Genomic DNA, 57,671 nt, shown 5'->3' with positions numbered 1-57,671 from the left:
ACTTTCAATCCATCAACTGTAGACTCGACCACAATCGACTCTTTTTGATCTGCTATCATCCAGTGTAAAGGCGAAAGTGGCAAGTCTTCACTGAAATCGATGTTGACTAAGTTGATTTCCTTTAATAATGCTTTTGCTTCGAAGACATTTTGGCATTGACTTAGGATCCAAGGGATAAACTCAAATGGAGAAATGTTGTTTTTTTCGGACATTTCTTCAAAGAAATGCGCATTCCCAGGGAAATTTAGTCCCGCCATGCTTAAACCAGTTTCATTCGTTGCTTCATAATAGAGAGGATAGTCATTGACAACAGTTGCCATACCAATCAATGCATAATGGGTGGGGATATCCGTCACTCTCCGAAATTTAAATGGATAATTTCTAGGAGTGATGGTTACCACTTCATGATAAGAAATCTCCAAATCCAAATTACGACCAAAATAATGATCTTTCGTTGAATAAGTAATCGATGTACACATTGTACGTTGCCTCCTTTGATGATGGTAATTTAATCATAGGCCAATTTTTCATTTTTTTCCACTAATAACTAAATAGATGATCAAAAAAGAGTGAATGAGGGACAAATCTAAACATCAGTTTTGCTACAGACACTCGAATAAACAGCGTCCAAAAGTCAAGTTTTTCGGAAATTTCAAAAAAAAAAACGAGCAATACAAAAAACGTATTGTTCGTTTTTCTATCCAATTTCTCAAACCTAAACGACTTTTGTTTCGACCTCACTCTAAAGACGAATAAGCGCTAGGTCAGGGATTGTTTTCCTTTGTCACGTGTTGAGGAATTTCCTTCACCTTTAAGACATCAAGGAAGAAAGTGAAGATCGGAATTCCGACGATCAAACCCCAGACGCCGAAGAATCGTTCACTAACTAATAAAACGATAAAGGTGTAGAAAATAGGTAATTCTGTTTTGCTTGACATCAATTTTGGGTTCAAGACATACGACTCAATCAAGTGGACGACTAAGATCGTTAAAAGAATATAGACGACATCTTTGATCCCTCCCTGGGAATAAGCAATGAACGAAAGAGGGAGACATGAAACAATCACACCTGCAACTGGGATCAGACTTAAAAAGAAAACCATGATGGCTAAGCTTAATAATTGGTTGAAACCAAAAGCGGCTAAGGCAACGGTCGTCAGCAATGTATTTAGTAAGGCAATAATGAATTGTGCTTCTAAAACCAAGCCAAATGTATTGACGAATTTATAGGCAAAATAATAGATATCCTGGAAAAACCAAGCAAATTCACTCTTTAAAAACAATCGTGAGAACACAACTGTTTTTTTCTTCTCGATCATAAAGAAGAAACTTAAGATGAATGACATGGCAAAAGCAACAGCTAACTTACCGATATCTTGTAAATAGCCCAATGCGATCGATGCACCATTTTGTAGTTGCTCAAAAAAATCGTTTCGTTCAATGTAATTATGGATATACAAGAGAACAGGATCAGCATCTTTTGGCTGATGTTCGTAGAAATCGATCACTGATTTGATCATGTCGAATGTCTGATGGATCAGCACAGGGATATACTTTGTAAATGCAAGATAGATCAGATAAACGACTAACGAATAAATGATGATCGTCAATGCACCAGTTGGAACCTTCACAAACCGTTGAATGACTTGAACTAAATGGATCATCAGATAGGTAAAAATAAAGGTAAGTAAAATAGTGGTGATCATGCTCCTTACAAGAAAGAGAACAACGATGATCGATAATAAAACAGTTAAACGACGAACTTTTTCATTCGCCAGGAAACGCTGATAAACAGACAACACAACAACCTCCAAGTGTAATGAAATAATAGCTTATGTAATTGATTATAGTGTGGATTCCAAGAATAAGAAAGAAAAACTGCTGACAATTTATACAAAAAGTCAGCAGTAACTTCAAATCAAGTAGTATGACGAAAATTATTCACCATTTTAGTTGTTAGTTTTTGCAAAAGGACTAATTCATCAGGTTCTAAAGGAAGATGAGTAAAAATCTCTGATGGAATCGTTTCTGCTTTTTTTGCTAGAATCCTGCCATTATCCGTTAAACTGATGCGAACGATCCGTTCATCTAAAGTGTCTCTTGCCCGTGTAAGATATTCTTTTTCTGCTAGCTTTTTTATCACTGGTGTCAACGTACCAGAATCTAAACAAAGCATTTTACCCAAATCTTTCATCGTCACTTGATGTTTTTCCCACAAGACAAGCATTACTAAATATTGTGTATAGGTTAGACCTAATGGTTTCAATAGTGGCGTATAATATTTGGTGATTTCTTTTGAGGCTGCATATAAAGGGAAGCACAACTGATTTTCTAAATATAAGTCTTCCATTTTTATTCACCCCATTCATTAGAATCCTTTGTTAGCATAGCTGATTTAAAAAAAAAAGTCTAGCCTTCAACGGCTGTCAATGTTACTTCGATATTTCCTGCTGTTGCTTTTGAATAAGGACAAACTTTGTGAGCTGCTTCCAATAATTCTTGTGTTTCTTCTAATGATAGACCATCAACATGTCCTTCAATTTCGACACCTAAAACAAAGCTCATTTCGTTTTCAGCATACAATGATACTTGTGCACTGATAGTAGAAGCTCCAGCAATGTTTTTTTGGTTTTTGATCAATTCCAACGCACTGTTGAAACAAGCACTGAAACCGGCAGCAAACAATTGTTCCGGATTTGTCGCATTTTCGACACGACGTCCAGGGGCAGCAATATTTAATTCGAATGAATGGTCAGGGCTATGCACTTCTCCAGAACGTCCACCTGTATTAATCATTTTTGTAGAATACATTTTTTTCATAAGAAACACTCCTTTAAATTTAGTTGTGTGCAATCTAATTTTATACAACTAAATAGAAAAGAGCAAACTAAAAGATTTCAGTACTCGTTAAAAAGTTCATTGAGGGAAACATAATGGCTTGGAAAAAGAAAAGAGTGGCTAAAGAAAGGCCCAGATTACCAAAATAGTAACGTCTGTTTCACTAATCTGGGTCTATACTATTTCGTATGGATCGTTCGGCAAACGATCAGGAGAAAAAAATGAAAAAAGATTTTTGGGATAACTTCAAAATAAACACGTAATCTTAAGAAGGAGTTGCTTCTGCTCCCACCGTTTATTCGTTTTTAAAGTATGAGACAACAGTGTTTCTTACTTTTGTCCCACGCTCTTATAGATTAGGGTCACTCGATTGGATGGTACGTAAAACCACTACCCATTACCTCAGCTACACTATTGACGATAACGAATGCAGTTGGATCGATTTCTTCAATCAATGGTTTGATTCGTGAAAATTCATGATCAGTGACAACGATCAGTAACACTTCTTTCGACTTTCGATTATACCCGCCTTTAGCTTCCAAGAGAGTCAAGCCCCGCCCAATCTCCGCACTCAAACGGCGTCTGATTTCTTCTAGCGAATCTTCGCTCATGACCATGATCGATTTTTTTCGATTCGTTCCTGTTTCAATATAAGACATAACGATTGATGTGATGACGATAGAGAGGATCGCATATAAGAATTCTTCAAATCCAAAGACGAATAAATTCAGGGAAACAACCACAGCATCAGTAAATAACAGGCCAATTGAAGTATTTAAATGGAAATATTTTTTGAAGATCAGTGGGGGAATCGTTGTACCGCCGCTCGATGAGTTATTTTTGTATAAAATAGCTACACCGAGTGCAAAGATGGCACTACCGAAGATGACCGAGAGCAAACGATCAGGAGTAATCATTGTTTCAGGAATGATGGCAATGATCAGCGGGAAGACAAGACTTCCAAAGAGAACTTTGAAGAAAGGTTGTTTTCCTAAGAAAAGAAGAGCCAATACTAGCATAATGATATTCAATACCAAGATGACCATTGCACGGTCAAATCCTAATGCAGATTCTAAGAGGATACCAAGCCCGCTTACGCCGCCTGCTGCAATATGATGGGGGCCTAAGAACATATTGATACTTACCCCTAAGATCGTTAACGCAAAGACTATTTTTATGTAAGTCCAAGTGATCTTTTTTATATTATTCATCCATTCACTTCCTCATTCTATTTTAATTTTATTGTTATGTTATTAGTATAACCTAATAATCTCTAAAAGTTAACAATAGATTAACATTTAAGTTGGATATACCTAACTTTTTTACTGCTATTGTCTTGCTTTAGGCTAATAGGTATTCATTAAGAAATGTTAAAGGAAGAATAAAAGAAGAGAAGAAGTTGAAAAGGTTTTTTAAAAAAGTAAATGGAATAAAGGAAAGAAACTCATGTCTTAAATGTAGATAAACGGAAGGAACAGAAGAAGAATCAACAGAAAATAAGTAAGGATTCACCAAAAATTAAAAAGCAATTCCTGTGAATCCCTGTTTGTTTCTCGGAGTGAAATACCTTTAGTAATAAGCTTTTTTGCGAATGGGAAATGGTAAAAGTCTATTTCTAAGTGGGGAACATGTTTTTTTCTCGGTAAAGGAAAGTGTTGTTTTGCTAAAGAACTATTTTTTATAAGCTTGTATCAAAAAGACGTGATCTCTTTGATTGCTAATGTACAAGTACCGTGGGCAATCATTATATGTTTATCTAGCAATACTTCTGCCGACCAAAACTGGATGTTCCTACCGATTTTATTCGGGGTGGCAATGACTCGCAAGGTGCCATACCTAGCTTTGTCTAAGTGTTGCACGTGGAGATCGATCCCTACAGCGGCGTGCGAGGAATCCAAGTGCTGATTTGCCCCCATACTGCAAGCTGTCTCGATTAAAACACCACTGATCCCCCCGTGTAAGTACCCGAACGGTTGGTGATGGATATTGGCGAGAGAGAGTAGAAGTTCCACTCGTTTTTTCGAGAGTACAACTGTCTCGATTTTTAAATAATCAATTAAATTCATCGTATTCAATCCCTTAAGTATTTTTGTTTAGTATAACAGAATTTTTTTAAGTAATGATAAAATTACAAACGTTTTCTTTGAGTTTTGTGTATAATGGATATATTCAAATAGAGGAGGAATAACATGAGAAATTGGCAAACAATCAAAGAATACGAAGAAATTCTTTTTGAGCAATACCATAGAATAGCAAAAATAACAATCAATCGGCCAGAGGTCCATAACGCGTTTACCCCGAAAACTGTTTTTGAGATGATCGAGGCATTTACTATTTGTCGGGATCGTTCAGATATCGGTGTGATTATTTTGACGGGTGCGGGAGATCTTGCATTTTGTTCTGGCGGAGACCAGAAAGTTCGAGGAAATGGCGGCTATGTTGGCGAGGATCAAGTTCCAAGATTAAATGTTCTTGATCTGCAACGGTTGATTCGTATAATCCCTAAACCGATCATTGCAATGGTCAAAGGGTGGTCGATTGGTGGCGGTAATGTGCTGCAACTCGTGTGTGATATCACAATTGCAGCTGAAAATGCAAAATTTGGTCAAACGGGACCTAATGTCGGTAGTTTTGATGGTGGGTACGGTTCGGGCTATTTAGCACGGGTCATCGGGCATAAAAAAGCAAAAGAAGTCTGGTTTATGACGAAACAATATTCGGCACAAGAAGCGCTAGCTATGAATTGGATCAATACCGTTGTTCCTTTGGATAAGGTGGAAGACGTGACAATCGAATGGGCAGAGGAAATGCTGAAGAAAAGTCCGTTAGCCTTGCGGATGATCAAAGCTTCATTGAATGCGGACACCGATGGTCTAGCTGGTATCCAACAATTAGCAGGTGATGCAACTTTACTTTACTATACAATGGATGAAGCGCAAGAAGGACGAGATGCATTCAAAGAAAAAAGAGAACCAGATTTTGAACAATTTCCCAAATTCCCATAGTAAAAGACCAAATAGCTGGTTACAACAACAAGCTTTGCTTCATCCAGAACAACCAGCTCTTTATTCTAAAAATCGCTGTCTAACATTTAGTGAATTAAATCACTATGTCCAAAAATACGCCCAGTACTATTTACAAAAAATGGATGAAAAGGTGCAGCGAGTGGCAATTTTAAGTGAAAACTGCGAGGAGATGTACCTATCGATCTTAGGACTCTGGGAGCTAGGAATCGAAATCCAATTTTTGAATACACGGTTGACTAAAAATGAGATCTTGGACCAGTTGAGTCATGCACAGACGGATGTGCTAATTGCACCAGTGAAGCAAGCTATGAGAGAAATCCAAATGATCTTCTTACCCAAAATCAAAGAGGTAGCAACTATTTCTACTGTTTCTACGATTGATAGTGGGTATATGAATGAATCGATTGCTTCGATCATGTATACTTCAGGAACAACAGGAAAGCCAAAAGGAGTGCCACAGACTTTTGCCAATCATCGTGCGAGTAGTTTAGCTACGAAAGAAAAGCTGTCTGTAAAAGTTGGCGATTCTTGGTTATGCTGTGTCCCTTTGTACCATATCAGCGGGTTATCGATTGTCCTACGTTCACTTGTTTTGGGAATAAATGTATACCTTTTGCCTAATTTCGATGCTGAGAAAATCAATAAGATCATCTTAAACGGGAAGGTGAACCACATTTCAATGGTTACCAAGATGCTTAAAGACCAATTCCCACTGATTCCTGTAGGAGGCTATCCAAAACAGCTCTGTACAGTTTTATTAGGAGGGGGGCCTGTAGACACAGCAGTGATTCGTGCGTGTCAAGAAAAGCATTTGCCGATTGTACTGTCTTATGGAATGACAGAAACTTGTTCACAAGTTGTTGCCACAGATAAGGAATGTAAATCTGGATCATCAGGCTATCCATTGGCAAATGTGCGTGTGAAAATAAAGGGGACCATCGAACCGTATGTCGCGGGTGAGATTCTGCTACGTGGTCCTTCGATCATTTCAAATTATCTCAATGATGAGCATGCCCACGAAGTTTGGACGTCAGATGGATGGTTTTGTACCGGGGACTGGGGCTATTTAGATGAAGAGGGCGAATTGTTTCTTGTTAGCCGGATGAATGAACTAATCATTTCAGGTGGAGAAAATATCTACCCAGCGGAAATCGAAGAGGCGTTATTGAGAAGTGAGAAGATAAGTGAAGCGGTCGTCGTCGGGAAAACAGATGATACTTGGGGACAACGCCCCGTAGCATATATAAAGTTGCTCGATTCTCTAGAAGAGGCAGAACTTCGCCAGTTATTACAACCATTAGCGTCGTATAAATATCCGGATGAATTATTTGTTGTTCACACTATACCAAAGACGGCTTCAGGAAAAAATATAAAACGAATTTTTTTGACCGAAGAAAGAGTGAAATATATTGATTACCGACTTTACTGAAGATATGTTTGATGATCTTCCTAAGAGAACACGTTATTTAAGCTATAGTTACATGATTCCTTACCAACCACTTGAAGCAATTTTTGCGAAGGCAAGTGCCTATAAAGGAACACGCTTTTTTTGGCAAACACCAGATCGGCAATTTGGATTAGTCGGGCTAGGTAAAAATCTTTTAGATGAGCCAACCATAGGGAATGTACTACGAATCAAGCAGCTCAAAAAAGATTTTTTTAAAAGTTTTTACTTTATGGGTGAGAGAAAAGAACAGCCAGTTCTTTTTGGAGGCTTTCCTTTCAATAAAAATAATCGGAAAACCGAAGTGTTTTGGGCGGACTTGTCAACGGGATATTTTGTGTTGCCTAGTGTATTGATCAAACAAGTGAAAAAAGAGTTGATCGTTGTCATAACAGTAAAAAAAGAGGAAAAGTCTTTAAAAAGACTTTTTGATGAAGTGACGGATTGGGTACAGATATTGGATCATCTACTTGGGGAGGTCACTTTATCTTTTCCACAAACACAAGTTTCGTTAGAAAATGAATTAGATGTAACAACATTTCTTCAGTCCACCAAAGAAAGTATAGAAGAAATACGTGACCCAAGAAATCCAATGGAAAAAGTGGTGCTTGCAAGACAAATGGAATTGAGGATGGAGCATTTTTCAGTTGAGCGTTTAATTGACAATTTGATCAGGCAACAAGCGAACACTTACGTATTTGCTTTAGAAACAAAAAAACGATGTTTTGTCGGAGCAACTCCTGAACATTTACTCCATGCTTCAGCTACTCACTTTTTTACGGCAAGCATCGCGGGCTCGATTACTCGTGGAAAAAATGACGAAGAAGATCGAATACTTGGAGAAAAACTTTTAAAAAACTCCAAAAACAATAATGAGCATGCCATTGTCGTGAAGAAATTGACAAAGCAGTTGGCAAATTATACAGAAGGAAACTTGAGTGTTTCTAACAAAAAACTTTTAAAAAACCGTGATATCCAACATCTTCATCTGACAATCTCTGGGATTAGGAAACCAAAAGTCTCTCTTTTCGATGTGATTCAAGCACTCCATCCTTCCCCAGCGTTAGGTGGAGAACCAAAGGAATTGGCAATACAGTGGCTTGCAAAGAAGGAACCATCTGGAAGAGGATTATATGGGGCGCCTATCGGTTGGTGTGACGTTATGGAAGATATTGGTGAGTTTGCTGTAGGAATTCGCTCAGGCGTTTTCAGCGAAAATGCTGGGCGATTATACGCAGGGTGTGGAATTGTTGGTGACTCAGATCCAGAGGAAGAACGCCAAGAAACACACGTGAAATTCCAACCTATGCTAAGAGGAGTGAAAGAATGACGACAAAACAAGAAATGACGAAGTACCTACTGGCTTTTATTCATGGAATGAAGGAATTGGGGATGAATAAAATCGTGATCAGCCCTGGATCTCGTTCCACACCTCTTGCTCTTTTGCTTCATCGTGATCCAGAAATCGAGACGTATATCAATGTTGATGAACGTTCGGCAAGTTTTTTTGCTTTGGGTTTAGCAAAAGGGGAGAGAACAGTTGTGGGACTATTATGTACGTCAGGAACGGCTGCTGCAAATTATTATCCAGCAATCTGTGAGGCAGAAGCTTCTCAGATTCCGCTAGTCGTATTGACTGCAGATCGTCCACCTGAAGTGCAAGGTGCTGGAGCGCCACAAACAATGGAACAACATAACCTCTATGGGAGTCATGTGAAGAAATTTTTGTCGTTAGCTCTTCCAGAAGCGGGAGCAGTAATGCAACGTTATAGCTTTTGGCAAGGAAGCGAGCTTGTTGCAATCGCTAAAGAACATCCAGCAGGACCAGTTCATGTCAATTTACCACTTCGGGAACCTCTATTGCCAGACTTAACGCAAACGGATACTACTGATCTTGTTAGAAAGGATATCCAGCTTGGAAAATCCTTGTGTTTTGAACTGCCTGAGTTGCCAACTTGGCTAACCAAAAAGGGGCTGATCATCGTCGGTCGAGAATTGACTATTGAACAAGCACAGCAACTGATCGAACTTGCAGAAATCGTTGATTGGCCGATCATCGGGGACCCCCTAACGAATCTAAGTGCGTGCGGGAAATTAAGCAAAAACTATCTTCCCCACGCTGAATTGATTTTTTCACGGACTATCACAGAGCAGCCAGAAGTCATTTGGCAATTTGGTAATTTGCCTGTATCAAAAAACAGCTTGCTTTTTGTTGAAAAACAAGAAAAAGCAACGTATGTGGTCATTGATGAACGTGCAAAGCGACAGGACTGGTTACGCTTAGGCAATTACTATTTGCCAGTTAGCATACCAAGCTTTTTAGAAGCGGTGCAACAAGTTGTTAAGAAAATTTCTTTTCCTGAATCGAGCGAATGGTCAGCTATTTGGCAATCTTACGCAACAAACGCACATGAAGTAATCAAAGAACAGTTAGCTTCCGCTGTTTTTAGCGAGAGTTCAGCAAGCAGAAAATTATTTCAGCTGATTGAAAAAGGAGAAAGCTTGTTTCTCTCTAACAGTAACGCCATCCGCTTCATCGACCGGTTGGCAACACCAACAGAACGCTCCTTCGTGATCTATGGAAACCGTGGTGTAAATGGGATTGACGGGATCGTTTCAACAGCGGCCGGTATAGCAGCTACTCAAAAGCAGCACCTATTTCTATTGATCGGTGATTTGGCATTGTTCCATGACATGAATGGGCTTCAAATAATCAGACAATTAAAGTTACCCGTCACATTGGTCGTTTTGAACAATAATGGCGGAGGGATTTTTTCTTTCCTGCCACAAAACAGTTTGACAAAAAAAGATTTCGATCCACTCTTTGCAACACCACTGAATCTTGACTTACAAAAAGTAGCGAATTTATATGATGGCTATTATTATCAACCAAAATCAATGGCTGAGTTTGCAAAAAGCATTGAAGAAAGCCGTAAGCAGACGAGTTGGGCGTTAGTTGAAGTAGCAGGAAAACAAGAAGATCCTGTCTTGCTGTGGAAAGACATGCTGAGAGAATATGGTAAAAAAGATGCGTACTGAAAAGATGACAGTGAATGGAGTCGACTACGCCTATAGCAAGTTGAATCAATGGAAATCTAATCAACCGGTGCTAGTATGCTTACATGGTTTTACTGGTACGATGGCTACCTTTACTTTTTCAACGTCTTCACTCAATCTTTTAGGGATTGATCTGATTGGCCATGGAAAGACGGATGTCTTTGTCCATCCATATCGGTATCAACTGTCGTCGTTGGTTGTAGACCTTTCTCAACTAGTTAAAAAATTGCAGATCGACTCTTTTTATTTACTTGGCTATTCAATGGGGGCAAGAACAGCTCTAGCATGGACAATTGAGCAACCTGAAGGGATTCTTGGGGTGGTTTTAGAAAGTGGGACACCAGGGATCGAAACGGCGTCGCTAAAAAGGCAACGTCAAAAGAAAGACAATCGCCTTGCTCAAAACATTATGACGGCGCCACTTTCTCATTTTGTTGAGCATTGGACAGCTTTGCCGTTATTCGAAAGTCAAAAGCATTTGCCTCTTTCAGTAAGAAAAAAAATAGAAAAAGAAAGATTGGAGCAAAAGCGTTTCGGACTTGCCATGAGCCTGTGGTATATGGGGACGGGTAAACAGAAAAATTATTGGCCTTTCCTCCCTTATTTACAGGTACCTGTACTTTTTCTTGCCGGTGAATATGATTGGAAATTTAGAGAGATCGGGCAAAAATTAGTTACAAAGAACGACCGTTTTGAATTTGTGGTTGTTCAAGAGAGTGGTCACTGTATCCATATCGAACAGCCTAGCTTGTTTGAATCGGTGATGAGTGATTGGTTGGAGGAGAGAAAAAATGAGAATTGAAAAAGCAGAACTTTTTCAGTTACACTTACCTTTGATAGCCCCATTTCAAACGAGTTATGGCGTATTGACTGAAAAGAAGTTTGATTTACTCATACTAAAAGACGAATTAGGGAACCAAGGAGTAGGGGAACTGGTTTCATTTGATCAAGCGAATTATATCGAAGAGACGATCGAGATGAGCCGTGCCATCATCAAAAAAGAGCTGATTCTCTTATTACAGGATCATGTATTTTCTGCACCCACCGAAGTCCATTCGCTTTTTCAAAGAGCGCAAGGTAATTTCATGGCAAAATCAGCTATCGAAACGGCTGTTTGGGATCTTTACGCAAGAAGAAGGGGTGTTAGTCTGCAACAGCTTTTTGCTGGGAGACAAATGCAACTTTCAGTAGGTGTGAGTATGGGAATTGAAGATAGTGATGCACAGCTTTTGAAAAAAGCAAAAACATATGTCGAACAAGGATATACACGTTTGAAATTAAAGATAAAACCAGGATACGATCTTCGGCCACTACAACTTTTAAGAAAAGAATTTCCAGATCTACTGTTGATGGCAGATGCTAATTCTGCGTATACGATAAATGATCTAGCACTTTTCGATGAACTGGATCAGTTGGAGCTGTCCATGATCGAACAGCCTTTTGCTACACGGGACTTTGTTGATCATGCACAACTGCAAAGAAGGTTAAAAACGCCGATTTGCTTAGATGAGAATATCCGTACGCTAGAGGATGTCAAAACAGCTCATGCTTTAGGTAGTTGCCGAGCCATCAACTTGAAGATTCCGAGAGTAGGCGGCATTACTGAAGCTCAAATGATTGTGGATTATTGTCGTGAACAGGGTTTGCTTGTTTGGCTGGGTGGGATGTTTGAATCGGGTGTTGGAAGAGCCCTTAATTTACAATTTGCAAGCCAGGCGGAGTTTACTTTTCCAGGAGACATCTCTGCTTCGAGGCGATACTATCATGATGATATCATTGAAGAACCTGCAGTATTGAGGGATGGCAAACTGGTTGTTCCGAATGGGATCGGTAATGGGATAACTTTGGCGCCAAAAAAGGTCGAACGATATTGCACGAAAAAAGAACGATTGATTTCATAGGAATTTACGAAGCAGTTCCATTAAGTGAGAGGTGATTTTTCACTTTTTGGAACTGTTTTTTTCTTTTCCTCAAATGAATTCTGTTATCGATAACATTTTTGAAAGCGTTGTCTTTTTCTTTTTGGTCTTTTATAGTGAGAACGTAATCTTAAAAAAAGGAGGAAATATATGAATACGGCAGCAATTTATCACCGTCCAGAAAGTGAATATGCTTTTTTATACGAAAAAGATACGTTTCGAATTCGTCTACGTACTAGTAAGGACGATGTTAAAAAAGTTTATGTTATCAGTGGTGACCCCTATACCATTACGTCTAAGAAATGGTATTTACAGGAAGTTCCGATGAAAAAAGGATTGAGTACACTCGTACATGACTATTGGGAGATCGAACAAACGAGTGATACGAGACGCTTACAGTATGGCTTCCATATAGTTGGAATCGATGGAATGGAATGTTTTTATGGAGATCAAGGTATTTTTCCTTACGAGCCAGCTACTTTAGCAGAGGCAAATTATTATTTTCGCATTCCTTATTTTCATGAGATCGATCGCTTCAAAGTTCCACAATGGGCGAAAGAAACAGTTTGGTATCAAATTTTCCCAGAACGTTTCGCAAATGGTGATACTAGTAATGATCCTGAAGGCACGTTGCCTTGGGGCAGTAAAGCGCCTGACCGCGATGATTTCTTTGGCGGGGATCTTCAAGGGGTGATCGATCATCTAGATTATCTGACGGATCTAGGGATCAATGGGATTTACTTTTGTCCGATCTTCAAAGCAATGTCGAATCATAAATATGATACGATCGACTATTTCGCAGTTGATACTGCATTCGGTACGGAAGAACAGTTGAAAGAATTGATTGAAAAAGCGCATCGAAAAGGAATGAAAATCATGCTTGATGCGGTGTTCAATCATATCGGTAGTGATTCGCCACAATGGCAAGATGTCGTGAAAAACGGGGAACAGTCTGAATATAAAGATTGGTTCCATATCCATTCTTTCCCTGTAGATACGTACCAAATGACGGAAATCCCCGAAACTGCGGCAAATTTAGCTTATGACACGTTTGCGTTTACGCCTTTCATGCCGAAGTTGAATACAGCAAATAAAGAAGTGCAGGCATATCTGCTGGAAATAGCGGCTTACTGGGTGAAAGAATTCGATATTGATGGTTGGCGCCTAGATGTAGCGAATGAAGTTGATCATCATTTTTGGAAAAAATTCCATGAAACGGTAACTGCAATCAAACAGGATATTTATATTTTAGGTGAGATCTGGCATTCTTCACAAGCTTGGTTACAAGGGGATGAATTCCATGCAGTGATGAACTATGCCTATACGGATTCTATAAAAGATTATTTTGTGAAGCAAAAGATCAGTGCGCAGCAAATGGTAAGTGGAATGAATCATCAGCAAATGCTATATCAAGACCAGGTCAATGAGGGAACGTTCAATCTATTAGATTCCCATGATACTGCTCGAATCTTGACATTGTGTCAGGAGAATAAAGAGCTGATGAAGTCAGTTTTGACATTCATGTTTCTACAAAAAGGTGCACCGTGTATTTATTATGGCACAGAAATCGGCTTGACTGGCGGTGAAGACCCAGATTGTCGTAAATGTATGGTCTGGGAAGAAGAACAACAGGATTTGGAATTATATGGATTTACTAAAGAACTGATTTATTTGCGTAAACGACTATCTGAGATTTTGATCAATGGAACAACCTGTTGGGAGTTGGTCGATGACAGTCGAAATGTCATCCATTTTTCTCGAGAATTAAATGGACAAAAAATCCATGCCATCTTCAATCAGGGACAAGAAGCATACCTTATTGAGCAACAAAGCGAAGTCATGTTCAGCCAAAACAGCGAACTGTTGAATGATGGCAAAGCAGAGATCCAACAATATGGATTTTTGATTATGTCTGAATAAGTTGTTACCGGTAACACACGGAAAGCGTTTGCAAAAGGTAGTTTTATAACAGTATACTTTTTATATAGCAACGAATCCAAAGAAGCGGAGGAAAAGAAAGTGAAGAAAAACTATGTAAAAAAATTGGGGTTAGGTTTAGTGTCACTTGGTATTCTAGGTGGTTTAGCAGCTTGTGGTAACGGAACTTCTTCAACAAGCAGCAGCGAAAGCGACGAAAAGACTTTAACGATATCGGTCGATTCTGGATACAAAGATTACATCAATGAAATCAAAGGTGATTTTGAAAAAGAAAATGATGTAAAAATCAAATTAGTCGAAAAAGACATGTTCGAACAATTGGAAGCACTTTCTCTTGATGGACCTGCAGGAAAAGGACCAGACGTAATGATGGCGGCTTATGACAGAATCGGTGCGTTAGGTCAACAAGGACACCTAGCAGAGGTAAAACTAGGGAACGAAGCAGATTATGATGAAACAGACAAAGCTCAGGTCACTTACGATGGCAAAATTTACGGAGAACCTGCAGTTATCGAAACGCTGGTACTTTATTACAACAAAGATCTAGTGGAAACAGCACCAACAACATTCAAGGACTTAGAAGCATTAGCAAAAGATGATCGTTTTGCTTTTGAATCTGAATCAGGTAAAAATACCGGCTTCTTAGCGAAATGGACAGACTTCTATTATTCTTATGGCTTATTAGCTGGTTACGGCGGTTACGTGTTCGGTGATAACGGGACAGATCCTTCTGATATTGGTTTGGATAATGCTGGTTCGATTGAAGGGATCACGTATGCAACAAACTGGTTCCAAAATGTATGGCCTAAAGGAATGCAAGACATCAAGAGTGCTGGGGACTTCGTTAGCCAACAATTCATGGATAACAAATCAGCAGCAATCATTGACGGACCTTGGCAAGCACAAACGTATAAAGACAATAAAATGAACTATGGCGTAGCAAAAATCCCAACATTGGACAACGGTGAAGCATATCAACCATTTGGTGGCGGAAAAGGTTGGGTTGCAAGTAATTACTCTAAGAACAAAGAACTTTCTCAAAAATGGTTGGATTATGTGACAAACACAAAGAACCAAGAAAAATTCTTTGAAATGGTCAACGAGATCCCTGCAAACCAAACTGCACGTGAAACAGCAAAATCAAAAAATGACGAGTTGACTACGGCGGTTATTGATCAGTATGAAAATGCGCAAGCAATGCCAAACATCCCTGAAATGGCAGAAGTTTGGACTGGCGCTGAAAACTTGATGTTCGATGCTGCTTCTGGAACGAAGACACCAAAAGAATCTGCAACTGATGCAGTTAAGACAATCAAAGAAGCAATTGAACAAAAATATTAAAATCACCCACTAGATAGTAATAGAGTTTTCCATTAAAAATAGATGTTCCAAGCAAAGCTTTTATCAGAAAGTGTAGAAGTTGTAAAAGAAGCGTTTTGATAGAAGTGAGAAAAAAGAAAACTCTCGAAATAGTTTTTCTTATTTTGAGAGTTTTTGATTTATTGTCAAAAGACAGAGATAACCGTTTGACGAGTTGGATCATTAAGCAGCAATTTTTGTATAGATCAGCAGTATAAGGGGGCATCAAGATGCAACAAGACAAAAATGAAGTCAATGTAAAAAAAGTGACCTTACTATCACTTATCCCCGGCATGGGGCAATTTGCCAATGGACAAAGATTTAAAGGAATTGTCTTTATCGTTATTTTTCTAGCATTCATCATCCAAATGATTTTAGGTGGGTTTCAATCATTGATAGGATTGATCACATTAGGTAGCGTACCGATGGAAGACCATTCTCTATTTATTTTGATTCAAGGAACGCTCCAATTGATCATTACGATCATCTTTTTCATTTTTTATGGATTGAATCTACTAGACGCAAAAAGAGTCGCTACTTTGCGTAAGGAAAATAAAAAAGTAAATCGTACGATGAAGGAAGTCATACATAATGTAGGGGATGAGGGGTTTCCTTATTTACTTACGCTTCCAGCATATCTCTTAATGATTTTTACCATTATTTTTCCCGTATTAGTGACATTGTTCACCGCATTCACAAATTATGATTTCAAGCATATCCCTCCGGCTAGTCTGATTGACTGGGTGGGAGCAAAAAATTTCTTTAGTATCTTTTTCTTAAGCTCTTATCGAAACACATTCCTATCCGTATTCTCTTGGACAGTGATCTGGACACTTTGTGCAACAACGCTCCAAATCACATTAGGGATTTTCACAGCAGTAGTAGCACATCAAAAGTTCATCAAGTTTCGTCGGATCTTTGGGATCATTTTCCTTTTACCATGGGCTGTACCAGCATTTATCACTATCATGAGTTTTTCGAATATTTTCAACGACAGTGTCGGAGCAATCAATACACAGGTCATTCCATTTTTGAATAATCTGCCATTTGTCGACATTAGTGCTATTTCATGGAAAACAGATCCTAATTGGACAAAAGTAGCAATCATCATGGTCCAAGGCTGGCTAGGATTCCCGTATATCTATGTGATGGTTACAGGGATCTTGCAGTCGATTTCGGAGGATCTATATGAAGCAGCAAAAATCGATGGAGCAAATGCTTGGAAACGTTTTTCAAATATCACTTTGCCGGCGATTTTTCTCGTAGCTGCACCAACGTTCATTACTCAATATACAGGAAACTTCAATAACTTCTCAATGATTTATCTGTTTAATAATGGTGGTCCTGGTAGTGTTGGTGGCGGTGCCGGTTCTACAGATATTCTGATCTCATGGATCTATAAATTGACAACAGGAACGTCTCCACAGTATTCCATGGCTTCTGCGATCACGTTGATCATTTCTGCGATCGTTATCTGTGTCTCCTTGCTGGTGTTCAAAAAGACAAATGCGTTCAATATGGAGGACTAAACGATGAAAAAATTTAATTCAAGCGCAAAATTCCAACGAAGAGTTTCTCATTTTTTTACCTATCTATTTCTTATTCTTCTATCGATCATCATTATTTATCCATTGCTGATCACTGCTAGTACGGCATTCAAATCAGGAAATATTGCAGCATTCAGTTTAGATCTATCAAGTGATTGGACACTTGATAATTTTACTCGGTTATTCAGCGAAACGTTATATGGCACATGGTATAAAAATACATTGGTCATTTCGATCTTGACAATGGTTATCCAAGTAACGGTGGTGACATTGGCTGGTTATACGTATAGTCGCTATCGTTTCGTTGGTCGAAAATCAAGTTTGATGTTCTTCTTGGTGATCCAAATGGTTCCGACGATGGCTGCATTGACCGCCTTCTATGTGATGGCATTTCTACTCGGTGCATTAGATCACTATTGGTTCTTGACGATGATCTATATCGGGGGAGGAATCCCAATGAATACCTGGTTGATGAAGGGGTATTTCGATACGGTCCCAATCGATTTAGATGAATCTGCTAAATTAGATGGAGCAGGACATTTCCGTATTTTCTTGCAGATCGTTTTGCCGTTGGTCAAACCGATGCTCGCGGTTCAAGCTTTGTGGGCGTTCATGGGACCATTTGGTGATTTCATGTTAGCAAAATTCTTACTTCGTACACCAGAAAACCAAACAGTCGCTGTAGGATTACAAACGTTCATCTCTGATGTAACGAATCAACGGGTCTCATTATTTGCCGCTGGAGCCATCTTGATCGCGTTGCCGATTTGTTTATTATTCTTCTTTTTACAAAAAAACTTTGTTACAGGATTAACTTCTGGAGGAACAAAAGGATAGAGGTGTTAATATGCAAACATTCCCATTGAATTATTTTTCTGCTTTAATTGGACCTAGGCAGTTGTTTGCAGGAAGAAAACAGCTTTCATGGCTTAACTTCAGTTTGATCTTTCTTTTCTTAGTATCATTGATGGCTGTGCCTGTTACTTTGTTTTATGCCAATCAAGTAAAAGCAATTCCTATGGCACAATTTTTGACAGTTGAATCGCTGATCGATCAGCCAGGAGTCGACCGTTTTTCACAATTAGAAGTAGTAAACGGTGAATTAAAGTCAGCGCCAATGATCATTAGTGAATCGGATGAACTACTTATTGGTACTGATCTATCAAAAGCACAAAAATCAGAAAAAAATGCATTCATCAACTTTGAAAAAAATAATTGGACGATCCAACAAAAAGAAGGGGATACAACCAGAACGTATCAAATGAATTATCTTTCTTCATTTGCCCCTTCTAGTGTGACTACGCCGCAAGAATTTCAACTCTTTCTTGAACAAGCGTTTTATGCCAGCAATCGGCCGACGATCATCCTTTCATATAGCTTGAGTCTTGGGATCATTTTGTTCATCATGACTGCGCTGATCCTATTTGGCGCTGCATTCTTCTTGTGGATGACACGAAAAAGCCGTTTCTCTTCCATTCATACATTTAAAGAGAGTGCGAATCTGATGCTGAATGTGATCGGGGTTGGTTCAATTATTTCCGCTGTAGTAGGGTTGATCCATTTTGATTTTGTACTGATGTTAGGAATCCAATCAACGGTTGCTGTATTGTTGCTTTTATGGATTTTTGCTAAGACTGGATTTAAAGATGATCCGATCAAGTGACGACCATCTTGAATTATGAGAGAATGTATGCGAAAAAAATGAAAATTTAACGTGTTTTGAGAAAAATTTCTGAAAAAAAGAGACCTTCTTAGTTGATTCTTTTAATTATTAGTATTAACGTTATAGGGTAGTTTTTTTAAGGAGGAAAATCATGTTAGAGAAGACTTTATACAATCAATTATTTTCACATTCTTTCTCACTTCCAGTTGAAGTTACTTATTGGGATGGTACGAAAAAACAATACGGAGATACGGGTAATCCTCCCCAAATCAAAATCAATATCCACGAAGAAATCCCTATGAAAGAGATCACCAATAATGCATCTCTTGCGTTAGGTGAAGCTTATATGGATCATCGCATCGAGATTGAGGGAAGTATCCAAGCATTGATCAATGATGCTTATCAACAAGCAAATAGTTTTTTACGAGGAAAAGATTATCTAAAATGGCTTCCTAAAAAAGAGAAGCATACCAAGCAACAAAACAAAGAAGATATCCACTCTCATTATGATCTAGGAAATGATTTTTATGAAATGTGGCTTGACCCTACATTGACTTACTCTTGTGCATACTTCGAAACTCCAGAAGATACGCTTGAACAAGCACAAATCAATAAAGTACACCATATACTAGACAAATTGTTCATTAAAGAAAATGAAACATTACTTGATATCGGTTGTGGCTGGGGAACACTGATGTTTACTGCAGCGAAAGAGTATAACTTGAAAACGACGGGTATCACATTAAGTGAAGAACAATATAACCATATCACTAAAAAAATCAAAGAAGAACATCTTGAAGATCAATGCCGTGTCCTACTCATGGACTACCGCGAGCTTAAAGGCGAAACATTTGATCATATTACCAGTGTAGGGATGTTCGAACATGTCGGTTCTGATAATCTTGAAGGTTATTTCAAAGTAGTGAAAAACTTATTGAATCCTAAAGGAACCGCGTTGATCCATGGAATCAGTCGTCAACAAGGTGGCGCAACAAATGCTTGGATCAATAAATATATTTTCCCTGGTGGTTATGTTCCGGGTGTCACTGAATTAGTCGATAATATCACTAAAAACGATCTTCAATTGATCGATTTGGAAAGCTTACGCCGTGACTATCAATTAACACTAGAACATTGGACGAAAAATTTCCACGCGGTGCAAGACAAAGTCACTGAAAAAATGGGTGATTCTTTCTACCGAATGTGGGATATGTATTTGCAAGCTTGTGCAGCTTCCTTTGAATCAAGCAATATTGATGTAATCCAATATCTATTAGTTCAACCAGGTAACAATGATATTCCAATGCACCGTGCATAATAGTAGAAAATAGCAAGAGAAATGAATGCCTCTCAAAAGTTAGAACCAACTTTTGAGAGGCATTTTTGATTTTTTTGCTGTTTTTTTTATTTAAAAGAACAAATAGTATAAAAATGACTTTTACTTTTTTTTTCTGTATACTGAAAGAAACCGGATTATTTATGAAAGAAGGGATATGAAAAAATGAAAACAAAAGTTATTTATTGTGGGTTATTTTCTTTATTTCTACTTGCAGGTTGCCAGCAGACAAAGTCTGAGAACTCATCTGTAAGTCAAACGACAGCTACTACTATGACAACTAAGACAAGCGATACAACAAGTACAGGAACTTCTGCTAAAGAAAGCAGTCAAAGTAGTACAGGAAATGAGACAAACCAAGTGATCAAAGTTTCTGTCACAAAAGCAATTGAACTTTTCCAAAATAAATACCCAGATGCTGCAGTGACGAGTTTAGAATTGGATAGTGATTGGGGAAGCTATTTTTACAAGATCGAGGGTGCCGATGTCCAAAATGAATATGAAGTAAAAATCGATGCCAATACAGAAAATCTGGAAGCTCAAACGCCTGAAAAACTCGACCCAGAGGACAGCCAAAAGAAAGAAGAAGATGCTTTAGATACAACGAATTTGTTGTCAACGGAGGAAGCTGCTCAAAAAGCAGTTGAAAAAGTTGGTGGAGGTACAGCAACTGACTGGGATCTGGATAAAGATTTAGGAACCACTTACTGGGAAGTAAAAGTCGAAAATGGGAAACAAACAACGAAGGTGAAATTAAATAGTCAAACAGGTGAGGTTCTTTCCACAGAAACAGAGGATTGATTTTTATCAACTCTTAGTTGCATTTTTTAGAGAGAATGATACACTGGAAAAAATGATTTATCAAAGGAGAGAATAACTTGACGCTAGAAACGACTTTTTTCAATCACACTTTTGCAAATCCTTTTATGAATGCTTCGGGTGTCCACTGTATGACTGTCAGTGAATTGGCTGAATTGGACCGTTCATCCGCAGGAGCTTTTATTACTAAGAGTTGTACACTCACAGAACGTTCCGGCAATCCAGAACCACGTTACTTTGACGTTCCACTAGGCAGTATCAACTCCATGGGATTACCAAATCTTGGCTTTTCTTATTATCTTGACTACGCATTAGCTTATGAGAAAGAAAATGAAGGGAAACAGCCCTTATTCTTTTCGATTGCGGGTATGAGCGCAGCTGAAAACTTAGAGATGCTGACGATGATTGAAAATAGTGCGTTCAAAGGAATCACAGAGTTAAATCTTTCTTGTCCCAATGTTCCAGGAAAACCTCAGTTGGCATATGATTTTGACGCTACATTCGATTTATTGAAACAAGTCTTTGCTCGCTTCACGAAACCATTAGGAATCAAACTTCCTCCGTATTTTGATTTCGCACATTTTGATCAAATGGCAGCGATCTTGAATCAATTTCCGTTGACTTATGTCAATTCGATCAACAGTATCGGGAATGGATTATATATCGATCCGAAAAGTGATTCAGTGGTCATCAAACCAAAAGACGGTTTTGGTGGATTAGGCGGCGAGTATGTAAAACCAACTGCGTTAGCCAATGTTCGAGCGTTTTATACACGATTGAACCCTGAAATCAAAATTATCGGTACAGGGGGTATCCGTAATGGGCAGGATGCCTATGAGCATCTCCTATGTGGCGCCACGATGCTGCAGATCGGCACTGAACTCCATAAAGAAGGCTCAGCGATTTTTGACCGTATCACAAAAGAGTTAGCTGCAATCATGGAAGAAAAAGGCTATGATTCGATTGCTGAGTTTCGTGGAAAACTGAAAACGATGAATGAATGAAACGAATGATGTGATGCGAGTTTTAAAAATCAATTACAGTGAAAATGGATTTTTAAACTCGCATTTTTTTGTTGTAAATTTTGTTTATCTATTGAACAAAGTGAAAGCTATATAAAATCAATCAAAAATAGCCTGTCGCTCTCTTGATTCAAATGCTATATATCATTTGTGCATATTTAGTTGTTCCAGTGGAAGAATTACTTAGTGGGCTAAAAAAAAGTACAAATTAAAGAAATTAATAAAGAATTTGTAGTTTTTACTGTTGAACAGCTTGCAAATATTTTTGCTATGTTGAAATATTTGTAGGAAGCATGGATAAATGATAGTTTATTTTTCATGTTTCTTTTTGATACTATGATTGTGCGAAGCGATATCAATTTTTACCAATGAAACACAAAGAGGCTGGGACAGAAGTGTTTAACTCCGAGAAATAAGAAAAAATTAACGAAAATTGCTTTTCAAATTTTTGTGAATTTCGGCTTATTTAAGAAGGAGTTACTTCTGCTCCCACCGTTTATTCGTTTTTAAAGAAAGAGACAAAAGCGTTCCTAGCTTTTGTCTCTTTTTTTATGGTCTTCTAGAGATAAAGGCTTCCTTAGCTGTCGAGAGGATTTGATCCTATAAAAAGTTTTCTTTGACAACTAACAAACAAAAACATATATTCATAGTTTATGGGGGGACCCCCATAAACTATTTTGGAGGTTATCATATGTCACATTTGATCGAACACCATAATGAAGAGTTGATCAAACGCTTGAATAAAATCGAAGGACAAGTAGTGGGTATCAAGAAAATGGTCAACTCGAATAAAGATTACGCTGATATTTTGATCCAATTGAATTCCGCGCGATCAGCGATTCAAAAAATAAGCCAGATTCTTTTAGAAGCTCAAGCCGATCATTCATTGATGCATGTAAGTGAGGGTGCTGATTTATTGGAAGAGATGAACAATTTAAAACGTGTGATTACCTAGTATAATAAGATGAATTGAGTGATGGATGATGGAGATAAGAGAGTCAGGATCAAATATTAAAAGAAAATTGATCAATCTGGCGCTTCCTGCCACGATCGAAAATATATTGGAAACCTCTGTTGGATTCATCGATTCTTTGATGGTCGCACAGATCGGTTTGTTTGCTGTGGCAGGGATAGGTATAGCCAATGCAATATTAAATGTTTATATTGCTGTATTTATTGCTTTAGGGATCGGCGCATCTTCCTTGATTTCTAGAAATATCGGAGCGAGAGATAGTGAAAAAGCAATATTGATTGCTAAACAGTCATTATTGTTAGCAATTGTTTCAGGTCTATTCTTAGGTCTAGTAAGTTTTCTGATAGGACCGCAGCTGTTGGATTTAATGGGTGCGACAAAACAGACCTTTGACTATGCGTTACAATTTTTCAGTATTGTAGGTGGCGGATCAATCGCTATTGCCACGATGATTTTATTGGGAAGTATGTTACGAGCAATCGGTGATACGAAATCCCCGATGAAAATCGGTTTTATCACTAATATTCTGAATATCTTCCTCGACTACATATTGATTTTTGGGTTAGGACCGATACCGGCTTTTGGTGTAGTGGGAACAGCTATCGGCACGCTGATTGCAAGAGTCTTAGGAACTATTTTATTGTATCGAAAAGTGCAATCCTCCGTTCTAGCTTTTCCTTTCAGGTCACTATTCCAATGCAGCAATTATCAGGAATTGCTAAAGCTCTCATTTCCTGCGGCTTTAGAACGCTTGGTTATGCGCTTAGGACAAGTATTGTATTTTGGTTTGATCGTAGCCATTGGTGCTAAAACTTATTCAGCCCATTCGATTGCAGGAAGCATTGAAAGTTTTGTCTATATGCCAGCGTATGGATTAGCTACCGCAGCCGCAACTTTAGCAGGAAACAGTATTGGAAAAAAAGAGTATGAAGAAACGAAACGTGTGGCTTTTTATGCTGTTAAATACGGGGGCATTGTATTAAGTATACTAGGTATAGGATTGTTTTTTGGCACATCCTATATTGCACCTTGGTTTACAACCGACACTGAGGCAATCAAGCAAATCACTATTGCGCTTAGAATCGATGCATTCAATCAACCAGGATTAGCTATCAGCTTGATATTGGCTGGTGTGTTACAAGGAATGGGAGATACCAAAACGCCTCTCTACAGCACGGCCTTCGGGATGTGGGTCACACGAGTTTTAGGTGTGCTATTGTTGGGGAAAGTATTGAATCTAGGAATTGCAGGTGTGTGGGTAGCGATTGGGATTGATTTATACGTACGCTCGCTTTTTTTAACTTATCGTTTTAAACGAAATATCCGAATGTTAAAGAAGAATCAAATGCCTTCGCTATAAAAAATTGGTGTCAAGTAGAAAATAGGAATAAGACACACTAGTTTGCAAACGAAATCATTGTACAATTAGAAGGGTTATGGGAAAATAATATAAAAGGAGTGATACACTTGAAAGATGGAATTGAACTAGCAAGGCAACTGAAAAGCAAACAGTTGAGTCATGAGGAATTAATGGCAGATATCATAAAAAAAGTCAATGAGAAAAATCCTTCACTAAATGCTCTAGTCACTTTTGAGCCTGAGAAGATACTGGATGAGAAGAGACAATTCAATGAAAAATCAGACCATCCGCTACATGGTGTACCATTCCCGCTGAAAATGCTTGGTCAAGAGAAAAAAGGCTGGCTGGCAACTTTTGGCTCCAGTTTATTTCAAACACAACGAGCATCAAAAAATTCCAACTTTGTCAATCAAGTGGAATCTATCGGACTTATGCCATTAGGACAAACAAATTCACCAGAATTTGGCTTTAAAAATGTCACCGATGCTCAGATCTATGGTCCAGCTAGAAATCCTTGGAATACAGATTATTCACCTGGTGGCTCAAGTGGTGGTGCAGCAGCAGTTGTCGCTTCTGGTATCCTACCATTGGCTGGTGCCAGCGATGGAGGAGGATCGATTCGGATTCCAGCGTCTTTTTGCGGACTTATCGGGTTAAAGCCTTCCAGAGGAACGATGCCTGTAGGTCCACAAGCTTGGCGAGGGTGGCAAGGTGCGGCAATTGATTTTGGCTTAACCGTTTCGATGAGAGATACAAAAGCGTTGTTTACGGGACTACGAGGAATACACACTGGTGCTCCTTATCAAGTAGCGCCAGCAGAATGGCAAACTCATGAAAAGAAAAAACACTTGAAAATCGCTGTTTGTACTGCATCACCGATTGGATCAGCTATCAGTGAAGAAGCAAAGCAAGCTGTAGCGAACGCAGTGCTATTTTTAGAACAACAAGGACATGAAGTAATCGAGATCAACTATCCATTGGATGGACGTCGGCTTATCCAATCGTATTATCAAATGAATGGAGCAGAGACCGCGGCGATGATCCAGTCTATCGAGGATGGTTTAGGTCGACAAGTCCGACAAACAGAACTTGAACCGATTTCTTGGACATTATTACAGTATGGAAATAAAGTATCAGCGTCTACTTATATTCGTTCATTGCATGTTTGGGATCATGCAGCTATAACAATGGAAGAATTATTCCAAGAGATAGATCTGTTTCTTTCCCCAACCACTGCCTTTTCTGCTCCTGAAGTAGCAAGAGATCTCCAAAGTGATGCGATTCGAGAAAAAATTGCAAATATCCAAGAATACAATGAAAAAGAAAGCTTAGAAGTCATCTCAGAGATGTTTGAAGAGAGCTTACAACTCACACCATATACGCAACTAGCAAACTTGACCGGTCAGCCAGCAATTAGTTTACCAACACATCTGACGAAAGACTCTTTACCACTGGGTATCCAATTCATGGCAGCTAGAGGAAGAGAAGACTTGCTGTTTCAGATAGGTGAGTTATTTGAGGAACATGGAAAATTCCATTTACCACCTAGCTATCGGTAATAATGCAAGAATGAAAGAAAAGACGCAATAGATAAAAAAGAACTAGCACTGTAACTCTAAGTAAAATCGATTGAAAGACGGGAACAAAAGTCACCGCTTGAGGCACTTTGTTCCCGTCTTTTTTACTATTTATATCTTATATCCAGATAGATTTTTTCTTTGATTTAAGATACAATAAAAAAAGCGAAAATACGTTCGGAGGTGGGGGTCTTGAAAACTCCTTTGACAATCGAAATGGAATCTTCTCTTTATCAATATTGTATCGAACAAGGTGGGATCGTCGTAGAAGAGGTAATCATGCCAGAAGATCAAGGAATCGTAGATACATTAAGTTGTCTGACAAAATTCGATGGCAGTAGAGAATGGCGTTGTTATGAATTAAAAGTAACGAAGGCTGATTTCCGTTCAACGGCAAAATTATCTTTTGTCGGCCACTATAATTATTTTGTGTTACCAAGCACGCTTTACGAAGATGTCAAAGATAAAATCCCCACAGACATCGGGGTGTTAGTCTATCGTCCCTATGCGTTAGAGGAAGAAATGCCCGCTTCAGGAACTTTTTTTATTGCAAAAAAAGCAAGAAAAAGAGAGCTTGGTGTGGCAGAGGAGGCATTGACGAATCGTTTCATGGCTTCATTATTCCGAGAAGTAAGAAAAGCGAAACAAATGAAACGCGGCGTGAAGTATTTTCCAACGGATCAATTATATAAAGAATTGAAAAAGCGCTCTGCTAGTCAAAATCCTTTTGCTAAAGAACGGTATTATGAACGTTTTATTGAAGAAACGGAAAATCAAGCGATCCAAGATTTGAAAGAAGAAGTCTATGCCTTACAACAAGACTATGAATATCTACGTCAACAAAAACAAGTCAAGCGTTTACCGACGGAACCATTGGAGTGATAAATCATGTATTATCCCTACTTAAGAGGGAAACAATTCGATCTACTGGCACTCAAAGAAAGTGTGAATCGAGGGCTTCTTTCGAAGAGGATAGAGCCGATCATTGAACCGGTTCGTGATTCGGCTACATTAAAAGGAGTCGTTGAATTATTCCAGAAAAAAAAGCATCCTTTGACGATCATCGATAACCCGCAAGTAGGACAATTTAAACTATTTGACCAACATCTGCATACATGGGAGGTTCTCAAAGATAGTTCATTACGTAATGCATCGATCATTACACCAGAAAACTATGAAAAGATCATCGATCATCCACCTGATATGATTATCTTTGATGGACAACACCAACCACGGGAGACACAAATTTGGAAAGCTCTAGCGAACACACATGCACAGTTTCTGATTCCAGATAATAGCCGTATTCGTATTTGGCTGCCTGAAAATAAAATCGTGATCAAAGAATCGTTTAAAACAAGAAAACATGTGGAAGCCTATGGTGAAAAAATAGATGATTTCTTTAGCGATGGTTATCTCTTTTTTCGAGAAGATGGCTATATTGGCTTCTCTGATTTTACTATCGAAGGGAGTCACTACTTTGACAAAGGTTTTCTCAGCCGAGCTTTAGCTTTGCATGTGACGTATGTTGATGCCTATGGAAATTTGCGGGTGAAACACTTTGTTTCTGATACCAATGAATCTGCAAAAGACCAAGCGTTGAAATTTTTTGAAGCGGCGGAAAAACTAGAAAGATGGGTCATGAGGAATCATAATCAGCTAGTGATTACAGAAGGACTCTTAGAGTTATTGATGATTTACCATCAACAGAAGTTTCCAGGGCTAGGTGTACTAAAAAAATGGACATTGTTGCATCATTTAGAATTGATCAGTCAATTATTGGATCGTCCTGATTCTTACTTTAGGAATGACAAGAGGGTAGAAGCACTTTATTCCATCGTTGAGGAAAAGTAAAAAATTATCGCTAGGAAAACAGCCTAAACAAAAACAGTTGCTAGTAAGGCATCTTTTTTGTTTAGGCTGTTTACATGTTTTTTTGATAATTGTGACAGGAACTTTTTTGCTTCATGAAACTGATGCTATTTGAGTTGTGCATAAAATTGGGTGACTGCATCTGAAAGGTTCCCGTCATTCGTCAAGCGAATCAATTGTGGCAGTTTTTGTAACGCGGTCAATTCTTCCAGATCTTTTTGGAATAACGTAAGTCGTTGGTTTATCTGTGTGTCGGAGTCGCCGCGACTTCGCAAGCGCTCTTCCAATTTTGTGTGAGAGATCGTGACGAAGACCGGTTGGATCTTTTCACCAAAAATAGCATGAACTGCCCAAAAACCTGGTGCTGTCAAAATCGTGTAGCAATCATCCTGTGCCAGCTTTTGTGTGATTTCCTCTTTGCTAGATCCATATTTGTTTCCAGCGTATTCATCCCATTCAACAAATGCACGATCATTGATCATCTGATTGAATTCTTCTGGAGAAACAAAATAATAATCTTTTTGATCTTGTTCCCCAGTTCGTGGTAGTCGAGTGGTATAGGTGATGATTTTTTGGTCTTGACGAAAAAGTTTTTCGGCGATCGAAGTTTTTCCTGAACCTGAAGGACCGATAAAAACATAACATTTATTCATCTTTCTACGCTCCTCACGCTTGTAGATAATCCTTGTAATGATTGATACTCCTTAACAAAAATTGCATTTCTAAAAATCGACAGTGCGTATTTTCAGAAAATGCAATTGAATGGTTGTTTATTATACTAATAGACCTGTGACGATAGCACTTAAAAAGCTGACTAAAGTTGCTGTTAATAGGATTTTCAGCCCATGTTTAGCAACTAGATTTCCTTTTTCTTCATTTAATCCTTTCATGGCACCAGAAATGATCCCAATAGAAGAGAAGTTGGCAAAGGAAACTAGGAATACAGAAATGATTGCTGTAGTCCGTTCAGTGAACTGGAAGTTGCCTTTTGCTAATTCAGTCATCGCAACGAATTCATTCGTTACTAATTTAGTTGCCATCAGACTTCCAGCATCAACAGCTTCGTTCCAAGGTATGCCACTGATAAATGCGAATGGAGCAAAGATGTACCCAAGAATTTCTTGGAAAGTCACCCCGAATATCCCACTAAAAATCGCGTTGATCATGGCAATCAATGCCACAAAACCGATCAGCATCGCCGCAACGGTAATTGCTACGTGGAAGCCATCTAGAATATATTCACCCAACATTTGGAAGAAGGTTTGTTCTTTGTCTTCTTCGATGATCAGCTCATCTTCTTTTTCATCTAACTGGTAAGGATTGACAATCGATGCCAGAATATATCCACCGAATAAATTCAACACAAGAGCAGTGATCACATACTTTGAGTTGATCAGTGCCATATATGAACCCACGATGGACATGGAAACAGTGGACATCGCAGAAACACTCATGGTGAACAAACGCTTTTCAGATAAAAATGGTAATTCTTTTTTGATGGAAATAAAGACTTCAGATTGTCCTAAGATGGCAGAAGCGACACCATTGTATGATTCAAGTTTGCCCATGCCATTGATTTTACTTAGACCTAACCCAACGCCTTTCATAAATAGGGGGAGGATCTTGATATAACGTAAGATTCCAATGATTGCAGAAATAAACACGATAGGCATCAAAACAGTTAAGAAGAATGGTGCACTCCCTTTATTTGCTACCCCTGCAAAGACGAAGTTTACCCCTTCGCCAGCAAAGGCTAATAGCTGTTCAAATAGTTTTGCCAGTAACGAAACAACAGTCGTACCGAACGTGGTTCTCAATAATACGAAACCGAATACCAATTGTAAGACGAACATCACCAACAATGGTTTCATTTTGATTGCTCTTTTGTCTGTACTAATCAATAAGGCAATCCCAAAAATAAAAATCAAACCGATAATTCCTAAAATATGACTCAAAAAATCACTCCTAATCAAAATTCCGTTTAATTTTACCTGTTTTACGCTTAAATTACTAATTTTTCTGTTCAATTTTCATCTGTTTTTTAGAGTGAAACGTATACATGAGAAAATCAGGACCTTTACAAAATAAAAACTCTTAAAAGTTTCTTCGAGTATGTCCTTTATTAGCAACATGACACAAAACTTTTAAGAGTTTTTTACGGATTCCATTCTCTGGACTCGAATTATTGATAGTATAGATTTTCAGAAGGGAAGAGTGGTGCGCTAGTGATATCGATTCCTAATTGTTTTAATGTTTGTTCATCATTTTTATTGACCATCACTGTTGAATGGGCTTGGGCGCCATCTAGTTCTGCAAGTTTTTCATAGGCAACTTGTGCGATTGGATTTGTTACAGCGCTGATGGATAGAGCAATCAATACTTCATTCAAACTTAGGGTATCCACAGAAGAATGAAGTGCAGTTGATTTCATTCCTTGGATTGTTTCCAAAACAAGTGGTGAAAGCAACGGAATATCATCAGCGATATGTGCCAAATGTTTTACTGCATTCAAGATGACTGCAGCCGAAGCATCCATCAATGAGCTGGTGCGTCCGGTAATGATTACTTCATTCGGCAATTGGATCGCAATGACGGCTACAGGGTCTTTCGTAGGGCTTTGGATCGTTTTGGCATAATCGTGTGCGGGCATCACAACTTTACGATCTTCAGGACGCAGGCCAACTTCTTCCATGATCAATTTGATTCGATTAACTGCTTCTTCATCGATCAAGCCCTTTTTGAAATCACATTCTGTTTGGAAATAACGACGGATGATTTCTTGTCTCGATGCTTCTTGGACTACCGCATCATCTACGATCCCGAAACCAACACGGTTCACACCCATATCTGTTGGCGATAAGTAAACAGATTCTTTCCCTGTGATTTTTTCAATGATTCGTTTGATCACAGGGAAAGTTTCAATATCCCGATTGTAATTGACGGCTATTTTGTTATACGCATCAAAATGGAAAGAGTCGATCATGTTGACATCTTTCAAGTCAACTGTTGCTGCTTCATAGGCGATATTCAATGGATGCTTCAATGGAACATTCCATACAGGGAAAGTTTCAAATTTTGAGTACCCGGCGGCATGGCCTTTTTGACTTTCATGATATAACTGATTCAAACAAGTTGCTAATTTTCCGCTACCGGGACCAGGAGCAGTAACGACAACGATTGGTTTAGTCGTTTCAATATAGTCATTTTTTCCAAAGCCGTCTTCTGAAACGATTTTTTCCACATTTACAGGATAATCCTCGATTTCAGCATGTTTATAGACTTTGATGTTACGTCTTTCAAGTTTATTGATAAATACTTTTGTTGCTGGTTGACCATTATAACGAGTGATCACGACGCTGTTGATGGATAAGCCGTAGCCACGGAGTTCATCGATCAATCGCAAGATATCCATATCGTAAGTGATACCATAATCTCCACGGATCTTGTTGCGTTCGATATCTCCTGCGTATACGCAGATCAAAATTTCTGCTTGATCTTTCAATTTTTGTAACAGTTTGATTTTTGCATCTTCCTCAAAGCCAGGCAATACACGTTTGGCATGTTTGTCATCTACCAATTTTCCGCCAAATTCTAAATACAATTTATCATAGTGATTTACTCGTTCTAAAATATATGCAGACTGTTCTTCAATATATTTCTCTGAATCAAAACCGATTTTTTTCACTAGTTTCCCTCCTTAAGTACTAAAGCATTTTTTCATTTTTTTTCGATTTCGTCAACTACCAAAGGGCAACTTGCGAAAAGTATACCTAATTTAGCAAAAACTTGCTTGTCTAGTAAAACATTCATTGGTATGATAGTGAGTGATAAGGAAGGTGTCACATGAAAAAAAGACAGAAAAAGAAAAACGCATATAAACAATATATTCGTTCTATTTTTACCGGTTATGAAAAAATGCTAGAAAATACTGAATTAGAAGAATTGAAATTTTCTTATTTGAATGAAGAAACACTTTTAACTCGTGATGAGAATCAGCGTATCCACTTCACAACCAGAGATCTGCCTAATAAATAAAAACTTTCATTAGTGCGAAAGAGTGGGACAACTCCCGCTCTTTCGTTTTACTTTTACCTTGTAGCAAGTCAAGAAAACTGAACGTACAGCAAAACAAAATGAATTTTACATAGGAGAAGATGCCCGTTGTAACAATTTTTTCTATAAAATGGTACTATTGAAGTATCTATACAGAGTTTTTTTAAGAATGTAAGGAGGTAAGTAGGATGAAGGAATCCAATCCAATCGAACCACAAGAAACGATTGATCAGAATGAAGAAGGAGCTTCTTTTTACGATATCAAAGAAAAAGCAAGTACCAATCTTTCTCAGCTATTAGAAGCATTACAAGCCTTTGAAAAAGCTGTTAGGGAAGAAAACATTCCAGAGATCTATCAGTTATACAATAGTGAATTAACGGAAGAACTGAAAAAAAGTTCAAATGAAAATCATGAAATCGATCAGTTATTGATGCGAAAAATCCATGATCGTTTTATTCAAGAATTTCCTTTTATGGAATTAGTCGAAACGATTTCCCCAACCATGAGCTATTATAAGATTGGCTCCTATTATCATGAAAGACCAACGATTGGGATCGATGCAAGTTTACCAGAGATTTTTGTCCTACCAAAAATCGATGAGGAGTGGGGCTTTTATGCCACACAACAACCGAATGATTTTAGCAAACAGATCAATGAACTGGATGCCAAGGTGATCACGGCTAAGGCGGAGATCGAAAGACTAGATGAAGAACTAAAAGAAATCAATCGCAAAATCACTAGTTTAGATGATAATAAAGGCTTCTTGAACCGTAAAAAGATTGAAGAGGAAATTCAAGATCTAGAGAAACAAAAACAAATTTTATCAAATGAAAAATTAGGCTGGCTACCTTATATAGAAGAACCTGAAAAAATCCAGCAACAAAAAGAAATACTATTAAAAGAAGCAAAGTCAGACCAAGTTCGAGCGGCAATCGTCGAAAAAGAGCAACGTCAAATCAAGCGTTTCTTTGGTGGAAAAGAAGGATTCAGCCAAGCTATCCACCACTTTTTGATGACTTATCTAGGTAGTGAAAATCCTGAACCAACGTTTCAAGAGGGAGGGCCTGAGGAATGAGCCATAAGGATGAAACAAGAACAATAGAACAAGAAAATGAAGCAATCGAATCGCTAGATGGACTGGCTGAACAAGAAAATGAAGAAACAGAAGAAGCTGCTCCTGAGGTAGAAACAGAATCAATTACCGAAGTTACTGAAGAGAATGAGCCAGTAGAAGAACGTAAACCCACGGTCGATGAAAATCAACTTTACCTTGATAGCAAAGAAAAAGACCATCTGGATATTGTGAGTATGATCGAAACAGCAGAGATAGAATTAGCAGATCTGCGTTTACGGAAATATCTGATTGAAGCAGATTTCTCAGGATTACTAGATTCTTTTGACCGTTATTTACTTAAAGATGAGCCGATTTCACCAATTGGAAAGACAAGCTTGATTGAGTACTTTACTTATGAATTGTTGAAACCCCTGAACGACATTGGGTTAGAGTTATCGACCACTACCTATGATCGTTGGGAAACCAGACATTTCTCCATCAATTATAGTTTAGATGAGCAAAATCATTTGATCTTTTCTTTTGTTCTACCTACAATCGACCAACGCTACCAAGTAGAATCGATCAATTTATTAGAAGTGATCCCAGAAACGATGGAAGTCACCGTTCAGGATGATCGGGTGTTATCACTGATCCGTTACTGGTCAGTCGATCGGGTCTTTTCTGCAGGACAGATCACGATTTTCAATCACAAGCTGAACCAGCTTTTAGCACACGCAAGAAAACTAGGCTTCATTGTGAATCAAACATTGCTTGATAACACTAAACCACTTCACTTAAATCTACAGAGTGAATTTGAATTTAGCGAATCAGTATTGGATGATATCTTCATTGTTGCAATGAAGAATCCACAGTATGATTTCGAAAAATTGACCGAGGAAAAATTCAAAGTTCTGTTAGACAAAGGTCAATCGTTGACGATCACGAAGAACGAACAGAATCAAACGGGATTGACGATCTCATCTGGCGATTACCATCGATCTGTCATTGATTTCTTTATCAATTATGAATTTTTAGTACCACTGATGGTTCGCAAGAACTAGGTGCTTGAGTTAGAAACATGTGACGGTCAGATTATCGACCGTCACATGTTTTTTTGTTCCGTATAAATAAGCGAAAGGGGAGCTGCCCAAAAATGACGACCAAAAAAATAGCTCAATTGAGTCTGCTATCTGCAGCATGTGTGGTTGGCAGGATCATTTTTCAATTGATTCCCAATGTCCAACCGATGACGGCGATTTTTCTTTTTGTCGTACTGTACTTTGGTCTACAAGATGCATTGCTTGTCATGACACTATCGCTCCTTTTAAGTAATCTTTATTTTGGGATTGGCCCATGGATGATTGGGCAATGGATTAGTTTTAGTCTGGTTTTAGCTCTTTTTTGGTTTGTACAAACACATATCAAACGAGAAAAAAAATGGTTGACGGGTAGTTGCTTTTTTTTAGCAGGTTTATTCTTTGGCTTGTTCATGACGATTTTTGATAGTATACTTTATCAGTTAACGAATCCTTTTGTATACTATATCCAAGGACTCAGTTTTGATCTGTTCCATGCGACGGGAAATCTGGTGTTTTTTCTACTTGCCTTACCCGTCATTGAACGGTTTGATCGATTAAATGGGAGGAAAAAATGAAAAAAATCTATTGGTTCAGTCTTGTCGGCTGTATTCTTTTGTTGATGAGTGGCTGCACAACTGTTGATTCATCCAAAGAGGAAAATCAGCAATCTAAGACGGAACAGACACAACAAAAACAGCAAACAACGACTATCATTATCAAGGAAGAGGGTAAACAGCTTTCAAGTAAAACAGTGTCTTTTAAGACGGGTGACAACCTTTTGACTGTTTTAAAAGAAAATTTTGCTATTGAAGAAGAGCAGGGATTCATTACCTCTATTGACGGCCACAAACAAGACAAACAGAAACAAAAATATTGGACATTCACGATTGATGGAAAAAGTGCAACGAAAGGCGCAAAGGAGATTGTGCTAAAGAAAAATCAACAGATTGTATTTGATTTAGCAAAAATCTAAGCATTTGTAGTCGTACCAACAAGAAAAGGAAATGAGCGTGGGACAAAAGTAAGAAACACTTTTGTCTCATTCTTTAAAAAAGAATAAACGATGGGAGCAGAAGCAACCCCTTCTTAAATAAGCCGAAATTCACAAAAATTTGAAAAGCAATTTTCGTGAATTTCTTCTTATTTCTCGGAGTTAAACACTTCTTTCCCAGCCTCTGTTAGAAGAAAGAAGGAAAATCGATGGAAAATTTAAAAAAAAGCGGAATGTTTTCAGTGATTGCTGCACTAGGAGCGAATATCCTAGTGGCCATCAGTAAATTTATCGGCTATGCAATCAGCGGAAGTGCAGCAATGCTAAATGAAAGTATCCATAGTATTGTAGATTGTAGCAATCAGATCTTATTACTTTTTGGAGATAAACGGACAAGCCGCGGGCAAAGCGAACTGCATCAATTTGGCGAAGGGCGAGCAAAATACTTTTTTAGTACGATCGTAGCAATGATGCTTTTCTTCGGTGGTGGTGCGCTTGGTGTGATGGAAGCTTTTGAAAAACTGACACATCCTTCCCATGAAGTTGGTAATCCATTAATCGTAATTATCATTTTACTTTTCGGCTTGGCAATCGAGGGTAGTTCTTTACGTATTGCGATGAAGGAAATCCATGAGTTGAACACTGAAAAGTTATCGACACTTAAATTTTTACGAGAGAGCCGCCATAGTGAAATCTTGATTATTTTCACGGAAGATTTCTGTGCAGTGATTGGTTTAATCCTTGCTTTGCTTGGAACGATCTTAACGATGGTTACTGGTATTGCAGAATTTGATGCAATCAGTGGCATGTTGATCGGCTTACTTTTGATGGGGGCAGCCATTTTCTTGGCAAAAGAATTTTACAGTTTGATCATTGGAGAAAGTGTTACTGCTAGTGACTTGCTGAAAATCAAAAAAGCTTTTGAACGACCTGAAGTATCCCATTTGATTGATGTCAAAACGGTTCACTTAGGCCCAACTGAAATACTAGTAGCCGCTAAGATCGATATTTTTGAATCAAGCGAAAGTGAAGCTTACAGGATCGTCAATGAGATCGAACGATCGATCCGCCAGTCTCTAGTAGATAAAAAAGTGTATATTTACATCGAAACGGATAAGTATGATCCAAATTATCAACGGATTCAATAAGAACCCTTGGGGATTTTCACAGTATTATTTATGTGGAAATCCCTAGATTTTTGATGCAATATTTCAGGAATTAGTCGAAAAATGAGAAAAAAATAATTTTGTTTTTAGATAAAACGGCTACATTTTCGTTTTTTTATGTTACAATGAACCCGCTGTTTATTTGTTGTAATTGAAGGAGACATTTTTGATGGATAAAAAGAAAAGTGCGCCATGGCTTCAGTCTTTGCACGCAGTAATGCCACTTTGTTTAAGTTATATCCCGGTTGGATTGGCTTGTGGAGTGCTATTACAAAAAGTTGGCTTTGATCCAATTTTAGCTGGACTGCTGTCTATTTTGGTTTTTTCTGGCGGGGCGCAATTTTTAGTTGCTTCGATGCTTACAACACAAGCATCTTTTGCAACCACACTTTTGATGGTATTTTTCTTGGAATTACGCTATACATTGTTAGGATCAAGTCTTTCCGGATTTATGAAAAAAGAGAAAAAACGTTTTTTAGCTGTTTTTTCACAGTCTTTAAATGATGAAAATTACGCAGTCAATTATTTGAAATATTCAACTGATCCTACATGGAACAAGCAAAAAGCGTTATATGTAAATTGGTTTTCAATGGCTTCTTGGGCAGGGAGTAACATGATTGGAAACTTTTTTGGGTCAGTCATTCGTGTTGATGCAGATCTTGTTCACTTTGCTTTGACAGCAATGTTTATCTTTATGTTCGTGATGCAGATGAAAAATGCGCTGCTGATTTTGACAGGCGTCCTTTCAGGTGTTTTAGGTGTCATCTTCATGGTACTTTTCCAAAATACGTTTGGATTGATCGCTGCGACGATCATTGCTTCTTTAGCTGGATTTGGTCTGGAAAAAGCATTTAAGAAAGAAAAAGCGAAGAAGCTAAAGAGACTAAAGAATCGTGGCAAACATGTCAACGAACCGCTTTTCAATTTCCCAGATCAGGAGGTCAATCATCGTGACTAAGACGTATCTGTTACTTTTAGTATTAAGCTTGTTCGTGGTAGCCTATGTTCCTAGGCTGTTCCCGATGCTTTATTTTACCCACCGTAAAGTACCATCTTGGTTTAGCGAGTGGATGAAATATGTACCGGTAGCACTTTTTGCGGCTCTAGCGTTCAAAGATGTGTTCATTACCCATGAGCATTTAGATATCGCATGGAATATCAAAGTTCTAGCGATGGTATTAGTGGCAGGGGTAGCCTACAAATCACGCTCGATGGCTTTGTCGGTATTAACCGGATTAGCTTCTGTATTTCTATTATCCATGTTATAAAAGTTCGCCTTCTCTAAACTTAGAGAGCGGCTTTTTTATTTTTATTGCGCATAAAATTTCAGCAGTAATTTGTCCTCTCGCTTTTTTTTGCTATAATAGGGGAGATATTGATTTAACTATAGATAGTCGAGGAAAATTTAATGAATAAAAAATTGATGCAAGGAACATTCTGGTTAACGTTTGCCAATTTGTTATGTAAGGTCTTAGGAGTCGTTTATCTGATTCCTTGGTTAAGTATGATGGGAAACAACCAAGATGGCATGTTAGCAACAACACTGTACAATGTCGGGTATCTTCCATATGGTTTGTTTTTGATGTTAGGAACAGTCGGCTTTCCAAATGCTATTGCTAAGAAAGTGGCAGTTGCAACGAAGGAAGGAGATCAAGAGGCATGTGGCGTGATTTTCCGCAGTACGATCAACATCATGTTCGTGATTGGGATCGTTTCGGCAGCATTGATGTATCTCTTTGCACCATTGCTTGCTGGAATCAGTCCGATTGCCAATGTGAATAATGGGATTCTAGCAATTCGCAGTCTGTGCCCTTCATTAGTCGCAATCCCGATTCTTAGTGCAATGAGGGGTTATTTTCAAGGAAAGAACAACTTACGTCCTTATGGTAGCTCTTTGATCATCGAGCAAGCTGTACGTGTGCTAGTGATTTTAGCAGGTACGTATTATTTGCGCGTATTAACAGACGGTTCGATCGTTGAAGCCGTATTGATCAGTACCGTGGCATCATTTTTTGGTGGATTTGCAGCGATCATCCATATGTATTTTGTAGGACGTAAAAATGACTACTTTAGATTGAAAGATTTCTTGATTTCAAGTCGGTATTTCCAGAAAGAAAATCGTTCTTCTTCTGTATCGATCATTCGAGAAACGTTGCCTTTTATTTTCGTTGGTTCAGTTATCACGATCGTTCAAATGATCGATCAAGTAACGATGAAGCCATTGCTCCATTTCTTTCGACCAGCGATTGCAGATCAGCAGTTAGAGTTTTTATTTAGCCGAGCATCTGTCAATCCAAATAAATTGACGCTGATATTGATCTCTATGGTGGGTACCGTGGCAATCAGTAGTCTGCCGATCCTTAGTACTTTGAAGAAAAAAGACCGACTACAAATCGAAAAAACAGTCGGTGACAGCTTTTCGATTGCCGTTTTGATCTTATTGCCATCGTTAGCAGGCATGTCCTTATTGGCAGGTCCTTTATACACGTTGTTTTTTGGGTATGATCCAGACAGCGTGGGTTATTTCCAATTTGCTCTGTTGGCGTCGTTATTCTTTTCTTTATTTACGATTTTATCGACAATGTTGCAGTCCTTGAACCACCATTTTGTAGCTATTCGCTTAACAGTGGAAGCCATCATTTTGAAATTGGTGTTCCAAGTGATCGGGTTAGCTTTATTAGGCGGATACGGTATGAGCTTTTCAAATACAATTGCTTTTGGGATTGTCTTTGTTCGCGGGTACCAGTACATGTGTAAAGAATATCGAATTGCACCATTTGTGCGAATCAGTCAGTATTTCTTAAAAACATTCCGTTCAACTTTCTTCATGCTAGTGATATGTTCATTGGTCTTCCTAATGCTGAATACACAACTTTCAATGATCTCAAAAGCACATGCAGTCGTTTATTGTGCGGTCATCGGGATCGTTGGTGGAATCACGTTCTTATTCGCACAATTTGGGAAAAATGGGTTGCAACACGTACGCAACTTCAAAGATCGCCACCAAGAAAACTGATTATGTGGTCTTTTTAACAAATGATTCGACAACTTTTCTGAAAGAATATGAAGAGAGAGGGTGAAAGGAAAGTAATGGTTGCTTTTTTCTCACCCTGAAAACTTGAATGAATGATATGAATAGAAGTTATCATTTTTAGAAATCAGCTGAAACATTCAAAAACATGGAAAATGGTTTTGATAGATTCCTTTTTTTACTTGGATCTGCTTTGGTATGTCGATCCAAAGTAGATTCTTCACTTTTTCTTACAAAGGTTCAAATATAAGTCTTCTTATGATATAGTTAGGAAGACTGGTAAAATTCTTTGAAACGAGGAACTTAATTAAATGAAACTTGCAGTAGTTACTGATAGTACGGCATATTTGCCGGAACGAATCAAGAATCATCCAGATTTATTCGTTATCCCAATCCCAGTGATTTTAGATGGTAAGATCTACAACGAAGGAATCGATATTGAAGCGGATGAATATTATGGACTCTTAAAAAATAGCAAAGATTTTCCAACTACTTCACAGCCAGCTGTTGGGGAAGTTTTGGCACTTTACGAAGAGTTGAAAAACAAAGGATACGATACGATTTTAAGCATCCATCTATCATCAGGTATTTCTGGCTTTGTGAACACATTGCATGGACTGAAAGAAGATGTGGAAGGTGTCACGATCGTTCCATATGATTCAAAGATCACGAGTATGCCAATGGGCCATATGGTTGAAGCCGCGCTAGATATGAGTAGTAAAGGACATCCTTTAGAAGAAATCATTGCCCACGTAGATCGGATTAGAGATAATACCTATGCGTATTTGATCGTGGACGATTTAAACAACCTTGTCCGAGGTGGTCGTTTGACTAACGGAGCAGCTTTGATTGCTGGACTTTTAAAAATCAAACCAATTTTGACTTTCTCTGAAGGAAAGATCGTTTTATTTGAAAAAATCCGTTCAAGTAAAAAAGCTTTTGCTCGCGCAGAAAAAATCATCGGTCAAAGAAATGAAGAAATTGCACCACCCGTGAAACTATACGTCATTCACGCGAATAATTTAGAAGTAGCAAAAGAAGAAAAAGCCAAGCTACAAAAACAATATCCGAATGCAGAGATTGAAATCGGTCATTTTGGCCCAGTAATTGGCAGTCATTTAGGCGAAAAAGCAATCGGACTTGCTATCTCAGCGCAATAATTCCTCTTTATTCTATTTATTTGAAAAGAGAAGCAAGAAAGACTAGTACTTGAAAGTATCCTTCAATAGAGAAAACTGTTCTCTTGAAATCTCGTAAGTGTTTTGTAAAGAGGTATGGCCTACTAAAATACTTAGCTATTGATTAACTAAGAAAAAGAAAACCAATGATTTGTTCATTGGTTTTCTTTTTTTGTAGGATTACGATCATACAGGTGAATAAACTAGCGAGACACTCATTTTTGCTTTTTTATTGTTCCTGTCGTATAATCAAAGACAAATTTTAGTAAACTAGTAAATTACTAAATAAAGGAGTGTTTAACCAATGGAAATACCAACAAACTTAAAACATAAACCTGTAATCGTTGTAGAAGATTATGATAAAGTAGACGGAAAAAATGCGCTTCATACAAATGCAAAAGGGCTCTCGCTGGGATTGGCTCAATGGAATGATCGAGGAAAAGTCGATATATCTGGAAAAGTATGGCGCCATACTGGTGAAAAATGGTCACGCCAATCAGAAGAACTTCCAATCACACGTATTTTGGATTTAGCGATACTGGCAGCACAAGGAAGCTTGTATTTTCAAGATGCATATCGCTATGAAAAATTCTACGATCCGGAAAATCCGATGATCGATATCATTGGTCTTCAAGGAAACCGGATGACTGTAGAAGTCGATACCAAAAATCCTAAGATCGATGAAGATATCATCTTATATTATGATACTTTACAAAAAGATGGCGAACTGATTGGTGAACGTTTCCGTATCTTAAAACGTCTATTAGATGATTTAGGGTATTAGGAGGAAAGTCATATGGATAACTTTTCATTAACAGATCATCGCTCATTTTCAACAATCGAACGACAAATGATCTGGCAAAAGCCTGCAAGTCATCGAACAAGTTCTGTGGAACTAAGGATTGCGGCTGAAATCAAAGAAAACTGGGAAGACCCAGAAATGAAAATCAGTAATATTTTATTAGAAGGTGATGCAGGGTCTGGTAAAACACAATTAGCAAAAGCTCTGTCTGCTGATTTGCAACTTCCTTATACAAAAGTGACTTGTTTTGCAGATATGGACAAATCGGATGTTTTTGGCGCTCTTTTGCCAGTCGTTGATTCCGACGAAGAAGAGGACCAAGCTTTGATCGATGCCATCAACCAAACGGATACGCTAAATGCTGTTTTAAAAGTTATCAAGGATCACTATAAAGTGAACGACGAACTAGCAAAACAAAAGTTAGCTGACTTTGTGCAACGTATCGATGAGCAAAAGTCAGAAACAGTCCGCTACAAATACTACCCTTCTGAAATCGTACGTGCGATCGAAAAAGGGTATTTATTAGAGATCCAAGAACCAACAGTGATCAGAGATGCCTCTGTCCTAGTGGCCTTGAACTCTGCACTAGAGCCTAACGGGCTATTGAATCTACCGACAGGAGTCGTGCCTCGCCATGCTGATTGCGTGATCATCATTACCACAAATCGCAACTATCAAGGAAATCGTCCGCTGAATGAATCTTTGCGTGACCGGATGCAACATGCTGAAAAAATGGATCTGCCCACTCTTGAAGTAATGGTTGAACGTGCAATAGGAAAAACGAATATCCAAGAACCAGAACTGTTAGCTAAAATGGCTGAAATCATCCGACTTCTAGATGAAACTGCTAAGGCAAATGCCATCAAGGGTGTTGCCGGCATGCGTTCCTATTTCTATTGGGCAAATACCTGGAAACAAGGGCAAGATGTATTGGAATCCTTGTATCCCAAAGTACTGTATAAATTAACTACTGATCCAGAAGAATTAAAGATTTTGATACAACGTTTAGAAGACAGTGGTCTTTTAGAAGAGCTGCGCACACTTATTCAGTTACAAAAATGGGGAAAGCCTTCTGAAGTTCAAACATCTGCTCGTGGAAGAGTGTTAACAGCTGAAGAAGCGGACCAAAGGAATGTTGACCAATTAGAAGAAACTTTTTCCCTTTCTGAAAGTGAAAAGAAAATTGAGACAGAAAATGAAGCTACTGAAAAAGCGCTAGAAAAAGAGCCCACAGAACTGCAAGAGGTAACTTTGCCCGTTTCGCAGGAAGAACGCGTCGAGGACGTAGAAGGGAAAAGTCAAGACGACCAAGATCAGGCAGAAGATATTTCCAACAAGATGTCTGCATCCGATATGGAAGCTCATGACAAAGAAATCAAGCGTGAACTAAACAAAGAAGCTCGTCAAGCAATGAAAGGAACCATTCACGAAAAAGAAGGGTTGATCATTCATCGACCAACATTTACGCCAAATGATCCAGAGGCACGTAAATTAAGGAAACAAGTGTTGCCAGTGGTCGACTCTTTAAGCAGACAGATTCTCGATTTACTTGAAAATGACGAATCAGCGACCTATCAAAAGAGTAAATATGAAGGGCAGCGTTTCGATGCCAGTCGTGTGGCATATGGTGATCTTCGAAATTTCGATAAGAAAAATCCTCCACACGAACAGCCTTCATTGGCAGTTGCCATCAGGGTCGATGAATCTGGCTCGATGATCCGTGATGATCGGATCGAAGCCGCAAAAAAAGCAACGATCGCAGTCGCAGAATTTGCACAGCGCGTAAATATCCCGTTGATGATCTATGGGGATACCGCTGACGTATCTGCAAGAGGGAAAACATCCTTATTTTCTTACAAAGAATTCTCAGATGACTTTAGTTGGTTAACAGATAAGTTAGTAACGATGAAAGCACGACAAAATAACCGTGATGGCGCCACATTGAGGATTGTTGCAACTAAGCTTAGTCAGCAAGCTACCACGACAAAATTGATGCTAGTGATCAGTGATGGACAACCTAAAGCTTTACCTGATTATACAGGGAAGAAAGCAAAACAGGATATCCAAGAAGTCTTATCAGAGTTTGAGCGCCAAGGCGTGGTCTTTGTTTCTGCAGCAATCGGACAAGACAAAGAAGAAATAAAAGAAATCTATGGTGAAAATCGTTTCCTTGATATCACCGACTTGAATGAGTTTCCGAAACAATTGATCCAATTAATCTCACGTTATCTATGAAATGCCGTAAGAATGATCGGTTAGGGTTGAGAAATTGGAGAGAAAAACGAGGCCTAGACAAAAGTCGGTCAGGTTTGAGAAATCAGAGAAAAAAACGAACAATACACTTTTTGTATTGCTCGTTTTTTTTTGAAATTTCCGAAGAACTTAACTTTTGGACGCCGTTTATCTGAGAGTCTATAGCAAAACTGATTTTTAGATCTGTCCCACATTCATTTCCAGAACTTTTTTGCCGACATTTTTTAATTTGTTCCTTTATCTGCAACTATTTGAATGGAATCAAAAAAAGACCTGCTATAATAAATGCTTTTTCCGAAACGTACTTGGAGACATTTTGAAAATCTTCTTAAAGTATTTGGACAGATAGTATCCATGTTTAAAACCCGTTAGTTCTGCAATCTCTTCCATAGGTAAATTGGTTGAGATGAGGAGATTTTGTACATTTTTTAAGCGTACCTTCAGCAAATATTCTTTTGGTGAATAGCCTGTTTCTTTTTTGAATAAACGAGAAAGATAAGACGCATTGAAAGAATATTTTTCACTGAGTTGTTGGATCGAAAAATCCTCTTGATAATGATTATCGAGATAATGCAATAAGTCGATAATACATGAATTATGGATTTGCAGTGGAGGAATCGACTGATTCGGTTTTTGATAAGAAATACTGCTGAATAGAAGTATGTCCATAATGCTATGGGTTCGTATAAAAAAACTGAATCCAGACAGATCATAGACATATTGTTTTAGAAACATTTGATCCATGGCTAAACGTTCTTTCGTCAATCGGTGCATTCCAGCTGATAAATTCAAATAGGATTGGTTAGGGACAACATCCAGACGGAAAAAATGAAAGGAAAGAGGGGCAAGAACTTTTCTTTCAAAAACAGTATGAGGTGGACAGATCAATACACACGGACTCTTAGCAATCCCAGAAAACTCGCCGATCTTATAGTAGCACTCTCCTTCAACCAATAAATACAATACCCAAAAACTATCTTGGTCTTCTGCCAATAAAAATGCGGCGTTCTAGGTGGTAATTCCAGTAGTGAGATTCGTGTCTGGGTGTGTGGCGCCACAAAACATGGTGTAAATCGATACGCACGCGAGACAGGGATCATGGGTGAATTATTTTTAGAAAATCAGTTTAGAAATCCACAGGGGAATGTTTTTCAGTGGGATCTATTACTGCTTGAAAAAGTCAAAGAAGAGCAAAATATCCAACTTTATTTAAATACGGAAGTCACTGATGTTACAGTAGAAGGACACACGATCACATCTGTGATTGCTCGAACACAAGGAGCAGAAAATACCTATCAGTTTTTAGGAGAGTACTTCATTGATTGTACAGGTGATGGAATAGTTGGAGAGGGTGCAAAAGCAGAATTCCATATGGGAAGAGAAAGTCGAGAAATGTATGATGAATCTCTTGCACCTGAAGTTGCAGATGATCGAATGTTAGGAAGCACATTGCTTTTTTATACAACAGATACTGGAGAAAAGACCAAATTTATTGCACCATCATTTGCAAAAAAAATCACAAATACTACCATCATAAAAAATCGAACATTGAATCCAACTGATAATGGTTGTGCCTATTGGTGGATCGAATGGGGTGGGGAGCTGGATACGATCCACGATAATGAAAAGATCAGAGATGAACTGTTATCAGTAGTGTATGGTATTTGGGATCATATCAAAAACTCAGGAGAATATGAAGCTGATACATTAGATTTAGAATGGGTAGGGACTCTTCCTGGAAAACGCGAGTCACGTCGATTTATTGGCGATTACGTGCTTACTCAAAAAGATATCGAGGATCAAACATTTTTTGAAGATCGCATTGCATTTGGTGGTTGGTCAATCGATCTACATCCCTCAACAGGAATGTACACAGATGCAGCCGGTGCTCGTCATGTTGTAGCAGATGGGATCTATCATTTACCTTACCGAATGCTATACTCAAAAAATATCGAAAATCTCTATTTCGCTGGCCGTAATGTCTCAGCTAGTCATGTAGCTTTTGGAACGATCCGAGTAATGGCTACTTGTGCAATCCTAGGCGAAGCAGCGGGAACAGCAGCAGCAATGGCTAGTGAATTGCATTGCTCACCTAGAGATATCTATACGTCATATCTCAATGAGTATCAGCAAAGAATGTTGAAAAATGATGCTTCAGTTATTGGACTGAAAAATAATGACTCCAAAGATTTAGCACGCACTGCTCAGATTAGTGCCACAAGCTCTTTACAAACGATCAATACGGAGGCTGAACAGCTGCAAGAATTTCCACTGACAAAAAGTGTCGGCTTCCAATTTTATCTAGAAAATCACCCGAAAACAGTGAATCTGTTATTAAAAGCAGAAGCAGAGACAGAATTAGAAATTGAATTTTACACGACTGGTAGGAAAGAAAATTACATTCCAAAGAAAAAAGTAGGGACACAAACGGTTCAACTGTCAGCAAAAGGACGTGCGTGGTATCCTGTTGTTTTACCGACACTTGCAGAACCAGAGAACTTATTTGTAATATTAAAGAAAAATCAACATGTAGTAACGTATCTTAGCGAAACAGTTATCCCAGGAGTGTTAAGCTTCATTGAAGACCCAATCCAAGAATTACGTCGACCAGAGTTACATGATTATGTGCGCGAATCACCTATCCTTTATTGGACAAATCAAAAAATCAATCGTAAAAATGTGGTATTCAATGTTCCCACTACGAGTTATTCAGAAGAACAGATCACAAACGGGTATAAACGTCCATTTGGTTCGCCAAATGTATGGGTATCTAAGCTTGATTCAAAAGAAACAGAAGTCCTTTGTTTTAATTGGGAGACACCGCAGACGATTTCAGAAGTTTCATTGACTTTAAATGATGACGTCAATGAAGACCTCGTGAATCTTCATCATCACCGAACTGCTTTTGACATTATTCCCGAATTGATCAAAGATTATGAAATTTGACTTGCAAAAGAAGAGGAGAATCGTAGCAGACAAAAGAATCATCTATTCCGAAAAGTGCAAACAAACCAATTAGAACTACATTTACATCAAACAAATGGTAGCAATTTCAAGTCATTATATGAAGTCCGAATCTATGGAGGAGAATAACATGAATACACTACAAAATGTTGAAAAACCAAAAAATAAGTTTAAAATACGTTATGTGATTCTAGCTTTAGTTTTTGTTAACATCGTCATCAATTATATGGATCGTACGAATGTATCAATTGCAATGCCCGAATTGGCAAAAGAAATTGGCTTATCAACAGTCCAACAAGGATTGATTTTTTCAGCATTTGGCTGGATTTATGCAGCGATGCAAGTGCCAGGTGGAATCTTACTAGATAAGTTTGGGTCGCGAATCATGTATTTCATTAGTTTATTTGGTTGGTCACTAATGACACTATTTCAAGCAAGTATCCATAATTTTGGCCATTTTTTAGGATTACGTTTAGGAGTAGGTTTCTTTGAATCTCCAGTTATGCCTGCAAATAATCGTGCAATTTCCTATTGGTTCCCCGAAAATGAAAGAGGAACAGCAATCGGCATTTATTCTTCTGCACAGTTTTTAGGTTTAGCATTTTCCATGCCAATCTTATATGCGATCCATAGCTCCATCGGCTGGCGAGGCTTATTCATTGTCACAGGAGTGATCGGGATTATTTGGGCATTTGTTTGGTATGTTTTGTATTCTGATCCGAAAAAGAATAAATGGGGGAGCCAACAAGAATTGGCTTATATCAAAGCTGGTGGGGCAGTTTTTGAAGAAGTCAGCGATACAGCTCCCAAGGCTAGCTTAACAAAAGAAAATTTGAAAAAATTATTTACAAAAAAACTGATTGGTATTTACATTGGTCAATTTGCCATTAGCGGAACATTCTGGTTCTTCTTAACATGGTTTCCATCCTATTTGACTGAAGAAAAAGGTATTTCCTTGAACAAAACTGGCTTTTTATCAAGTATTCCTTATCTAGATGCCTTTGTCGGAGTTATATTAGCTGGTTATGTATCGGATAAATTAAGTAAGCGTGGTTTTTCTAAAAGTATGTCACGCAAAATACCTGTCATCGCAGGGTTACTATTGACTCTATTGATCATGGGAGCAAATTACACATCAAATCCATATCTGATCATCACTTTTATGTCCGTTGCCTTTTTCGGAAATGGACTTGCAACAATCACCTGGGTGTTTGTTACTATTTTGGCTCCTAGTAATTTGCTTGGTCTTGCTGGCGGTATCTTCAATCTATGTGGTGCTCTTTCTTCCATTGTTATTCCGATCGTCATTGGTTACCTTGTAGCAAATGGAAATTTTTCTTCCGCACTTGTTTTCATAGCTGCTATTGCGTTAGTCGGTGCATGCTCGTACATCTTCGTAGTGGGTAAATTGGAAACAGAGGAATAATCAAAAGGTAGGTAGCTTAAAAAATACTCTGATAAATCGTGGGCCATTGACTCTATCTGAACTGGCTTCCTTCTATATGTTAACGGTAACAGACACACAATTGGTGCAACTTCCTTTATAATGAAAGAAAGAAACAGGAAGGAAGGTCTGTAAGATGACATACGCAAAAACATGGTGGAAGGAAGCTGTCGGCTACCAAATTTATCCTGCGAGTTTCATGGATAGCAATGGGGATGGAATAGGAGATCTAAATGGGATCCGTGAAAAAATTCCTTATTTAAAAGATCTTGGCATCGGTTTTATTTGGATCAATCCTATTTATCCTTCACCATTTGTTGATAACGGTTACGATATCAGTGATTACCAAGAGATTCTTGGTAAATTCGGGACCATGGAAGACTTTGATCTATTGTTAGCAGAAGCCCATCAAGCAGGTATCAAGATTATCATGGATCTGGTTATCAATCACAGCTCCGACCAGCATGAATGGTTTATTGAAGCAAAAAAATCAAAAGAAAATCCCTATCACGACTATTATATTTGGGTCGATGGCATACCTGAGGAAAAACCGAACGAATGGCAATCGATTTTTGGTGGCTCCGTTTGGGAATATGAGCCGGAAATCCAACAATACTATCTGCATATTTTCGCAAAAGAACAACCAGATTTGAACTGGGAAAGTACACAGTTGAAAAATGAATTATTCACGATGATCCGCTGGTGGTTAGATAAAGGTATCGATGGCTTTCGTTTAGATGCGATTTCCCATGTCAAAAAAGATAAATATTCCGTTAAAGCCACCGAAAATCCTTTCTCACCTTTTCAAAATGTCTCAGGTATCGAAGAACATTTGAATGAACTAAAAGATGTATTTGACGAGTATGACATCCTGACTGTTGGCGAAGCCAGTGGGGTGACGGCAGAAGAAGGACCAAAGTGGGTAGGACCTGATGGCTATTTTGATATGATTTTTGAATTTGACCATATCTCGATATGGAAACATGAAAAAGAAGGCGAACTTGATGTTTTGCAGTTGAAAAAAGCCCTGAGTGCCTGGCAGACTTCATTAGATGGCAAAGGCTGGAATGCCTTGTACATGGAAAACCACGATGTTCCTCGTTCGGTTTCTGTTTTTGGCGATACAAGCGAAGAATTTTGGGCGCTTTCTTCCAAAGCAATTGCAATGATGTATTTCTTTTTACAAGGCACGCCTTTTATTTACCAAGGACAAGAAATCGGCATGACCAATGTACCTTTTACATCAATTGAGGAAATCGATGCAGTCGATTCCAAACGTCTATTCAGACAATTGATTCAAGAAGGAAAATCAGAGGCAGAAGCGCTGGACATCGTTGCAGACACGACCCGAGACAACGGTAGAACACCAATGCAATGGTCAGCAGAAGACTTTTCCGGATTTTCGAGCAATCAGCCATGGCTAATGGTCAACCCAAATTATCCTGTATTGAATGTGGAAGATCAGGAAGAAGATCCCGCATCGATCTTGCAATTTTATAAGAAAATAATTCGAATCCGTCGTGCCCATATGGGTTTGATCTATGGTTCTTTCATCGAACATCTTGCAGAGCATTCACAGGTATATAGTTACGAAAGAGTCTTAGAACAAGATCGTTACTTAGTGATCGTCAACTTAACGAATGATCCTGCAGAATATATATTCACTGAAGAAGTGAGCCAACACGTTTGGCAATTGTTGCTTACCAACACAAATCAGCAAGATCGATTATTCAAGAGTTCGGGTACATTAGAACCTTATGAAGCATGCTTATATAAGAAATTGTAAAAAATACAAAATTTACCAAATAACCCAACTAAACACCAGAATTAGTAAGAGTTTCCTTACTAGTTCTGGTGTTTGTTTTAGGCTAGTTTCTTTTCACAAACAAGATGATGGTTTTGTCAGCTATTTTTACAAAGCGTTGTTTCTCCCACCTCTTGCGACCTGTCAGGTTATCAACCAGCACTCCTAAACGCAATGTTTTCACTCCTTGTTGTCGGCAGTAATGCTCCAGTTGCTGATAAAAGATTTGACCATTCCCTTGTTGGCGATAAGGCAGATCAATCACCAACAAACCTAAAAAGGTAGTTTTATTTTTAGGATAATCATGCAGTAAGTCTACCACCCCCATCAGTTGGTCAGCTTGGTAGATACCAAATACTTCTTTTTGTGTTAGTTGAGTATGTGTTGGTATCGATAAGAAAAACTCTTGTTCGATTTCCTCATCACTAGGAGAATACGTTTGATACTTAGTGAAGTAATCTTTATTTGCAAATAGAAAATCCCGAAATTCCGTTTGATCCTGTGGCCAATCTAATTTTCGCCACTTCATGCTGTCACCACCCAATAAGTTTTCCCATCTTTCGTCCGTTGCATAAAACCGTATTCGATCAAATTAGCGGCGAAGAGTGACAAAATCAGCAATAAACCGTTTCAGAATCTCATTGACTGCTTTTTCTGAATAGTTTTTAGCAGGTTCAAATTGCTTTGCGATTTCTCCTAGAACGATGATCTTGCGTTTTTCCTTACTAGGAAATTGGCGGAGACGGCCATCCTCAGTAAAGTAATTGGCGATGATGATTGTTTTTTCTTCGCTAACAGTGATCTGATAGCGTTCATCTACCATTTTTGCACCGATATGTGGTGGCAAGTAGACCTCACTTTCCAATAAATTCATCATACTAAAAAAACTATGCTACTAAACAACCTACAATGAATCATATCTTATAGTTCTGTATTCTATGTATCCAAAACCCCCAGTAGAAGATCAACTCCTACTGGGGGTCAGCTTTTTATTCATAAACGGCACGAGGACCGCCAATAAATTTTGGACGTGAGCGCAAGGCCGTTACATGAGCAGCACCAAGCGTATTGTTTCTAGGGCGAACAGGTACTTGAACATGTTTGACATGCATCCCGATGGCTGTATCGCCAATATCAATACCAGCTTGAGCAACAACATGTTCAACTTCCACAGGGTTTGAAAACTGTTCAAATGCTGCGACAGAGCAGGCGCCACCTGCATGGAGAGCTGGTTTGACAGACACGATCTCAAATTGTTTGTTTTCGGCTACTGCTCGTTCAACAACTAATGCTCGATTCAAATGTTCGCACCCTTGGACAGCTAGTGAAATATTTAAAGGATCAAGTATTTCTTTGAGTGTCTGGATGATCCATTGCCCAACTTCAGCGCTCGAATTTTTACCGATATGACCACCAACAACCTCACTCGTGCTGCAACCTAATACGAAAAGATCACCGGCTTTTAAATTTGCTTCGGTCAGAACATCGTTGACCATTTCTGTTAATTGTTTTTTTAACTGAGTTTCTGTCAGTTCCATAATTACCATTCCTTTTTATATACACCCATTTTTTATTTGCTGATTTTTTTATTTAATTGTAGACGTTGGATCGCTGAAGTCAATGGGATCGCTAAGCCAATTCCTACAATGTTTTGAATCATGTTTCCTGGGATAGAAGCTACGCCAGAAGGCCATCCATACAAAAACCACCCAGCAAACAAATAACCAATAACCATGACGACCGTACCCAAGACTAGGCCAATGAGCCAGCTTGTTGTTGATTTTTTAGCAAAATAGCCGCTTATCAATCCTTGAAGACCATGGATCACAAAAGAAAAAATAGCCCACTGAGGATAACCTGAGATCAAGTCGATCAAGAGTCCACTGGCTGCACCCACAGTCAGACCGCCGAGCGGACCGAATAGTGAAGCAGTCGTATAGATTCCCGCTTCACAAAGAGTGACAAATCCGTTTGTTGCTGGTACTGGAATCAATACTGTCAGTGAAAGTGCCACAGTTAAAGCAATCATCAAAGCATAAATCGTTATGTGTTTAGTAGTCAATCCAATCATCCTCCTTCATTTCGCCACCTGACCAGACACTTCCTGTGCCATCTTCCATCATGACGCCATTTATAATGCATTGGTACACGTATTTTTTACTATTAGCGACTGACTCAGAAAGGGAGGTGCCATTCGCAAGATTAGCTGTTATAGCAGAAGAGAAGGTACAGCCAGCACCGTTAACAGTTACTGAAGGTCTTTTTTTCAAGTGGAAGCTTTCGAATCCCGCTTCACTATATAATACATCAACTGCATCTTCACCAAATACACCAGCGCCTCCTTTGACTATCACCGATCGACTGCCAAATGAATATATTTCTCTGGCCATTTTTCGTATTTCCTCTAATTGGAACGAATCGTTTTTACCGGTAAGCAAGGCAGCCTCTTTTAGATTTGGCGTAACAACATCCGCCAATGGGAATAAGTGATCGACTAAATGTTTACTATACGTATCTTGAGCTAGATCATCTGTTTCCTTGAAAGCCAAAACCGGATCAAGAACGATGGGGATATATGACTGTTTCTTTACAAATTCTGTCACAACATCGATTGCTGCCATAGTATTTAGGAGACCGATTTTTATTCCATCCAGGTTGACCATACGATTGATTGAAACAAGTTGTTGCTCCAGCCATTCAGGCGAAACATTTTGTAAAATAAAATCACCATCGTTATTTAACATCCCTACGCATGTAAGTGCGCTCATTCCGAACTGATGATAGTTCTCAAACGTTTTTAGGTCAGATTGGATTCCGCCACCCGCAAAGGGATCCGATCCGCCAATCGTCAATATTTTTTTCATTCGTTTCCCTCCACTTCACAAGGGTCAGTATACCTAAATTGGAAGCAGAAGAAAACAGCCAATTGGAGGATATTCAAGTCAGCCAATTTAAAATACATGATTTTCTAAGAAGTGATAGATTTCTCTTAATACCTCAACCTCATATCAACTAGTGAAAGAGGGGAATATTTTTTTCGAAAATAGAAGAAAAAAGTTTCAGTCCTATTTCAAACATCAACTATACTTTATGTAACAAAATATGCTGATTCCAAGGGTGAGAAAAAGAATTTAATGAATAAGCACATTCACTTTTCGCTGATACAGTATAAAGAATTGTACCCTTAACAAAATAAATAGAAAAGCGAGGGATTTATTTATGGTATTTCATAAAAATTATGAGAAGAACGTAGTATATTACAATTAAAAGGCATCCATATAAAGGTCTCACAAAATTCAAATGATATCCTAGAAAAAAATAAAGACTCGCTAGAACCAAAAATAAGTCAAATCAATACATACAGGGATGAGACAGTGATGCTTTACCGCAAAAAAAAGAACTCGAAATAATGCTAGAAACTTTTTCTTACGACAAAGGCTCTGAAGAATACAACATCAAAAAAACTGAAAAGACGCAAGTAGAAAAGAGATTGAAAACTCTCTGTGGAACAATCAGCCCATTTACAGACAAAGAAAAACAAATGATGTACTTCCGCTCAAAAGAAGAACAGAACAAATCATCTCATGTCCTTTTAGAGCCAAATTTCTCCGCTACTAATACGAAGCTCCTCAAAGATAGGATGGGGCCAAGCGAAAGAGAAGCGAAAAACGTTTCTGAGAGTAAAGATATAGGCAGAAGAAGGACAGAACCAGAAGCAATTATTACCCATATATGATATGCCTAATAGTTAAAACATGCTATTACAGTGTAGAAATCTCGGACTAGTCTCGATTAACTAGATGAAAAAGAGAAGAGTCATTTCGAAAAACAGAAAAAAGCGCTGAGATTATAATCCTCAACAAATCAAATCGAAAAGGAGGGATTTTCTTATGGCATCTATCCCATATTCTAATGATAGCTTAGTGCGGTATACCACACTAAAAGCCGTGGAAAGAGAGTATCAAAATTTCAAAGAAAAAACGCAAGAAATAAAACCACAGCTCACACGAAAGGCCTATCGAAAGCTGAAAGCCCGATCATCAACAGAAGAGCTGACAGAACTAGTAGAAAAACTTCAAACAAAGTCGGACATTCAACTTGATTCATATGTAGCGGGTATAGATAGACAGAATATCTCAAACGAAATAAAACGTATGGATGATGAGTTGAAAAAAATCAGAAAGGTCTATTTGGAGCTGACAGCAATCGAGGCTAAATTCTCAGGTTATCCTTTTAAAGAAAAATACGTAAAAAAATCTGTCGAAGTGAAGGAGATTATCGGATAAAAGCAGAAAAAAGAAGAGGAGCTAAGAGCACTTTGTGGAACCAGTCGCCCATTTACTAAAACCGGACGAACAAAATTGAATTCAACCGCCAAAAAATCTAAAGAAGATCATTCGGTTAGAAATAGTGATATTGAACCAAAACCGGTGACATTGATCCCCAGAAATGACACTTGGGTGCATTACCAAGAAAAACATTATAAAAAAGAAATAGACACTTACTCTAGATATATAAAAAATCACAAATTCACAAAAATAACCGATGAAACACTTCAAGATAATCTATTGGTTGCATGTATCAATAATGAAAATCCTAAACTTGTTCCACTCGAAAAATACCTTGCTCTATTGGCTCGTACCTATCAAAGTCTTTATGATGACTGTTTGAACATCGATAAGGAACTACTGTCAGTTCCAGAAGTACGATCAAAAATCCAGAAGCACATTATCAACTATTTTAATGACAATATGAAGTCACATCCAACTTACGATAAAGATTCCACCAGATGGAAGTGGTTCAGGAGACCTAATACTCATCACCAGCTTTATTTTAATGATATGCGCTATATAAATGATCTACTTCGGTTTCTGCTAAACGAAAGAAGGGGATACACAGAGTTGCGAGACTCTACACTTAAATTGCTTCAAAAGAACGAGAAACAAATAAAATCACAAATAGCTGAACTTAAACAAGAATTAACGCCAGTAGCCTATTCAAAATTCAAGAAGAATTTTGAAGGTTTTGACGACTTGATTCAGCAAGTAAAAAAACATCCTTATTTGGACCTCAAACCATTCTTGAAAGATATCCTAGAAAAAAATAAAGACTCGCTAGAACAAAAAATGTGGCAAATCAAGCAATATAAGGACAAAGCAGTCATGCTTTATCGTGAAAAAAAGGAACTTGAAACAGCGTTAAAAATTTTTTCTTATGGGAATGGTGACATGGAATACAATTATAAAAAGATACAAGTGGAAAAGAAACTGAAAGACCTCTGTGGAACAACCAGCCCGTTAACAGAAAAAGGAAAACAAATGATAGCCATTCGCTCATATGAAGAAAATCTACATACCTATAACAATTTAAATTATATCCTTTCAGAATGGAAATCCCCAACTACTGATAGAAGACCCTTAAGAGCCATACTAATGGAGGCAGAACATAGGGATAGAGGGCCGATCGAAAAGCAAGACTCAGGGAAAAAAAGAGTAGAGCCAGAAGAGGATATTACCCATATGTGAGTTTTTCAATAGTTACAAACTATATGTACCAACAAGAAAAGAAGTTATACCTAGAAGCGGATCACTTCTAGCATAACTTCTTTTTTGATCTTTGTTTCTTTTATTGTGCCTTCAAGTCTTTTTCGATTTGTAACCGTTGGACTTTCATTGTCGCTGTCCGAGGAATTTCGTCATAGTCCATGATGATTGGCTTATTTAAACGTGGCAACTCATGTACTTGATTCCACCAACGATCCCAATCCATTGCTTGTTTTGGTGCTAAAGCGATGATAGGTTGTGGTGCATTTTCTTTATCCCGTACAATCACAACTTCTGCTAGAAAGTCTAGGGAATCAAGTAAAAAATCTTCAATGGCTAGATTGCTATTGATCGTATCGATCAAATCAACTTGCCGATCTTTTAAGTACAAATGGCCATTTTCATCCATACTGCCATAATCTCCGCTATCCCACCAAGCACTATAAACATTTTCTTGGAAACGTTGGTCTTCTTTATAGTAGGTCAACGCTCGGCCTTTAGATAAAAGCTGGATATGTCCGTCCGTATTTACAGGGAGAACTTCGCCATTTTCATCTGTGATACGCGCTTTTGTCAACTCCCCTAATCCCACACCCATATCTCTGGCGTTACTTATCTGTAAGCTTTCAAGTGTATGCGCTTTAAGGATCATCGGTCCACATTCGCTTTGGCCATAGACTTGTAAGAATAGAGCATCCTTCGTATCAGAAGTATTCAGGAATGTTTCCATCGTTTGATTATTGATTGCATCAAAAGTAGAGTGGTAGTATCTTATACCAGCAAATGCTTCAGGATGTTCTTTTGCGGTAAAACTCCATTGAACAAAATTGTTTGGATGCGTTTCTAAAGCAATCGGCGGATATTTTTGTAACATCGATACCACATGTTCACCTTGAGGATTCGCCAAAGGCATCATTGGGAATCCCATAGCCATCAAAGAAGAAATCCCGATATTGAAACGAGAATGAACAGGGGAGATGTGAAAAGCCACTAATTTCTTTTCTGCAATTTTAGTGAAGACTGTTTTTTGCCATGTTGTCCGCCAGCCCATTGAATTAGCCGAATGGCAGATCAATTTAGGAATGCCCGTGGTTCCTGAAGTATGGGTCATGTAAGAAATCTCGTCATCAGATAATTGTTTTTGTTCTACTGGCTCAGCAGTTTGTTCCAGTAATTGAGTAACAGAGATTTGTTTTGCTTTTGTTCCATTAGTGATACCCGCGACACGTCCGGCTGTTTCTTCATCGAACAAGATAAAAGGATCTTCTAAACGATCAACAAAGACTTCCATCGTCGCCGTTGGTAAATGGTACGAAGTCATTACAGGTATCGCGCCTAAATAAGCAGAAGCAACAGCAAGTAAATAAGTGTCGAAAGCAGAACTTTTATAGATCATGATCTTATCCCCAAGGCCAACACCAAGAGAAGCCAATTGATATGCACGAGTCAATACGCGAGCACAAGTGTCGTTGTAAGTGCTTTTAAAACCAAGTTCGGGAAAAGCGGAAAGAGGCTGATCAAAGATGATTGCAGCATCAGGTGTTTGATTTGCTGCCTCTTGAAAATTTGAAAAAAGATTTAGTGGTGAATAAACAACAGTCTCCATAGGTCACACTCCATTTTTCTTTAGTATACAAGATGAAAAGCAAATTTGTTATGTGAAAATAATCACTTGCTTTCCAAATACAGCTACAATCTTAGCATAAATACCAAACAAAAAATAGATAACTTTGTGAATTTTTTGTCAGATGTTTGATACTTTACATGTACTCTGATAAATCTTCAGAGCGTGCAAACTTAAAATGTTCAAGATGTTTATTGCAATTGACAAGATTGCAAGGGTATCTTAGGTGGGTGTTAAGAGAGGGAGGATTAAAATATATGTAGCAAAATATAAGCCTAAGAAGGATCAAAAATCGAACTAAAAATAACGTTTGTTTTCTTGAGATAACAGTATATATTCTTAGAATAAGATATATAGTGAAATTGAAAGGGCGCTTTCTTTAAAAAAGTAAGGAGGAAAAAGCGATGAAAAAATTTTTAGTATATTTTTTATTTTGGTAGTTTCTCTTATTGGCATTGGGATTTCCGGAAATATGGTTAAAGCTAGCGCAGTTATCGAACAATCAGGTGAGGTATCAAAGACTAATTAACAGGTGGAGGAATGTACTTCAACTGGAAAGAGGCAATATTACAGTGTGAAATTAGCTATGCAAGTCTATGACATATTTTGTGTAGAATCAGTTTCTTGGACAGCAGGAGGATAGACAATAGAAAAATGATCATTTCTTACTATGCTTTAAATAGAAACAATGATGAAAATCTTTTTGTTTTCCAATCATTACACGAGGATACGATGTTAAAGGAATTTTATAATCGGACAAAAAGTAAACAGATAGAAACGAATCTATATTTTTTAAATGACTCTATCTTGCCTTTTATGAGTACTCCTAAAATTCTTTATTTGTTGCAAACAAAAAATCTAGTCAAGTCCATAATCCTGTGTAAAATACTATACAATGTTTTACCGGTCTCTCATTGATCAAACTTAATATATTTTC

General features: G+C 38.2%; 53 protein-coding genes and 1 pseudogene (1 of these 54 running past the window's edge). 38 read left to right on the top strand and 16 right to left on the bottom strand.

Going from position 1 to position 57,671, the window contains the following annotated elements; genetic code table 11:
* From bsh to DVW83_RS02745, 6 genes are all read right to left on the bottom strand, one after another.
* On the bottom strand, positions 1-479 hold the start of the coding sequence (bsh, locus tag DVW83_RS02770; protein WP_123862805.1) for a choloylglycine hydrolase. The gene continues 496 nt to the left of window position 1, outside the view; only the first 479 of its 975 coding nucleotides appear in the window; the start codon lies at positions 477-479; the stop codon falls past the left edge of the window.
* Positions 480-764: 285 nt separating this feature from the next.
* The gene (locus tag DVW83_RS02765; protein ID WP_123862806.1) at positions 765-1,799 is read right to left on the bottom strand and encodes an AI-2E family transporter; all 1,035 of its coding nucleotides are present in this window, start codon (positions 1,797-1,799) and stop codon (positions 765-767) included.
* Between the two features lie 119 nt (positions 1,800-1,918).
* Positions 1,919-2,350 carry a MarR family winged helix-turn-helix transcriptional regulator gene (locus tag DVW83_RS02760; protein ID WP_104661626.1) on the bottom strand — a complete coding sequence of 144 codons (432 nt, stop codon included), beginning with the start codon at positions 2,348-2,350 and terminating at the stop codon, positions 1,919-1,921.
* Between the two features lie 59 nt (positions 2,351-2,409).
* On the bottom strand, positions 2,410-2,820 hold the full coding sequence (locus DVW83_RS02755) for an organic hydroperoxide resistance protein (RefSeq protein WP_104661625.1): 411 nt from the start codon (positions 2,818-2,820) through the stop codon (positions 2,410-2,412).
* A 380-nt stretch (positions 2,821-3,200) separates the two neighbouring features.
* Positions 3,201-4,049 carry a YitT family protein gene (locus tag DVW83_RS02750; RefSeq protein ID WP_005877607.1) on the bottom strand — a complete coding sequence of 283 codons (849 nt, stop codon included), beginning with the start codon at positions 4,047-4,049 and terminating at the stop codon, positions 3,201-3,203.
* A gap of 480 nt (positions 4,050-4,529) precedes the next feature.
* Complete coding sequence (locus DVW83_RS02745; RefSeq protein ID WP_104661624.1) at positions 4,530-4,904, bottom strand: PaaI family thioesterase; 375 nt, start codon at positions 4,902-4,904, stop codon at positions 4,530-4,532.
* Between the two features lie 123 nt (positions 4,905-5,027).
* On the opposite strand from DVW83_RS02745, the gene menB reads away from it, so the two are divergent.
* The 19 genes from menB (at position 5,028) to DVW83_RS02650 (ending at position 27,729) form a co-directional block, all read left to right on the top strand.
* Positions 5,028-5,843 carry a 1,4-dihydroxy-2-naphthoyl-CoA synthase gene (gene menB / locus DVW83_RS02740; RefSeq protein WP_081133626.1) on the top strand — a complete coding sequence of 272 codons (816 nt, stop codon included), beginning with the start codon at positions 5,028-5,030 and terminating at the stop codon, positions 5,841-5,843.
* Positions 5,788-7,293, top strand: a complete 1,506-nt coding sequence (gene menE / locus DVW83_RS02735; protein ID WP_123862808.1) for an o-succinylbenzoate--CoA ligase — start codon at positions 5,788-5,790, stop codon at positions 7,291-7,293. Before menB ends, menE begins: the two co-directional genes overlap by 56 nt.
* Positions 7,274-8,638 (top strand): isochorismate synthase, encoded by a 1,365-nt coding sequence (locus DVW83_RS02730; protein ID WP_238699337.1) that lies wholly within the window; start codon positions 7,274-7,276, stop codon positions 8,636-8,638. Before menE ends, DVW83_RS02730 begins: the two co-directional genes overlap by 20 nt.
* A complete protein-coding gene (gene menD, locus DVW83_RS02725; protein ID WP_137238984.1) occupies positions 8,635-10,347 on the top strand; it encodes a 2-succinyl-5-enolpyruvyl-6-hydroxy-3-cyclohexene-1-carboxylic-acid synthase in 1,713 nt (570 codons plus the stop codon). Before DVW83_RS02730 ends, menD begins: the two co-directional genes overlap by 4 nt.
* Positions 10,325-11,167 carry a 2-succinyl-6-hydroxy-2,4-cyclohexadiene-1-carboxylate synthase gene (gene menH, locus DVW83_RS02720; RefSeq protein ID WP_238699336.1) on the top strand — a complete coding sequence of 281 codons (843 nt, stop codon included), beginning with the start codon at positions 10,325-10,327 and terminating at the stop codon, positions 11,165-11,167. Before menD ends, menH begins: the two co-directional genes overlap by 23 nt.
* Positions 11,157-12,266 carry an o-succinylbenzoate synthase gene (menC, locus tag DVW83_RS02715; protein WP_104661621.1) on the top strand — a complete coding sequence of 370 codons (1,110 nt, stop codon included), beginning with the start codon at positions 11,157-11,159 and terminating at the stop codon, positions 12,264-12,266. Before menH ends, menC begins: the two co-directional genes overlap by 11 nt.
* A 168-nt stretch (positions 12,267-12,434) precedes the next feature.
* Positions 12,435-14,204 (top strand): glycoside hydrolase family 13 protein, encoded by a 1,770-nt coding sequence (locus tag DVW83_RS02710; protein ID WP_104661620.1) that lies wholly within the window; start codon positions 12,435-12,437, stop codon positions 14,202-14,204.
* Between the two features lie 99 nt (positions 14,205-14,303).
* Positions 14,304-15,563 (top strand): extracellular solute-binding protein, encoded by a 1,260-nt coding sequence (locus DVW83_RS02705; RefSeq protein WP_104661619.1) that lies wholly within the window; start codon positions 14,304-14,306, stop codon positions 15,561-15,563.
* Between the two features lie 248 nt (positions 15,564-15,811).
* On the top strand, positions 15,812-17,110 hold the full coding sequence (locus tag DVW83_RS02700) for a carbohydrate ABC transporter permease (RefSeq protein WP_005877613.1): 1,299 nt from the start codon (positions 15,812-15,814) through the stop codon (positions 17,108-17,110).
* Positions 17,111-17,113: 3 nt separating this feature from the next.
* Complete coding sequence (locus tag DVW83_RS02695; RefSeq protein WP_104661618.1) at positions 17,114-17,965, top strand: sugar ABC transporter permease; 852 nt, start codon at positions 17,114-17,116, stop codon at positions 17,963-17,965.
* A gap of 10 nt (positions 17,966-17,975) precedes the next feature.
* Positions 17,976-18,791, top strand: a complete 816-nt coding sequence (locus DVW83_RS02690; protein WP_104661617.1) for a maltodextrose utilization protein MalA — start codon at positions 17,976-17,978, stop codon at positions 18,789-18,791.
* Positions 18,792-18,942: 151 nt separating this feature from the next.
* On the top strand, positions 18,943-20,109 hold the full coding sequence (locus DVW83_RS02685) for a class I SAM-dependent methyltransferase (protein WP_104661616.1): 1,167 nt from the start codon (positions 18,943-18,945) through the stop codon (positions 20,107-20,109).
* Between the two features lie 183 nt (positions 20,110-20,292).
* Positions 20,293-20,928 carry a PepSY domain-containing protein gene (locus DVW83_RS02680; protein WP_104661615.1) on the top strand — a complete coding sequence of 212 codons (636 nt, stop codon included), beginning with the start codon at positions 20,293-20,295 and terminating at the stop codon, positions 20,926-20,928.
* 77 nt (positions 20,929-21,005) lie between these two features.
* Complete coding sequence (locus tag DVW83_RS02675) at positions 21,006-21,950, top strand: dihydroorotate oxidase (protein ID WP_104661614.1); 945 nt, start codon at positions 21,006-21,008, stop codon at positions 21,948-21,950.
* Between the two features lie 709 nt (positions 21,951-22,659).
* Positions 22,660-22,923, top strand: coding sequence for a metal-sensitive transcriptional regulator (locus tag DVW83_RS02670; RefSeq protein WP_104661289.1), 264 nt, complete (start codon positions 22,660-22,662; stop codon positions 22,921-22,923).
* Between the two features lie 28 nt (positions 22,924-22,951).
* A complete protein-coding gene (locus DVW83_RS02665; RefSeq protein ID WP_104661288.1) occupies positions 22,952-24,301 on the top strand; it encodes an MATE family efflux transporter in 1,350 nt (449 codons plus the stop codon).
* Between the two features lie 107 nt (positions 24,302-24,408).
* Positions 24,409-25,860 (top strand): amidase, encoded by a 1,452-nt coding sequence (locus DVW83_RS02660; protein ID WP_104661287.1) that lies wholly within the window; start codon positions 24,409-24,411, stop codon positions 25,858-25,860.
* Between the two features lie 210 nt (positions 25,861-26,070).
* Positions 26,071-26,760: a hypothetical protein gene (locus DVW83_RS02655; protein ID WP_104661286.1), complete on the top strand. Its 690-nt coding sequence runs from the start codon at positions 26,071-26,073 to the stop codon at positions 26,758-26,760.
* 6 nt (positions 26,761-26,766) lie between these two features.
* Positions 26,767-27,729, top strand: a complete 963-nt coding sequence (locus DVW83_RS02650; protein ID WP_104661285.1) for a sce7725 family protein — start codon at positions 26,767-26,769, stop codon at positions 27,727-27,729.
* Positions 27,730-27,854: 125 nt separating this feature from the next.
* On the opposite strand, the gene DVW83_RS02645 is transcribed toward DVW83_RS02650, so the two are convergent.
* The 3 genes from DVW83_RS02645 to DVW83_RS02635 form a co-directional block, all read right to left on the bottom strand.
* Positions 27,855-28,400 carry a guanylate kinase gene (locus DVW83_RS02645; RefSeq protein WP_104661284.1) on the bottom strand — a complete coding sequence of 182 codons (546 nt, stop codon included), beginning with the start codon at positions 28,398-28,400 and terminating at the stop codon, positions 27,855-27,857.
* 120 nt (positions 28,401-28,520) lie between these two features.
* Complete coding sequence (locus tag DVW83_RS02640; protein WP_104661283.1) at positions 28,521-29,702, bottom strand: NupC/NupG family nucleoside CNT transporter; 1,182 nt, start codon at positions 29,700-29,702, stop codon at positions 28,521-28,523.
* A 227-nt stretch (positions 29,703-29,929) separates the two neighbouring features.
* Positions 29,930-31,432 (bottom strand): DUF1846 domain-containing protein, encoded by a 1,503-nt coding sequence (locus DVW83_RS02635; protein ID WP_104661282.1) that lies wholly within the window; start codon positions 31,430-31,432, stop codon positions 29,930-29,932.
* A 158-nt stretch (positions 31,433-31,590) separates the two neighbouring features.
* Here DVW83_RS02635 and DVW83_RS02630 point away from each other — a divergent pair, with 158 nt between their 5' ends.
* The 12 genes from DVW83_RS02630 to DVW83_RS02575 all read left to right on the top strand — a co-directional run bounded on the left by DVW83_RS02630 (position 31,591) and on the right by DVW83_RS02575 (position 43,337).
* Positions 31,591-31,782: a hypothetical protein gene (locus tag DVW83_RS02630; RefSeq protein WP_104661281.1), complete on the top strand. Its 192-nt coding sequence runs from the start codon at positions 31,591-31,593 to the stop codon at positions 31,780-31,782.
* 206 nt (positions 31,783-31,988) lie between these two features.
* Positions 31,989-32,876 carry a viral A-type inclusion protein gene (locus tag DVW83_RS02625; protein WP_104661280.1) on the top strand — a complete coding sequence of 296 codons (888 nt, stop codon included), beginning with the start codon at positions 31,989-31,991 and terminating at the stop codon, positions 32,874-32,876.
* Positions 32,873-33,916: a hypothetical protein gene (locus DVW83_RS02620; protein WP_104661279.1), complete on the top strand. Its 1,044-nt coding sequence runs from the start codon at positions 32,873-32,875 to the stop codon at positions 33,914-33,916. Before DVW83_RS02625 ends, DVW83_RS02620 begins: the two co-directional genes overlap by 4 nt.
* 92 nt (positions 33,917-34,008) lie before the next feature.
* On the top strand, positions 34,009-34,509 hold the full coding sequence (locus DVW83_RS02615; RefSeq protein ID WP_104661278.1) for a hypothetical protein: 501 nt from the start codon (positions 34,009-34,011) through the stop codon (positions 34,507-34,509).
* Positions 34,506-34,907 (top strand): DUF4430 domain-containing protein, encoded by a 402-nt coding sequence (locus DVW83_RS02610; RefSeq protein ID WP_104661277.1) that lies wholly within the window; start codon positions 34,506-34,508, stop codon positions 34,905-34,907. Before DVW83_RS02615 ends, DVW83_RS02610 begins: the two co-directional genes overlap by 4 nt.
* Before the next feature lie 227 nt (positions 34,908-35,134).
* A complete protein-coding gene (locus DVW83_RS02605) occupies positions 35,135-36,073 on the top strand; it encodes a cation diffusion facilitator family transporter (protein ID WP_137238982.1) in 939 nt (312 codons plus the stop codon).
* A gap of 187 nt (positions 36,074-36,260) precedes the next feature.
* Positions 36,261-37,049: an AzlC family ABC transporter permease gene (locus DVW83_RS02600; RefSeq protein ID WP_081133608.1), complete on the top strand. Its 789-nt coding sequence runs from the start codon at positions 36,261-36,263 to the stop codon at positions 37,047-37,049.
* The gene (locus DVW83_RS02595; protein WP_005877655.1) at positions 37,042-37,359 is read left to right on the top strand and encodes an AzlD domain-containing protein; all 318 of its coding nucleotides are present in this window, start codon (positions 37,042-37,044) and stop codon (positions 37,357-37,359) included. Before DVW83_RS02600 ends, DVW83_RS02595 begins: the two co-directional genes overlap by 8 nt.
* Positions 37,360-37,499: 140 nt before the next feature.
* The gene (locus DVW83_RS02590) at positions 37,500-39,107 is read left to right on the top strand and encodes a polysaccharide biosynthesis protein (protein WP_137238980.1); all 1,608 of its coding nucleotides are present in this window, start codon (positions 37,500-37,502) and stop codon (positions 39,105-39,107) included.
* 326 nt (positions 39,108-39,433) lie between these two features.
* A complete protein-coding gene (locus tag DVW83_RS02585) occupies positions 39,434-40,282 on the top strand; it encodes a DegV family protein (protein WP_104660952.1) in 849 nt (282 codons plus the stop codon).
* Positions 40,283-40,604: 322 nt separating this feature from the next.
* A complete protein-coding gene (locus tag DVW83_RS02580) occupies positions 40,605-41,084 on the top strand; it encodes a DUF6530 family protein (RefSeq protein WP_104660951.1) in 480 nt (159 codons plus the stop codon).
* A gap of 12 nt (positions 41,085-41,096) precedes the next feature.
* Complete coding sequence (locus DVW83_RS02575; RefSeq protein ID WP_104660950.1) at positions 41,097-43,337, top strand: AAA family ATPase; 2,241 nt, start codon at positions 41,097-41,099, stop codon at positions 43,335-43,337.
* Positions 43,338-43,631: 294 nt separating this feature from the next.
* On the opposite strand, the gene DVW83_RS02570 is transcribed toward DVW83_RS02575, so the two are convergent.
* The gene (locus DVW83_RS02570) at positions 43,632-44,348 is read right to left on the bottom strand and encodes a helix-turn-helix domain-containing protein (RefSeq protein ID WP_137238978.1); all 717 of its coding nucleotides are present in this window, start codon (positions 44,346-44,348) and stop codon (positions 43,632-43,634) included.
* Between the two features lie 51 nt (positions 44,349-44,399).
* Between DVW83_RS02570 and DVW83_RS02565 the strand changes: the two genes are divergently transcribed.
* From DVW83_RS02565 to DVW83_RS02555, 3 genes are all read left to right on the top strand, one after another.
* Positions 44,400-46,301, top strand: coding sequence for an FAD-dependent oxidoreductase (locus tag DVW83_RS02565; RefSeq protein WP_238699334.1), 1,902 nt, complete (start codon positions 44,400-44,402; stop codon positions 46,299-46,301).
* A 148-nt stretch (positions 46,302-46,449) separates the two neighbouring features.
* The gene (locus tag DVW83_RS02560) at positions 46,450-47,745 is read left to right on the top strand and encodes an MFS transporter (RefSeq protein WP_104660948.1); all 1,296 of its coding nucleotides are present in this window, start codon (positions 46,450-46,452) and stop codon (positions 47,743-47,745) included.
* Between the two features lie 154 nt (positions 47,746-47,899).
* Positions 47,900-49,549 (top strand): glycoside hydrolase family 13 protein, encoded by a 1,650-nt coding sequence (locus DVW83_RS02555; protein ID WP_104660947.1) that lies wholly within the window; start codon positions 47,900-47,902, stop codon positions 49,547-49,549.
* An 82-nt stretch (positions 49,550-49,631) separates the two neighbouring features.
* Here DVW83_RS02555 and DVW83_RS15295 read toward each other — a convergent pair whose 3' ends face one another.
* The 5 genes and pseudogenes from DVW83_RS15295 to DVW83_RS02530 all read right to left on the bottom strand — a co-directional run bounded on the left by DVW83_RS15295 (position 49,632) and on the right by DVW83_RS02530 (position 52,431).
* Positions 49,632-50,096 carry a GNAT family N-acetyltransferase gene (locus DVW83_RS15295; protein ID WP_104660946.1) on the bottom strand — a complete coding sequence of 155 codons (465 nt, stop codon included), beginning with the start codon at positions 50,094-50,096 and terminating at the stop codon, positions 49,632-49,634.
* A pseudogene (locus DVW83_RS02545) lies at positions 50,093-50,453 on the bottom strand (DUF2087 domain-containing protein); the annotation flags it as partial. The gene DVW83_RS15295 and the pseudogene DVW83_RS02545, both read right to left, overlap by 4 nt.
* A 103-nt stretch (positions 50,454-50,556) precedes the next feature.
* A complete protein-coding gene (locus DVW83_RS02540; RefSeq protein ID WP_137238976.1) occupies positions 50,557-51,105 on the bottom strand; it encodes a TIGR01440 family protein in 549 nt (182 codons plus the stop codon).
* A gap of 32 nt (positions 51,106-51,137) precedes the next feature.
* On the bottom strand, positions 51,138-51,629 hold the full coding sequence (locus DVW83_RS02535; protein ID WP_104660955.1) for an ECF transporter S component: 492 nt from the start codon (positions 51,627-51,629) through the stop codon (positions 51,138-51,140).
* Complete coding sequence (locus tag DVW83_RS02530) at positions 51,619-52,431, bottom strand: hydroxymethylpyrimidine/phosphomethylpyrimidine kinase (RefSeq protein ID WP_104660944.1); 813 nt, start codon at positions 52,429-52,431, stop codon at positions 51,619-51,621. The genes DVW83_RS02535 and DVW83_RS02530 overlap by 11 nt, the downstream gene beginning before the upstream one ends.
* A gap of 545 nt (positions 52,432-52,976) precedes the next feature.
* Here DVW83_RS02530 and DVW83_RS02525 point away from each other — a divergent pair.
* From DVW83_RS02525 to DVW83_RS02520, 3 genes are all read left to right on the top strand, one after another.
* Positions 52,977-53,303, top strand: a complete 327-nt coding sequence (locus DVW83_RS02525; RefSeq protein WP_137238974.1) for a hypothetical protein — start codon at positions 52,977-52,979, stop codon at positions 53,301-53,303.
* 154 nt (positions 53,304-53,457) lie between these two features.
* A complete protein-coding gene (locus DVW83_RS15350; RefSeq protein ID WP_238699332.1) occupies positions 53,458-53,853 on the top strand; it encodes a hypothetical protein in 396 nt (131 codons plus the stop codon).
* A 75-nt stretch (positions 53,854-53,928) separates the two neighbouring features.
* Entirely contained in the window at positions 53,929-55,092 is a 1,164-nt protein-coding gene (locus DVW83_RS02520; RefSeq protein ID WP_238699331.1) for a hypothetical protein, read from the top strand.
* Positions 55,093-55,192: 100 nt separating this feature from the next.
* Here DVW83_RS02520 and DVW83_RS02515 read toward each other — a convergent pair whose 3' ends face one another.
* Positions 55,193-56,716: an AMP-binding protein gene (locus tag DVW83_RS02515; protein ID WP_137238972.1), complete on the bottom strand. Its 1,524-nt coding sequence runs from the start codon at positions 56,714-56,716 to the stop codon at positions 55,193-55,195.
* A 672-nt stretch (positions 56,717-57,388) separates the two neighbouring features.
* Here DVW83_RS02515 and DVW83_RS15900 point away from each other — a divergent pair.
* The gene (locus DVW83_RS15900; protein ID WP_137238969.1) at positions 57,389-57,652 is read left to right on the top strand and encodes a hypothetical protein; all 264 of its coding nucleotides are present in this window, start codon (positions 57,389-57,391) and stop codon (positions 57,650-57,652) included.
* The last annotated feature ends 19 nt before the right edge of the window (positions 57,653-57,671 follow it).

It is taken from the genome of Enterococcus sp. VV15, from assembly GCF_005236045.1.
Lineage (GTDB): Bacteria > Bacillota > Bacilli > Lactobacillales > Enterococcaceae > Enterococcus_B > Enterococcus_B durans.
Note: the sequence above shows the minus strand (reverse complement) of the source record. Positions and strands in the feature narration are given on the sequence as shown.

Excerpts from the sequence above, each read along its gene's own strand:
- DVW83_RS02630 (WP_104661281.1), top strand. The coding sequence starts at position 31,591 with ATGAAAAAAAGACAGAAAAAGAAAAACGCATATAAACAATATATTCGT.
- menB (WP_081133626.1), top strand. The coding sequence starts at position 5,028 with ATGAGAAATTGGCAAACAATCAAAGAATACGAAGAAATTCTTTTTGAG.
- DVW83_RS15295 (WP_104660946.1), bottom strand. The coding sequence starts at position 50,096 with ATGAAGTGGCGAAAATTAGATTGGCCACAGGATCAAACGGAATTTCGG.
- DVW83_RS02695 (WP_104661618.1), top strand. The coding sequence starts at position 17,114 with ATGAAAAAATTTAATTCAAGCGCAAAATTCCAACGAAGAGTTTCTCAT.
- DVW83_RS02590 (WP_137238980.1), top strand. The coding sequence starts at position 37,500 with ATGAATAAAAAATTGATGCAAGGAACATTCTGGTTAACGTTTGCCAAT.
- menD (WP_137238984.1), top strand. The coding sequence starts at position 8,635 with ATGACGACAAAACAAGAAATGACGAAGTACCTACTGGCTTTTATTCAT.
- DVW83_RS02645 (WP_104661284.1), bottom strand. The coding sequence starts at position 28,400 with ATGAATAAATGTTATGTTTTTATCGGTCCTTCAGGTTCAGGAAAAACT.
- DVW83_RS02670 (WP_104661289.1), top strand. The coding sequence starts at position 22,660 with ATGTCACATTTGATCGAACACCATAATGAAGAGTTGATCAAACGCTTG.
- DVW83_RS02665 (WP_104661288.1), top strand. The coding sequence starts at position 22,952 with ATGGAGATAAGAGAGTCAGGATCAAATATTAAAAGAAAATTGATCAAT.
- menC (WP_104661621.1), top strand. The coding sequence starts at position 11,157 with ATGAGAATTGAAAAAGCAGAACTTTTTCAGTTACACTTACCTTTGATA.
- DVW83_RS02560 (WP_104660948.1), top strand. The coding sequence starts at position 46,450 with ATGAATACACTACAAAATGTTGAAAAACCAAAAAATAAGTTTAAAATA.
- DVW83_RS02580 (WP_104660951.1), top strand. The coding sequence starts at position 40,605 with ATGGAAATACCAACAAACTTAAAACATAAACCTGTAATCGTTGTAGAA.
- DVW83_RS02525 (WP_137238974.1), top strand. The coding sequence starts at position 52,977 with ATGCTAGAAACTTTTTCTTACGACAAAGGCTCTGAAGAATACAACATC.
- DVW83_RS02610 (WP_104661277.1), top strand. The coding sequence starts at position 34,506 with ATGAAAAAAATCTATTGGTTCAGTCTTGTCGGCTGTATTCTTTTGTTG.
- DVW83_RS02575 (WP_104660950.1), top strand. The coding sequence starts at position 41,097 with ATGGATAACTTTTCATTAACAGATCATCGCTCATTTTCAACAATCGAA.
- DVW83_RS02650 (WP_104661285.1), top strand. The coding sequence starts at position 26,767 with ATGTATTATCCCTACTTAAGAGGGAAACAATTCGATCTACTGGCACTC.
- DVW83_RS02585 (WP_104660952.1), top strand. The coding sequence starts at position 39,434 with ATGAAACTTGCAGTAGTTACTGATAGTACGGCATATTTGCCGGAACGA.
- DVW83_RS02690 (WP_104661617.1), top strand. The coding sequence starts at position 17,976 with ATGCAAACATTCCCATTGAATTATTTTTCTGCTTTAATTGGACCTAGG.
- DVW83_RS15350 (WP_238699332.1), top strand. The coding sequence starts at position 53,458 with ATGGCATCTATCCCATATTCTAATGATAGCTTAGTGCGGTATACCACA.
- DVW83_RS02555 (WP_104660947.1), top strand. The coding sequence starts at position 47,900 with ATGACATACGCAAAAACATGGTGGAAGGAAGCTGTCGGCTACCAAATT.
- menH (WP_238699336.1), top strand. The coding sequence starts at position 10,325 with ATGGTAAAAAAGATGCGTACTGAAAAGATGACAGTGAATGGAGTCGAC.
- DVW83_RS02750 (WP_005877607.1), bottom strand. The coding sequence starts at position 4,049 with ATGAATAATATAAAAAAGATCACTTGGACTTACATAAAAATAGTCTTT.
- DVW83_RS02600 (WP_081133608.1), top strand. The coding sequence starts at position 36,261 with ATGGATAAAAAGAAAAGTGCGCCATGGCTTCAGTCTTTGCACGCAGTA.
- DVW83_RS02710 (WP_104661620.1), top strand. The coding sequence starts at position 12,435 with ATGAATACGGCAGCAATTTATCACCGTCCAGAAAGTGAATATGCTTTT.
- DVW83_RS02685 (WP_104661616.1), top strand. The coding sequence starts at position 18,943 with ATGTTAGAGAAGACTTTATACAATCAATTATTTTCACATTCTTTCTCA.
- DVW83_RS15900 (WP_137238969.1), top strand. The coding sequence starts at position 57,389 with ATGATCATTTCTTACTATGCTTTAAATAGAAACAATGATGAAAATCTT.
- DVW83_RS02530 (WP_104660944.1), bottom strand. The coding sequence starts at position 52,431 with ATGAAAAAAATATTGACGATTGGCGGATCGGATCCCTTTGCGGGTGGC.
- DVW83_RS02605 (WP_137238982.1), top strand. The coding sequence starts at position 35,135 with ATGGAAAATTTAAAAAAAAGCGGAATGTTTTCAGTGATTGCTGCACTA.
- DVW83_RS02700 (WP_005877613.1), top strand. The coding sequence starts at position 15,812 with ATGCAACAAGACAAAAATGAAGTCAATGTAAAAAAAGTGACCTTACTA.
- DVW83_RS02620 (WP_104661279.1), top strand. The coding sequence starts at position 32,873 with ATGAGCCATAAGGATGAAACAAGAACAATAGAACAAGAAAATGAAGCA.
- DVW83_RS02625 (WP_104661280.1), top strand. The coding sequence starts at position 31,989 with ATGAAGGAATCCAATCCAATCGAACCACAAGAAACGATTGATCAGAAT.
- menE (WP_123862808.1), top strand. The coding sequence starts at position 5,788 with ATGCATTCAAAGAAAAAAGAGAACCAGATTTTGAACAATTTCCCAAAT.
- DVW83_RS02745 (WP_104661624.1), bottom strand. The coding sequence starts at position 4,904 with ATGAATTTAATTGATTATTTAAAAATCGAGACAGTTGTACTCTCGAAA.
- DVW83_RS02615 (WP_104661278.1), top strand. The coding sequence starts at position 34,009 with ATGACGACCAAAAAAATAGCTCAATTGAGTCTGCTATCTGCAGCATGT.
- DVW83_RS02680 (WP_104661615.1), top strand. The coding sequence starts at position 20,293 with ATGAAAACAAAAGTTATTTATTGTGGGTTATTTTCTTTATTTCTACTT.
- DVW83_RS02760 (WP_104661626.1), bottom strand. The coding sequence starts at position 2,350 with ATGGAAGACTTATATTTAGAAAATCAGTTGTGCTTCCCTTTATATGCA.
- DVW83_RS02515 (WP_137238972.1), bottom strand. The coding sequence starts at position 56,716 with ATGGAGACTGTTGTTTATTCACCACTAAATCTTTTTTCAAATTTTCAA.
- DVW83_RS02755 (WP_104661625.1), bottom strand. The coding sequence starts at position 2,820 with ATGAAAAAAATGTATTCTACAAAAATGATTAATACAGGTGGACGTTCT.
- DVW83_RS02540 (WP_137238976.1), bottom strand. The coding sequence starts at position 51,105 with ATGGAACTGACAGAAACTCAGTTAAAAAAACAATTAACAGAAATGGTC.